The organism is Kitasatospora sp. NPDC057692 (genome assembly GCF_042799475.1).
Classification (GTDB): Bacteria; Actinomycetota; Actinomycetes; order Streptomycetales; family Streptomycetaceae; genus Kitasatospora.
In genome coordinates, this window is sequence record NZ_JBHVIV010000040.1 from 1 (window position 1) to 56117 (window position 56117).

Sequence of the window (56117 nt, forward strand, 5' to 3'; positions counted from 1 at the left end):
GGCTTGTACCCCAAGACCAGAATCAGTGGCCGACCTCACGGGTGGGAGGGGGTGCGGCCCGAAGCGGCCAACCCACCCCCCCGGGGACAGCGGGGTGGGCCACCCCACAGATATACGCGGCCCGCCCCCCCCCCCCCCCCACGCTCCGCCCCGGTCCGGCGGGCGGCTCCGGGGCGGTTCGAGGCCGAGCGGGCAGCAGGTGCCGGTGCGGGCCTGTCGTGTGGGCGGGGGTGGGCGCGGCGGGCCATCCGGGCGAGCACGGAGTGGCGCAGGGGGGTGGGGGACCGCACATTGGTGCGCATGCTGACGAAGCGCCCGATGGTTCGTCCGCTCCAGTGCGCGCGCGGGCGCCACTGCATGTCGCGTTCCCCAGGAGAGGTGTCCGTCCGATGATCCCCGTCCACGACCCGGCCGCGCGCCGCACGCAGGTGGCCACCGGTGCGGCCTGCGCCGCCGCGCTGGTCCTCGCCCTCACCGCGTCGACGGCGTTCGCCGCCCAGGCGCCGCCCTGGAGTCCCGGCGGCCAGGGGTGGGGGCGTCCGGCCGTCCCGACCGGCCCGGCCGGGCCCCGGGCGGGCGGCAGCCAGGCGTACACCCAGCCGGGCCAGTACCTGTTCACCGTCCCGGAGGGGGTGAGCGAGCTGACGGTCTACGCGCTGGGCTCCGGCGGCTTCGGCGGCCCGGGTTCCGGGGGCGGTGGCGGCGGGGGAGGCGGCGGCGGGGGCAGCTATGTCACCGGCCCGGCCGGCGGTGGTGGCGGAGGCGCAGGGGGTGGCGGCAGCGGGGCCGGTGGGGGAGGTGGAGGCGGCGGAGGGGCCTTCGTGGCGTGCAGGGTCCCGGTGCCGGGCCTCGGTACGACCACGCTCGCCGTGCAGGTGGGCAGCGGTGCGCGCGGCGGCAGCGCGGGAGGCGGCGCGGGTGGGGCCGGCGGGGCGGGAGGCCGCGCCGACGACGGGCTGCAGCCCAGCACGCCCGGCCGCGCGGGAAGCGGCGGCTCGACCGGTGGCAGCGGCAGTGGCAGCGCCCCCGGACGGACGGCCGTCACCGGCGGTGACTTCTTCGTCGGCGCCGGCGGCGGTGCTTCCGGGGTGTCGTCCTCGCCCGGGGAAGGCGGCGGCGGAGGCGGGCGGGGCGGGCGCGGGAGCGGAGCCAAGGGCGGCGCCGGGGGCCTGGGCGGCGCCTCGCCGAACGGCGGCGCGGGCGGGGCGGGCGGCGCGGGCGGCCCTGCCGCCACCTGTGACGGCGGGACTACCCTCGCCCGGGGCGCCGGCCTGGCCGGCAGCTCCGGCAGCCCGGGTGAAACCGGGGAGTCGGGTGTCACCGGTGGCCCCGGCGCGCCCGGAAAGGTCGGGTACGGCGGCTACGGAGGGCAGGGGGGCAAGGGCGGTACGGGCGGTACCGGCGGTGCGCCCGGCAAGGCGGTGGTCACCCTGCCCGCCGGGGCCGGCGTCGGCGGAGCCGGCGGGGCGGGCGGCGACGGCGGCATGGGCGGCATGAGCGGTCACGGCGGCGCGCCCTCCCCCAACCCCGCGAGCGAGGCGGGCTTCGCCGGCGAAGCCGGGAACGCCGGCGCAGGCGGCCCCGACGGGGGCCCCGGGTACGTCCTCATCACCTGGTGACCCGCGACGGCCCCCGCGGCCATCGCCCAGCGAGCTGGTAAGAGTGGCAGGCCGGTCAGAGCGGGTTGAGGCGGGCCTTGAGCAGACAGAACTCGTTGCCCTCCGGTTCGGCTGGGACGTGCCGGGAATCCTCGCCGGTCTGGCCGATGCCGGCGAGGAGCCTGAAGGTTCCGCTCCGTCGAATCGGGGGCGCGAGTGATCTCCCTGCACGCGTGCCGTCTGCCGCCCGACCCACGCCGGGCACCGCCCGACATGAGCAAGTACGACGGGCTGCTGAGCCTGGTCACCAGCGGCGAGAGCCGGACCCAGAAAGGGCACGGTGCATGAGCCCGACGATCACTGTCAGCGACCAGGACGACGAGCAGGACTCCGGCAAGGTCCCCGGCTGCAGGGTGCCGCTGCCTGGGACTCGGAGGACATGCTGATCGACGAGGCATGCCGAGAGCTTCGTCTTCCGGCGTTCCGCGTGGCCCTTCCTGCCCTAAGCGTGCCGAAGGATTTCCTGTTCGGGTGCGGCCGTTGTGGGTGGGGTGTTGCTGTTGGTGCGCCAGGGCCCGTGGCGGGGGCGATGTGGCGGGCCGGCCGCAGCGCGGTCTGCCCGCGGGCCCGGTTTCGTGCGAACACGCGCAAGCCGTCGCCGGTCACCTCACCGTGTCCGGTGCGCAGACGGAGCCGCTCGCTGCTCTCCCCGGCGGAGGGGAACCGCGTCGAAGGGCTCGACACCCCCTCCCCACCCGCCGCCGGTGCGGCGGCGGGTGGGGAGGGGGTGTCGGTCATCCGTGGCCGCCATCCGGAGAACCTGTCGGGGCCGGGCGCGGCGCCGGGTGCCGGCCGGTGTCGGTGCCTGTGCCGCGGGGCCGCCAGCCGGGCGGTTGCGCGTCGTCCAGCGGGCGGCTGGGCAGTTCGCGGCGGAGCACGGGGGCGATGTCGCTGAAGAACAGTTCCAGTGTGGCGAGGTAGTCCGCGCGGTCCAGGACCTCGCCGTCCGTGTGCAGGTGGAGCAGCTCGTGGCCGAAGTGCGCGTGCTGGCCCAGGACCTTCTCGATGATCTGCTGAGGGCTGCCGACCAGTACCGGGCCGTGTTCGATCCAGTCCTCGACGGTGTCGAAGCGGATCGAGGCGCCGTCGAAGGCCCGGTTGACCTTCAGCCGGGCCTCGAAGACCGGGCGGTAGCGCGCCACCGCCTCCTGCGAGGTGCGGGCGCCGAAGTAGCCGGCGGTGCCCGCGCCGACCAGGGCGCGGGCCGGGTCGTGTCCGTACGCCGCCCAGCGTTCGCGGTAGTGGCGCACGATCGCGGCGTACGGGCCGATGGCGCCGGCGCCGTTGGGGGTGAACAGCGGGTCGCCGTGGCGGGCGGCGAAGTCGGCGGAGTCCGGGTTGCTCCCGGCGCCGTGCCAGATCCGGATCTCGGGCCGCAGGGGCCGCGGCAGTGGTTCGGCGTCCTCCAGCGAGCGGCCGAGCCGGCCCTGCCAGGTCACCCGTTCCTCCCGCCACAGCCGGCGGAACAGCAGGTAGTTCTCCTGGAGCAGCTCCCACTGGTTGTCCCGGGTGACGCCGAACAGGCGGGCGGAGCGCGGGTAGGCGCCCTTGGCGACGATCAGGTCCAGCCGGCCCCGGGCGAGGTGGTCCAGGGTGGCGTAGTCCTCGTAGGCGCGCAGCGGGTCGAGCATGCCGAGGGTGGTGACGGCGGTGAACAGCCGTATCCGCGAGGTGACGGCGGCGATGTGGGCGAGCAGGACGGGCGGGGAGCTGGAGACGGCGGGGCGGTCGTGCCGCTCGCCGATGCCGTAGGCGTCGAAGCCCAGCTCCTCGGCGAAGACGGCGTAGTCGACGAGTTCGCGCAGCTGGTCGTGGTCGGGCTTGGACTGGTCGGGCAGGTGGGGAAGGAGCAGGAAGCGCATGGCGGTCCCCCGGTACGCATCGAGTTGATGTGTCAACCCCAGCATGGGCGTGCCGGGTTGACACGTCAACCGGCTTCGGCGGGTTTCAGCGGTCGGGCCGGTCTTCCTTCAGCCGTTCGGTCAGGGCGGCGGAGATGTCGACGAGCGCGCGTCTTTGATCCTGTGTCAGCGGATCGGTGAGCCAGCGGCGGATGTGCGCCGCGCGCCGGGGCAGCGCGGCGGCGACGGCGGCCCGGCCCTCCTGTGTGAGGGCCACCACGGCGCCGCGCCCGGTGTCCGGGCAGGGCTCGCGGGTGACCAGGCCGCGCCCGGCCATCCGGGTCAGGTGGTGGTGCAGCCGGCTCTTCTCGAACTGGGTGACGCCGCTCAGCCGGTAGGGCCGAAGCTTCCCGCCGGGGGCGGCCGCCAGGGCCTGGAGGATGGCGAGGTCCGGCTCGGAGAGGCCGGTCTCCTGCTGCAACTGCTGGGCGAGGCGGCGCCAGAACAGCACCTGGGTCTCGAAGAAGCCGCTCCAGACCTCGTCCTCGTCCTCGTCCAGCCACCCCGCCTGGTCGGCCCGCCCCGCCTGCTCCGCCCGCTCAGCCATAGGGCCGATGCTATCGATCGCACGGCGAAGCCCGCGGGCGGTCGGCCCCGTACCGCCGGGCGGTCGCCCGCCACCGCTTTCCGATCCGGCGCGGCCGCCGCTACATTGCCGCCCGCCTGGCCGCCCGCCTGCGTCCCGGGCCCCGGTGGTGGACTGGACGACGGCCTCGAGCGGTACGCCCGCCGCCGCGTCCGGAGCGCGATCACCTCCTCCCACCGGACGGCCTCACCATCGCCCGTCCGGGTGCCTGGGTGGGCCGCCGCGCCTGCCTCGGGGCGGTCCTGACGAAAGGCCGCCTCGATGATCGCCCCGGCTTGCCCAGCCCGGCGCCCACGAGGGACATCAGGCCGACTGCGGCAGGCCGGAGAGCAGGGGACAGGGGCGCGGGCGGCGACGGAGCGGGCGGCCCGGTATGCGGGCGCCTGCTCCCGGTCGCGCCGCGGGGCGCCTAGCCCTGAGCTTGGTCCGGGCCGTGCGGGTTGGTGGTCCTGGTCGCGCCTGCCTCCGGGTCTTCTTGCCCTTCCTCGAAGAGCTGCTCATGTCCGGCTCGACCCCAGGTGACATATTGAAACCACATAAGTGACACGAGAGCGGCGACGCCTACCAGCCCGCCCGTGACGAACCCGGCGACCGCCGAGTGACCGGCGATGACAGTGCCGAGCAGCCCTGCCGCGGAACCGGTCAGGACCGCGGTGACCACGCCGATCATTCCGGCGACCGTCCGGAAGACCTGGGTGTATCCGCCGTGCAGGCCGTGCATGGCCAGCCGCCGCGAGGGCCGGACGCTGGCCAGGTAATGGGTCAACTCGGGCGCGTGGTCGAAGTAGTAGGCACGGAGCCGCGCGATCCGTTGCGCGTACTGAAGATCCTCGATCCCGGATTGGAGAGCCCGGTCGAAGGTGACGAAGCCGACAAAGGCCAGCGTCGAGAGCAGGATCAGGCCGAAGGCGAAGAACGCGGTGCTGATCTCGGTCGCTGTGACGACCAGACCGAGGGCGACCAGTCCAGCCGACACCGCACCGATGAAGATCGACGCCCGGCCGGTTGATTCAGCGATCGCCGCGGCCCGTGCTCCCTGGAGGGTGAAATGCTCGGTGGTCACGAACGTGACGGAGGCCGACCGCGGATCCGTGTCGCGTGCCTCCGCTCCCGCGTCCTGGTCGTTGCCCGTCGTCCCACCAGCTTCCGTATGAGGGTCAGGATGCGACTGTACGAGAGGAGCAGCCGCAGGGCCGATGCAGACACTCCGTACTCGGCCCGTTCTGCCGGACGACGAGGCCGGGCACGTCTCCCACCGCACGGGTGCTGCGCCTGTCGCTCCGGGGCGGTCTTCTCCGTCTCAGTTGCCGAGCCCGCGGACGTACGTGATGTCGCGCTCACGTGATCTTTGACCTGTGCGGCGGTGTCGAGGGCTGCCGGGCTGTGGTTTCTTCTTCGCCGGCGGCTTCGCGGTGTCGGTATTTCGGGCTGTGCGGACGTCGTGGCGAGGGGCCGGGTGGGAGTCCGTACGGCCGGGGTGGTCGTCCTGGGCCGGGTCGGGCGGGTTTCGGCGCGCCCGCGCTCTCGCGGAAGGGGTGGGCGTCCGGCTCCCCTGTCCGGCCCTGTCCGCAGGACGGGGGTGACCGTCCCGGACACAGTCCTGACCTGGGCTTCTCGCCCGGACGTGTCCGAGTTGCGTCCGGGCTCTTGCTGCGACCGGCACCCACTTGAAGTCTTGGAGGGCCCCACCCAAACCCGGGGTGGCCAAGTGAAGGAAGCGAAGGTTCTGCATGGTGAACAGGTTCATCAAGGCTCTCGGTGCGACTGTCCTCGTGACGGTGGCCGTCATCGCCTCGCCGGGAGTGGCCAACGCGAGCGCGGGCGGCAGCACCTCGACCGCCCTCGGAACGCTCAGCCAGTACACCGTCGGCGACAGCTACCACGTCGGCCGGGTCGAGGCGGGCGTGGCGAGCGGCTACCGGTGCGACATCGGTTTCATGGTCACGGGGACGCTCAAGAACGGTCAGGGCTACAGCTCCGCGAAGTGGGCCTCGTGCAGCTCCAACCCCTCGTATACCTTCACGATCAACCAGGAGTTCAAGGCGGATACGCGTCTGTGCGTCAGCGTCCGGACGAGGGCCGGTAGCTGGCTTCCCGACAAGGCCTGTATTTGGATCGAGGCCTGACCGCCTTCCACCGCGGGGGCAACGGCGAAGGCCTGCATCCCGGTAGTGGGTGCGGGCCTTCCCGGCTTCCCAGGGCCCTCGGCTCCGGCGTCGGTCTTGCGCCCCGTAAGACCGACGCCGCCGGCGGGGCCGGACAGCCGTCCGGTTCTGTGGGGTTGGTCAGACTTCGTTGGGACGGGACACGGGGGCGGCGGCTTCGATGGCGGCGAGGAGCCGGGCGTGGACGGCCACGGCCGCCTCCTGCGTCGCGGGGTCGGGGTCCTTGAGCTGGGGTGCGACGAGTTCGGCGGCCGCGGCGAGGACCGGCACCGGGACGGTGGCTTCGCGCAGGTGGAGGAGCTGGGAGGCGGCGCGTTCGCCGGGGGTGGCCTGGGCGCGGGCGTCGGGGATCAGGGCGCTGATGCCGCGGGGCAAGGGGGACTGGGTGCTGGTCACCCACCTCATTCTTCCGTGCCCCGGACGGCCGGACGGCCGGACGATCGCCTCGGCCGTCGTCACGTTCCTCGCCTGGCAGGGGCCGGATGGCGGCGGGCGATGGCTTCCGACAGTGCCGGGCGGGCCTGGTGCCGGCGGATGTGCTTGGTGCGGCCGGCGTCGGCGGCTCGCTCGGGCGGCGGCCGGTCCTGTGCGACCGCGGTGAGCGTGCGGCTCGGCTCGCCGATCGCGTCCTGCCAGGCGGTGGGCTGGCGGCGGAGCTCGCCTGCGGGGCGGTCGACGGCTGCCGCCGGATCGGTGCCGAACGGCGAGGGCTTCGGAGGCGGCTTCGCTGAGGACGTCTTCGTCCAGGCCGGCGAAGGCGTTCCGCCGCCTCTCGGCCGCCGGCTCGAACTGCTCCAGAACGCGGCGCAGCCGCCGCTGCGCCTGGCCCTCGCCGTTCGGGGCCGGTGGGCCGGTGGGCCGGTGGGGTGGTGGGGTGGTGGGGGATGGGGGCTGGTCCGCGGGGGCCGTTGCCGTCCGCCGGCCGTCGGACGCTGTTCGTCGTGTCCGGGTTGCGGGTGGGTGGTTGGGGTGGTGAGTGGCGGTCAGGGTGATGGGGTGAAGGTGCGGCGGTACCTCGACGGGCTGGTCCGGGTCATCGCGGTGAAGTGGACGCGCATCGACTCCGCGGAGCCGAAGCCGCATCGGTGGGCGATGTCGTCGATGCCGAGGGGGGTGGTTTCGAGGAGTTCGCGGGCGCGGGCGACGCGTTGGACGGCTACCCAGTTCATGACGCTTGTTCCGGTGGCGGTCCGGAATTTGCGGCGCAGGGTCCTTGTGCTCATGTGGCTGTGCCGGCTGATCGACTCCAGGGTGAGCGGCTCGTCGAGGTGTCCCAGGATCCATGTGATCACGTTGGTGATCTCCGAGTCGCCGGCGGGTGGGAGGTGTTCGATGAACTGGGCCTGTCCTCCTTCGCGGTGCGGGGGGCTGACGAGGAAACGGGCCATGGTGTTCGCGGCGGCCTGGCCGTGGTCGAGTCGTAGGAGGTGCAGGCACAGGTCGGTTCCGGCGAGGATGCCGGCGGAGGTGAAGACGCCGGTGTCCTCGACGTAGAGTTCCGCCTCGCGGACCTTGACCGAGGGGTGGCGCTCCCGCAGCAGCCTGGCCCAGTGCCAGTGAGTGGTGGCGTTGCGGCCGTCGAGGATGCCGGCGGCGGCCAGGGCGAACGCGCCGTTGCAGATGGACACCATCCGGCTTCCGCGGCGGTAGGCGTCGGCCAGCCGTTCGACCAGTTCGGGGTGCGGGGGCTCTGTGGGGTCCTCGACTCCGGCGACGATCACGGTGTGCGCGGTGTCCAGCCGGTCGAGGGGTTCGACGTCACGGGGTACCAGTGCGTTCTGCGCGGGAAGCGGGCTCACCAGACTCAGTTCGTAGGGGACGCCGCCGGGCCAGGAGGCGGTCACGTAGTGCGGCCAGTGGCCGAACACCTGCTGGGGGACGGCTATGTCCAGGGGGGCGTAGCCCTGCTGGACCACGATCGCGATCTTGGCCGGATCCTTGGTATTCCTGTCCATTTGGCCATCGTACTAGGGGTCCCGGTCTTCCTAGGCTGGTCGCATCGGGCCGTTGGCCGGTTGTTAGAGGAGAGGCGCAACATGTATGTCGTGATTGAGACTTGGACCCCGAGGCCGGCGTTCCACGCCGCGGACGAGCAGACGCGCAACGATCTGCTCGCCGGGGCTCAGGAAGCCATGAGGCAGCTCGCGGAGATCGGCGTGGTGACCCTCGGCTGGGGTCGGGTGGAGCCGGCGGCAAACTCCACGTCCCACGAGTGGTTCGCCGTCTGGCAGGCCCCGTCGAAGGAACTGGCCGACAAGCTCCTCGAAGGTGTCGAGGACTCCGGCTGGTACACCTACTTTGAGCAGTCCAACGCCGTCGGCGAGCTGCGGCCCGCCGAGGCGGCCATCGCCGAGCACCTGGCTCTGGGGGCTGACGCCAGGTGAGCATTCTCGAGAACCTGCCGGAGGAGATCGGAGGGTGGCCGCGTACGGCGGCCACGGAGGCGGCCGTCGCCTTCACCGCCGAGCACTCTCCGCGATGGCTGCTCAACCACTGCGTCCGCAGCTACTTCTACGCGCGGAGCATCGGTACCGCCAGGGGCCTGGCGGCCGGGGCGGACTACGACGACGAGGCGCTCTTCCTCGCCACGGTGCTGCACGACATCGGTCTGACCGATGAGGGACAGGGTCCGAACCGGTTCGAGGTGGACGGTGCGTTCCGGGCGGCCCGCTTCGCCCGCGAGCACGGCCTGTCCGATGCCGCCGCCGACCAGGTCTGGGACGCGGTGGCGCTGCACACCTCGCCGGGGATCGCGTCTCACAAGCATCCGGTCGGCGCTCTGGCGCACTTCGGAATCAGCGCCGATGTGTTCGCCTTCGGCGTCGAGGAGGTGGACCGGGCGGTCCTGGCCGCGGCGCACGAGGCGTTTCCGTATCTGGACCTGCGGAACAGCATCAACGCGCAGGTCGCCCGTCAGATCGACGAGCAGCCGTCGAAGTGGGCTCCGCTGTCGTTCGTCGACATCGTGTACCGCAGGCACCGGCCGGACAACCCGTTCCCCGGCCTCGATGAGCTCGTGGCCGCCCCGGTGCTTCCGTCCTGACGACACGTTGGAGCGGCCGCGGCGGATGCCGCCGCGGCCGCTCCAAGGCGGGGAACCGGCGAGGAAGGCGCGGACCCGGGCACCGTCGTGCGCCCGGGTCCGCGCCTGTTTCCGGATGCGGCCGCGCCCCCGGCGTCCGAGCGCTGCCATCACGGCCCCGGGGAGTACCGGTGCGCCTTGCGGCTGCAGGCGATGGTGCCGGTGCCGGTGCGGCCGGATTCGGCGAGGCGGCGTACCTCGGCAGCGGCCGGGTTCGCGGCGTCCGGCCGCCGGCGGGCGTCAACGCCGGATGCCTCCTCGGCCCGTGAGCGGTCGGTCGAGCGGGCGGTTGTCAGGGCTGGCGCTGTTGCGGGGTCAGCGGAGCGTGTCCGTCAGCCACCGGAGCGGGCTGCGGGGGTTCAGGCCGAGCAGAGTTTGGGCGGATTGGTCGGGGGTGATGGCGTTGTCGGGGAGGGTGGTCAGGAAGTCGTACAGCCCCGCCACGCCGGCGGCCGCGTCGGTGCCGAGCAGGGGGGTGAGGAGGTCGCCGAAGGCGGCGGGGGTGAGCGCCTCGTAGGTGACGGGGTGTCCCAGGTGGGCGGTGAACGCCTCGGCGAGCTCGGGGCCGGTGGCTGCGGGGTGCAGGCCGATCTCGACCAGGCCGGTGATGTCCGGGCGGTGGAGGAGGGCGGCCGCGGCGTCGGCGACGTCGAGGTGCGAGACCCAGGACACCGGGTGGCGGGCGGGCAACGGGTAGCGCAGCACGCCCTGTTCGCGGGCGCCGTTGACGACGGGGGGCAGGAGGAGGTTCTCCAGGAAGAGGCGCGGTGCGATCACCGCGTGGGACAGGCCGCTGTCCTTGAGCCCGTCGATGACGGTGGTGACGGCCGGGTCGGCGTGTTCCACGGGCGTGCCGCCGCTGGTGGAGAACACCACGCGGTCCGGGCGGGCGGTGTTCAGGGCGGTGACGATGTTGCGGGCGTGGCGCAGCCGGTCCTGTGGTGCGCCGAGGGGGAGGTGGGCGAAGACGCCGCGCGCGCCGCGGTAGGCGTCGGCGAGCGCGTCGGCGAAGTCGAGGTCGACGGCCCGTACCCGGGTGCCGGCGACGGCGGCGCCCGGGTTGCGGGTGAGGGCGGTGACGGGGGCGCCGGAGGCGGCGAGGGTGGCGGCGACGGGGGCGCCTTGGGCGCCGGTGGCGCCGTGGATCACGTAGCTCATGAACCCATTAGTGCATACGGTGCACCGGTTACTTCAACTGCACTATTGGGCTACGGTGTCGATGTGACCGCGACCTCTCTTCCCGAATGCGGCGTCGCCCGGTTCCTCGTCCTGCTCGAGGGGCCCTGGGCCACGCTCATCGTGCGCGAGCTGCTGCACGGCCCGCACCGCTTCACCGAGCTGCGTGCGGCGCTGCCGCGGATCAGCCCGCACACGCTCACCAGCCGGCTGCGGCAGTTCGAGGCGTACGGTCTCGTCACCCGGACCGCCTATCCCGAGATCCCTCCGCGCGTGGAGTACCGCCTTACGCCGTTGGGCGAGGGCTTGGGGCCGGTGCTTGAGGCCATGGCCGCGTGGGCTGCGTCGATTCCCGACCCCGCTTCTCCCGCTGAGGGCCGGGACGCGTCCCTCCCTCGCTAGCGCCGCATCAGGCAACGTTCGCCCTGCTGTGACATGACGCGTCGCCCGAGTGTGACTCGGGCGACGCGTCACCTGCCAGCACGTTCGGGTGGCAGAACGAGTACGGGGCCGTGAGATCGATGACGACGAGGGCAGACGGCTGCTGCGGATCATCCGCAGAGGCACCGGGTCAGTGGTGACCTGGCGGCGCGCACAGACGGTGCTGCTGTCCGCCCAGGCCATGTCCGTGGCGATGATCGCGGAGGTGACGTTCACCAGCGCGGACCGGGTCCGGGACGTGATCCACAACTTCAACGCCGACGGCTTCGACTCCCTCTACCCGAAGTACAAGGGCGGGCGGCCAAGAACGGCCGGCCGGGCGACCGGTTGGGGGGTGGGTTCCCGGGCCGGTCGGCCGACCGGCCCGGGAGGGGTCAGCTGTCGTCGCCCCGTTCGGTCTTGGCGGAGAACCGCAGGCGGGTGGCGGCCGCGGCGCCGAGGGCGAGCAGGACGACGGAGATCCACAGGCCGGCCAGGTGGTTGCCAGTGCTCTCCTCGGCCCAGCCCATGACGTAGGGGCCGACGAAGCCGCCGGTGATGCCGACCGTGTTGAGCAGTGCCAGGCCGCCGGCGAGTGTCTTGCCCTCCAGGCGGGTGCCGGGGAAGTTGAACAGGAGCGGCTGGACGACGAAGAACGCCAGGCCGGTGAAGCAGAAGCCGAGCAGTGCGATCACGGGGCCGGCGACGGAGGCGACGACGAGTCCGGTGAACATCATCAGCAGGCCGGTCACCACGAAGTTGCGGGAGCGTCGGGGGGTGGTGGCGCGTGGTGGCACCAGGACGGCGCCGAATGCGGCCATCACCCAGGGCAGGCTGGTCAGCAGCCCGATGGTGAACGGGGACAGGTGCCCCCAGCCGCCGATGATGCCGGGCAGGAAGTAGACGACGGAGTAGAGCGCGACCTGGTGTGTCCAGTTGGCGAAGATCGCGATGAGCATCTGCTTGTCGCGCAGCACCGTCAGCAGGGAACCGGAGCTGGTCCCGGCGGCCTTGGCGCCTTCCGCCTGCTCGCGGGCCGCCGCCTCGCTGACCAGCGCCGCCTCCTTGGCGCTCAGCCACGGGGCCGTGGCCGGGCCGTCCGGGAGGTACCGGAAGACGACGAAGGCCAGCAGGACGCAGGGGAGGCCCTCGATGACGAACATCCACTGCCAGCCGTGCCAGCCGCCGATCCCGTCCATCTCCAGGAGCAGACCGCCCAGCGGGTTGCCGAGCACGCTGGCGATCGAGGCCCCGAGCAGCAGCAGGCCGATGGCCCGGCCCCGGGTCTCGGAGCGGAACCAGTACGTGAAGTAGAGGAGGATTCCCGGCAGCAGGCCCGCCTCGGCGGCGCCGAGCAGCAGCCGCAGCGCGTAGAAGGACTTCTCACCCTGGACGAACGCCATGCAGGCCGAGATGACGCCCCAGGTGAGCATGATCCGGGTGATCCACCAGCGGGCGCCCACCCGGTGCATGATCAGGTTGCTGGGTATCTCGGACGCCGCGTAGGTGAGGAAGAACAGCCCGGCTCCGAGCCCGTAGGCGGCGGCGGATATGCCGAGGTCGGCCTCCAGCCGTTCCTTGGCCAGGCCGATGTTGGTCCGGTCGAGGAACGACATGATGTAGGCCGCCAGCAGCAGCGGCATCAGCCGGCGGAGGTTGCGTCTGTCCAACTCGCCGAGGGTGTCACGGGGCGTGGGGGCGGAGGGCATCGGTGTCCTTAGGGGAGGGTTCAGGCGGTCTGCGGTCTGCGGTCCGCGGGACCGTGGCCGGGGGCCGGGGGCCGGGCGGTGCGGCGGGTGGGGGAGTGGTGCGTGCGGCACCGCCCGGCGGGGAGGGGGCGGGCTCAGACCACGATCCGCATCGGGTCGGCGAGCGCGGCGGTGAAGGCGGCGAGCCAGCGGGCGGCGACGGCGCCGTCCACCGGCCGGTGGTCCACGGAGAGGACCACGGTCATCGCCTTGGCCGCGGCGAGCGCGCCGTCGCGCACCACGGCCTCGTCCCGGACCGCGCCGACGGCCAGGATGGCGGCCTGCGGCGGGTTGATGATGGCGGCGAACTCCTCGACCCCGTACATCCCGAGGTTCGAGATCGTCAGGGAGCCGCCTTCCAGGTCGGCCTGGCGCAGGGTGCCGGAGCGTGCCTGCTGCGCGCGGTCCCGGGTCGCGGTGGCGACCGCCGACAGCGACATGCGTTCGACGCCCCGCAGGACCGGCGTCAGCAGTCCCCGGTCGGCGGCGACGGCGATCGAGATGTCCGCGCTCTCGTAGCGGCGCACGGCGTCCGCGTGCCAGGTGGCGTTCATCTCGGGGACGGCCGTGTGCGCGAGCGCGGCGGCCTTGACCAGGATGTCGTTGAGGGAGACCTTGACCGGGCTCACCGCGTTGATCCGCTGCCGGAAGGCGAGCAGTTCGTCCACCTCGCAGGTTGCGCGGAGGTAGAAGTGCGGGGTGTGCTGCTTGCTCTCGGTCAGCCGGGCGGCGATGGCCCGCCGCATCCGGGTGTGCGGGATGTCCTGGTAGCCGGCCCCCGCCGGGGCCTGCACCGGTGCGGATGCGGGAGCCTGCACCGGTGCGGCGGGCGCGGACCGGTCTGCCGGCTCCCGGGGCGGGGCGGCCGGCTCCGGCCGGTGCGGCCGGGCGGCGACGGCGGCCTCGACGTCCCGGCGCACGATCCGGCCCCCCGGGCCGGTGCCGGTCAGCTCGGCCAGTTCCAGTCCGGCCTCGCGGGCCAGCCGGCGGGCGAGCGGACTGCTGAACAGCCGCGCGCCGGTGGCGGGTCCGGCCTCTGCCGCCGGGAGCACCGGGAGCACCGGGGTCGCCGGGGCCGCGGGGGGCTGCGGTACGGCGTGCGGGGCGGGGGCGTCCGGGACGGTCCGGCGTTCGGGGCGGACGGCGTCCGCCCCGGTGGCGGGGGCCACGCCCAGTTCGGCGAGCAGCGCGTCGAGGTCCCCGACGGGCTCGTCCGGCGCGCCGAGGACCGCGACGGGGGTGCCCACCTCGATCTCGGCGCCGGGCTCGTACAGCATCTTGAGCAGGACGCCGGCGCGCTCGGCGGGGACGTCGACCTCGGCCTTGTCGGTCTCGACGGAGATCAGCGCGTCGTCCGCCGCGAAGGCGGCGCCCTCCGCCACCTGCCAGGCGGACAGCACCGCCGCCGTGTCGTCGGCGGCCACCGCCGGCATGCGGAACAGTTCAGCCATGGGGAACCCTCCTGGGTCACGTGGGTCGGGGTCAGTTCTCGGTGACCCGGCGGAGCGCGGCGAGGGCCTCCGGGGTCCGCGCGATGGCCGCGCGCTCCAGCACCTTGCTGATGCTGGGCGAGGACTCCCCGGCGGTGAGGCGCTGGACCGGCTGGTCGAGCCAGTCGAAGTAGCGGCGCTGGATCTCGTCGGCCAGCCAGCCGCCGTAGGACGTGCCGACGGGGCCCTGTTCGGCGATGAGCACGTTGTTGGTCTTGCGGATGCTCGCGCCGAGGGTGTCCCAGTCCAGGCTGGCCCGGTCCAGCCAGCGCAGGTCGATGACCTCGGCGTCGAGCCCGAGCTGTTCGACGGCCTCCAGGACGTGGCCGGTCATCGCGAGGTACGAGACGACGGTGAGGGCCGAGCCGGTGCGGCGCACCGCGGCCTTCCCCACCGGCAGGCAGTAGTCGAGGTCGTCCACCGGGCCGGTGCCGGTGGAGTTGTACAGGTCCACGTGCTCCAGCACCACCACCGGGTCCTTGCAGGCCAGGGCGGCGTTCATCAGGCCGACGTAGTCGAAGGGGGTGGAGGGGGCGACGATCCGCCAGCCGGGCGCCGTGGCGAAGACGCCGGCCGGGTCCATGGAGTGCTGGGAGCCGTAGCCGGTGCCCATGGCGACCTTGCTGCGCAGTACGAGCGGCACGTCGCCGTCGCCGCCGAACATGTGCCGCGCCTTGCCGATCTGGTTGAAGATCTGGTCGGCGGCGACCCACATGAAGTCCGCGTACATGAACTCGACCACCGGGGTGTAGCGGCCGTCCAGCGCGATGCCGCAGCCGAGTCCGGCGAAGGCGTTCTCGCTGATGGGCGTGCCCAGGCAGCGGTCGGGGAAGGCCTCGGCGAGGCCCTTGGTGGCGCCGTTGGTGCCGCCCTTGAGGCGGTGGACGTCCTCGCCCATGACGACGATCGAGTCGTCCTGGGACATCCGGCGGCGCATCACCTCGGAGACGACGTCGATGAACCTGCGTTCGGCGGTGGCGCCGGTGAAGGTGTCCAGGTCGGCCTGGCGCACGCCGTCGAACTCCGAGAGGTCGCCGCGCACGCCCACGTCGCGGAAGGACGGGTCGGGCCACTCGGCGGGTTTGATCCGGCGCTTTCCGGGCTTGCCGTCCGGGTCGGGTTCCAGCAGTTCGTCGCCGATGCCGGCCAGCAGTTCCCTGGCCCGCGCCGTGGACTCCTCGACGGCCGCGGCATCCAGGATGGCGCGCTCGGTGAGCTGCTCGGCGAGGAGGGCCAGCGGGTCGCGGGCCCGCCACTGCTTCTCCTCGTCCTTGGTGCGGTAGCCGAACGCGCTGCCGGGGAACGGGCCGTTCTGGTGGTAGTAGCGGTAGACGTCGGCCTCCACGATGGTGGGGCCGTTGCCGGCGCGCATGTGGGCGACGGCCTCGCTCATGGCGAGGTGGGTGGCCAGGGGGTCCATGCCGTCCACCTGCCAGGCCGGGATGTTGAAGCCCAGGCCGCGCGCGGAGAGCCGGGGCTCGGCGGTGACCTCGTCCACGTGGGTGGAGACGGCGTACCGGTTGTTCTCGATGAAGAAGCAGAGCGGCAGCTTCCAGGCGGCGGCGAGGTTCATCGTCTCCAGGACGGAGCCGATGTTCACCGCGCCGTCGCCGAAGTAGGCGACCGACACCGCGTCGGTGCCGGCCTGCCGGGCCGACCAGGCGAACCCGGCGGACTGCGGGACGCCGCCGCCGACGATGGCGTTGGTGCCGATCGCCCCGGCCTCGCGCCACTGCAGGTGCATGGATCCGCCCCGGCCCCGGCAGAAGCCGCGGGCCAGCCCGCAGATCTCGGCGAGGCTGCGGGTCAGGACGGTGCGGACGTCCTCGCTCACCGGTACGCGCGGGTCGATGCCGTGCGGGGCGGCGTGGCCCAGGGCCTTGGCCAGGAACTGGTGGTGCCCCCGGTGTGAGCCGCCGACGAAGTCCGCGCTGGTCAGCGCGTGCACGGAGCCGACCGCGCCGCCCTCCTGGCCGATGCTGGAGTGCGCCGGGCCGTGGACCAGTCCCTGGGACGCGAGGTCGAGGACGTACTCCTCGAAGGTCCTGATCAGCAGGGTCTGGGCGAACATCGAGGTCAGCAGCGCGGGGTCGGCGTTCTGCCAGTCCTTGCGGGTCGCCGCCAGCTGTGTCCAGGGCGATGCCGCGGCCAGTTTCCGGTGTGTAGGCATGTGAGCTCCCTCTGTGTTTCGACCAGCACTGTCGCAGCGAATGGATCCATAGCCAACCCCTGTTACCGGAGTGTGATGTTCCGGCAGCGACAGAACCCCTTGACTGGGGCGCCTCATGCGGACCAGGGTGATACCCATGCCGGGACAATGGATCCATTCATCGGGAGGGCGGGGCGAGGAAGCCCCGCAGCAGGGGCAGGGGCTGCCGGGACTGACCGGGGTCGAGCACATCGGCTTCACCGTCCCCGACCTCGACGAGGCGACGCGCTTCTTCGTCGAGGTGATCGGCTGCCGGCACCTCTACTCGCTCGGGCCCTTCCGGTCCGACGGCGCCTGGATGGCCGAGCACCTGAACGTGCACCCGCGTGCCGTCATGCGCGAGCTGCGCTTCTTCCGCTGCGCCGGCGGCCCCGACTTCGAGATCTTCGAGTACGAGGCCCCCGGCCGGCGCACGGACCAGCCCCGCAACAGCGACATCGGCGGCCACCACCTGGCGTTCTACGTCACCGACCTCGACGCCGCCGTCGCCCACCTGCGCCGCCACGGCGTCCGGGTCCTCGGCGAGCCGACCGCGAGCAGCGGCCCCAGCCAGGGCCAGCGCTGGGTCTACTTCCTCACCCCCTGGGGGATGCAGCTGGAACTGGTCTCCTACCCGCACGGCAAGAGGTGCGAGAGGGACGAGGACGGTGCGCCCGCGCCGTTGTGAAAGCCTTCCGACTGAACACCGCCTCCGCACCGGAAAGCGAGCCGTACCCGACGTGCCCCAGAACCCGACCACCGGCCCCAGCGCCTCCGCCGTCGCCAGCCAGCGGGTCGCCGACCACCTGCGCACCGCGATCCTGAACGGCGAACTGCCGCCCGGGGCACGGATCATGCAGGAACAGGTCGCCGAACGGCTCGGCGCCAGCCGCCTGCCGGTCCGCGAGGCCCTGAGGATCCTCGCCGCCGAGGGACTGACCGTCGTCAAGTCCAACAGCGGCGCCTGGGTCTCCAAGATGGACATGCGCGAGTGCGAGGGGGTCTACAAGATCAGGGAACGCCTCGAACCGCTCGCGCTGAGCGAGAGCATCCCGCACCTGACCGCGGCCCAGATCGCCGAACTCGCCGACCTCGCGGGCCAGATCGAGGCCACCACCGACGTGGACCGCTTCCTCGTCCTGGACCGCCGGCTGCACCTGCTCACCTACGCCGGCTGCCCCGCCGGCCAGCTCACCGAGATGGTGGACCGCTTCTGGAACACCACACAGCACTACCGCCGCGCGTTCGCCCGGATCACCGACGCCACCGGCTGGGAGCTGATCCACGCCGAGCACCGCCTGATCGTCGAGGCGATCCGGCGCGGCGACGGCGAGGACGCCGAACGCTTCCTCACCGGACACCTCCGCCGCACGCGGCTCCAACTGGTCCAGCACCCCGAACTCTTCCTTGAGGACGAGCATGACACCGTCGAGTGACCCCACCCCCTTCCACGGCAAGACCCTGCTGCTCTCCGGCGCGGGCGGCGGCATCGCCCGCGAGGTGGCCCGCCAGTTCCACGCGGCCGGCGCCCACCTGGTGCTGGGCGACCTGGACCCCGCGGCCCTGGAGGACTTCGCCGCCTCGCTCGGGACCGGCGGGGGCCGGGTGCTGACCCTGCACCTGGACGCGGCCTCGGCACAGAGCAACACCGCGTTCGTCGACGCCGCCGTCGAGGAGTTCGGCTCGGTCGACTTCCTGGTGCCCGCCGCCGGGATCTACCCCGAGCAGACCGTCGCCGACATGACCGACGAGCAGTGGCGCACCGTCGTGTCCGTCAACCTCGACGGGGTCTTCTTCCTCACCCGCGCCGTCCTGCCGCACCTCAACAAGCACGGCGCCATCGTCAACCTCGCCTCCATGGCCGGCCACCGGGGCAGCATCCGCCACGCCCACTACGCCGCGACCAAGGGCGCCCTGCTCGCCTTCTCCCGCAGCCTCGCCTGGGAACTGGGCGGCCACGCCCGGGTCAACACGGTCTCGCCGGGCATCATCGAGACCCCCATGACCCGCGACTACGTCGCCACCCGGGGCGGGGACGCGCTCTCCAGCACGCCCATGGGCCGGCTGGGCAGGCCCGAGGAAGTCGCCTCCGTCATCACCTTCTTGTGCTCCCCCGCGGCGAGCTTCGTCCACGGCGAGACCATCCAGGTCAACGGCGGCATGCACATGATCTGAGCCCGGCCGCCGGGCTCGCGCCACCGCACGGCCCCGCCGCCACCCCGGCGCGATCGGCGCCGCCCCCGGGCCCGTCAGGCCACGGCCCGACGGGCCCGGCCCTCCACGACCCGCGGCTCGTGCCAGGCCTCGCGCCAGCGGGGTACCGCAGCGGCCTCCAGGGCCTTGACGCAGGCGATGGCCAGGTCGATCGGCGGCAGCCGCACCCGCCCCGGAACGAGCAGTCCGCTGACCGTGCTGATGCCCGCTGCACCTCCCGGGCGATGTGCTTCAGCGGGGGGGGTGGGGTCAGTCGGGGGGGGGGCGACGCCTCGTCCGGTGGTCGCCTCGGCGAGGCGGTGGCTGTCGCCTTGGGTGACGACGACATGGGCGTGGTGCAGGAGCCGGTCGACGGTCGCGGTGGCGAGGGTCTTCGGCATGATCTCGTCGAATCCCGACGGATGAAGGTTGCTGCTGACCGTCAGACTGTGGCGCTCGTAGGCGGCATCGACCAGGCGGTAGAAGCCTTCGGCGGCGTCGGGCGAGACGGGAAGGAGCCCGATGTCGTCGATCTATGTCGATATCGGCATAGATCGACGAACTCGGATACATGGAACTCGACCGCAGGGGAGCCGAGTTGCTGTTCCAGGTTCTGACCGAGCGGGAGGGGGAGAACAGCGTGGCCATCGCCTTCAACGAGTCGTTCGCCAAAGCGCACATGTTCCGGCGAACGTGTGCGAGGCGGTGCCGAAAGTCGACGGGTTCAGGACGGAGATTTCGTGCTGCGGAGAACTGCGGTGGCTATCAGCGCTACCAGGTTGTCGGTCCAGCAGTCCGATTCCTTGGTGGCGATGTCGGCACCACAGCTTGCGCAGACGAGGTTGGGGCCGTCCTGGCCGTCGAGTCCGCAGCATCCGTTGCGACGGCTGGAGTTGGGGTGCAGATCGGTGCCCGGCACGTCGTCAGGGTGCAGGATGAACAGTGTGGCGTCGTAGCTGGTCGCGTAGGTGCCCTGCGCAATCCGCGGGTCGGCGATGCGGTGGTCGGACAGGTGATCGCTGGCCGGAGAAGCCTGTGCTTCCTGTAGATCGCCGGTGAGAGGGTGCTTGCAGTTCGCGCAGGTGAAGAGGGTCACCGGGACATTGTGCCGGTCAGACACCGCCAGCCTCGGAGAATTTCTCTGGGCTATGGGAGCCGGCCAGCGTCGACGTGGTCAGCGAGGTAGATCATGACGCCTTCGGGGTCCATGCCGAGGGCCGCAGCGACGAGCTTGGGATCGAGTGTGTTCACGAGGTTGGCGAGGCGGGTGCTTCGCAGGGTTCGGGGTGGGATGTCCGCGTACTCAGCAAAGTGCTCAGCCAAGTACAGATGAAGTGCTCAGCCCGTAGCTTCCTTTTCGGTGCCTCTCCGCGGGCAGTGTCCGCGCCATGGGGTTTACTCCTTGCCGTGGACAGCGCTGCTCATCTCGCCGTGATCGAAGAACTCTTGACCAGGCCGCTGCCGGGCGAGGGGACCGCCCAGGAGAGTGGACAAGGAGCCCCGGGTTACCAGCTGGTCGATCTCGCAGCTGGCGATCGTGAACCTGCTGAGCTGAACGCGGTCGTGACCGCGCTGAGGTCGCGATTCGGGCCGCCCAAGACCGTGGCCTTGGACGGGTTCATGGATCCGTCGCTCCGGCGTCTGCCGGGTCCACCGCTGGCCGATGTTCTCGCGGGCCAGGCCATCGAAATGTATGGATGGAGCGTGGGGCAGAGGTGGCTTGGGGCCGGCGTGTTTAAAGGCGTCAGCGACGCTGTCCCAGGTCTGACCGCCGTGGTGAGCGCCGTGGCAGCTCCAACCCCTGCGGGTCGGGCGGGACCTGCCGCGTTGTCGTGGGCTGAGGAACTGGCCGCACTCACCGGTTGGCGAGGGCCCCGGCGGCTGGTCGACTGGGAGTCGGTGGAACGGAAGCTGGGCCTTCGCCTTCCCCAGGACTACAAGCTGCTGGCCGAGACCTTCGGTGCGGGCGCCTTCGACGACAGCCTCGAACTCTGCGCGCCGGGCTCAAAGTGCTTGAACCTCGACCTGATCATGACCGACCCCGCCGAGTTCGCCGGCCCCGCCCCCTTCAGCATTCCTGCGATCGGGCTCCTCCAATGGGCCATGACCTCGGCCGAGCACTCGTTCTGCTGGCTGGTGGAGGATCCGGACCCGAACGCGTGGCCGGTCTTCGCTCGCAGCGACAAGTGGGATCCCTGGGAGCGGTTCGACTGCTCCTCGGCGGAGCTCGTCCACCGGATGCTGACCGATCCGCAGCATCGCTACTCCCTCGCGCGACACTTCGACACCCACTGGTTCACCTCCGCCGAACAAGCCGAGGAGGCTTTCTGGGACGGCTTCCATCCACACTGGTGAAACAGCTTCCGGCATACGAGGTCTCAGCCGTCAGGCCGCGTCGGCGTCCCTTTCGATGGCAGCGAGTCGGTTCTTCAGCCGGTAGCTGGGGCCGTTGATGGAGATCACGTCGCAATGGTGGAGGAGCCGGTCGAGGATGGCGGTGGCGAGGACCTCGTCGCCGAAGACCTGGCCCCACTCGCTGAAGGTCTTGTTCGAGGTCAGGATGATCGAGCCCTTCTCGTAGCGCTTGGAGATCACCTGGAAGACCAGGTTCGCCTCGGCGCGCTCCAGGGGTTCGTAGCCGACTTCGTCGACCACGAGAACGCCGGGACGCAGGTAGGTACGGAGTTTGCTGGCCATCCGGCCGTTGGCCTCGGCGGTCTTCAGGTGGCGGACCATGTCGTCCAGGGTGGTGAAGTAGATCGAGAACCCGGCCCGGCAGGCGGCGACCGCGAGAGCGACGGCGATGTGGGTCTTGCCGACCCAGGGCGGCCCGAGCAGGGCGGCGTTGGCTTTGGCCTCGATGAAGGACAGGGTGGCCAGGTCCTTGACCTTGCGCGGGTCCAGTTCGGGCTGGAAGGAGAAGTCGTAGTCGTCGAGCGTTTTGTGGTGCGGCAGTTTCGACAGCCGCAGGCCCTGGCGGAAGCGCCGGTCGTCGCGGACCGCGAGCTCTTCGGCCAGGACGAGGTCGAGGAAGTCGAGGTAGCCGAGCTTGCCCTCCTCCGCGCGCTGGGCGTACTGGTTCAGGCTCTCCGTCAGGTGGGGCAGGCCGAGCTTGGTGGCGGTGGTGCGGATGCGGTTTCCGGTCAGCTCGTCATAGACCGACAGCGGGCGGCGGCTGACCTCGACCCGCGTCGCTGCGGCCCGGTGCAGCAGGGCCTGCAACGGGCCGGCCTGGTCGCCGAGGAAGTCCTGATGCCGGGGCTGGGAGGGGACATCGCCCGTGGTGACGCGGCGGTTGTCGCCCTTGGGCAGGCCGTCCCAGTGCTTGGGGTCGACAACGCGCGCGCCGCGGCCGACCGCCCTCGGGTGGATGGCGAGCAGGGTCTGGCCGTTGGCATCGGGGACGGTGGTGTGCAGCACGATCTGGGACTTCGTGGCCCGGATCTCGATCAGTTGGCGGGGACGGATCCGGCGGGCCGGCACCGAGTAGAGGTTCGCGTCGAAGGCGACCAGGCAGTCCTTGCCGACAGGCCGAAGGTGCCGTTGAGAGACCACATACGGCCTTGACGGCAACGGCCGCAGAGCCGTGTGGTCGCGGACGGCGCGATGGCCGATGACCTCGCCGTGGGTGCCGTGGACGCGCGTCCGGCGCAACGGCGCCCAGGCCGTGAAAGCCGCATCCAGTTCCTCAATCGAGGAGAACGCCCGGCCGGCCAGGACGTGGTCGCGGACGATGGCGACCTGCCGCTCGACCCTGCCTGTGCCCTGCGGCCGGTAGGCGGCCAGCACGTCGATGTCGAAGTCATAGTGCCCGGCGAACGCCACCGCTTCCGGATGGAGCGGGACCGCCTCACCCGGGGCGACGTGTCGGCGGACGACCGTCTTGGTGCGGTCGTAGACGATCGTCATCGGCACTCCGCCGAAGTGCGCGAACGCCTGGCGGTGGCAGTCGAAGAACGTCGCCAGGTCCTGGCTGGTGGTGTAGCAGCAGAACGGATCGCGCGAGTAGGACAGCACCATGTGGAAGGAGTAGACCTTCGGGATCCCGAGGTGGGCGAGAATGCTGCCCTCATCACCCCAGTCGACCTGAGCTTGAGCACCGGGAACCACCTCGAACCGGCGGTGCAGCCCGGCCAGTTCACCAGGCGCAATACCCAGTTCCTCGGCGACACGGGGCCGCGCCTCCTGCAGATAGAGCTTCACCCGCTGGTAGTTGCCGGTGAAGCCGTACTCGGCGACCAACCGCTCGTGAACCACCGCTCCCTTGATCAGGATCTCGGAGCGCAACATCGCGTCGATCAACGGCGCAACCTCGTCCACCACCCGCTTGCGGGCCTGTCCGTTCGGCGCCCGGCGAGGCGGTGCGATCGGAGCCTGCGCGGCAAGGTACTTGCGAACAGTGCGGCGGTTGAGCCCGGTCTCCTTCGAGATCTCCGACAGGCTCATCACCCCGGACTCGTGCAGCGCACGGAAGCGTCGGAGTTCCAGCCAACGATGCGGATCCAAGGCCACTTCAGCCGCCCTCCGTCCACGAACCGGACAGCAGCAGAGTGCCGGGCGCCGCCCCTCAACACCTCAGGAACTGGGCACATTCACCCGTACGTGGCTGAGCACCTTCACCTGTACGCCGACACCTGCTCATCCAGCGAGTCCTGGACATCCCGCCGAAGCGGTTCGACAAGAGGACTGTCATGTTCCTGACCGGACCGGAGGTCGATGCGCTGCTGGCGGCGCCGGATCCGAAACGTTGGGAGGGACGACGGGACAAGACCATGCTCGCGCTGGCCGTCCAGACCGGCCTGCGCGTCTCCGAACTCACTGGCCTGAACTGCGACGACATCAGCTTCGGCGATGGTGCCTCGGTCCGCTGCGAGGGCAAGGGGCGCAAGCAGCGCACCGTCCCCCTCGACCGCCCCGTCCAGAACCTGCTGCGATCCTGGCTGAACGAACGCGCTGGACGACGCGGCGACCCCTTGTTCTGCACCCGCACCGGACGACGCCTCAGCCGCGATGCCGTCGCCCAACGCCTGAACATCCACGCTAAGACCGCCGGGCAAGCCTGCCCGTCCCTGCTCGACAAGAGCATCCACCCGCACGTCCTGCGACACAGCTGCGCGATGTCACTCCTGCAGGCCGGCGTCGACACCACGGTCATCGCGCTCTGGCTCGGCCACGCTGGCGTCCGATCCACCGATGCCTACGTTCACGCCGACATGACCATCAAGGAGAAAGCACTGGCGCTCGCCGCCCCGGTCAGCGCGAAGCCGGGCCGCTACCGCCCTGGCGACAAGATCCTCGCGTTCCTCGACGGCCTGTGACTATGCCGAAGTGCCTTCTCAGCGCGCCATCGCGAGATCCAACTGCCGAGCCTGCTCTCGAACCCGGACCGCCCAACCGGCACTGGAACCAGCCTTTGCCCGAGCCACCTGGACATCGTGCAGGCCCACCTGGGCAGAACCAGGCTGGCCTGGCCAGCGCACTTCGGCACCCGCCCGTTCGGCCAACACCAACATCGTCGCGATGAACCCGTCAGACAGCGCCTCCAGAACGGCATGATTCGAGCCGTCCCGCCAGGCGAGCAGGACGCCGACGAACGCTGCCAGAGAATCCGGAGCCACTTCGGCCTCATCCTCTTCCATCGGGCCGATCCCCGACGGCAGCCCGAGCACCTCTGCAAAGACCGCCGTCTGACCCAGGAAGAGCGCCGACACACCGTTCGATGGATTCCACAGGGTCACGTCCCCCAGCGAGAAGTACTGGCTCATCAAACGCCTCTCCGCTGGTCCAGTTGCCGCACCGCGAGCAATCCTAGGACCCAGCCGGCATCAGATCGGCATAGTCGCGGGCTCGGCATAGGTCGACGATGATCAAGTCGGTGCGGGTGATCCGGGTGATCGCCTTGGAGACGGAGTCGTCGACGCGGTGGCGGCGGACCAGGGCTCCGAGGTCCTCGATGGTGAACCACGCGACCGTCATCCCGGCGTCGACAGCGGCCTGCCCGAGTGCCTCGGTGAAGTGGCTCTTGCCCGTGCCCGACGGGCCAACCACACAAAGGTTCTCGCGTCGTCCGACCCATTCCAGGGTCCGAAGTGCGGACTGGGTCGGGACGGGGATCGAGGAGGCTTCCTCGTTCCAGATGTGGAAGGTCTTGCCGGTGGGGAAGGCCGCGCGGGTTCGTCGGGTGCGGAGGTCGGCTGCGTCCCGGCCGTCGGCTTCCTCGGCCAGCAGGGCCCGCACGATTTCGGCGGGGTCCCAGCGTTGGGCCTTCGCGGTCGGGATGATCTCGGCCATCGCCCGGCGGATGTGGGGCAGTTTCAGGCGGCGGGTCAGCGAGATCGCCTCGTCGAAGGCGGCGCCCGAGGTCGCGGCGACCGCCGAGGCCGGGGCCTGCATTCTGTGCCGTGGCGCGGGGACGGTGAGGCTGTCGTTCATAGCGGTCTGCTCTTTCTGATCGCGGCCGACGGCGGTTCGATGCCGTCGGCCGGCTGTCGTTCTTGTTGTCCTGAGGGTCGGATAGGCTGCCCGGATGACTGACATGGACCCGTTGGTGCCCGTTCTCGCCGGGTTGGTCGTCGACACCGTCCGGTTCCTCGACGGCTGCGAGGACGACGAGGTCGATCCCGACGCCGCGGTGAAGATGACGGAGAGCGTGGCCGCAGTGCTGCAGCGGCTGTCGGAGGACCAACTCGACCGGTTCCTGCGGGCGCTCACGGATCTGGCCGAGGCCGAGCCGGACCCGCACCGGCGGGAGTTCCTGGAGTCGTTCCCCGGCGCCTGCGGTCTGGTCGACGACGAAGACTGAGTACCGGCCGGGTGCTGGCCGGGTCGGCTCAGTTCGACCCGAATCCGGACCAGGCGGAGGTGCCCGGCTGCAGGCTGTGGGTCTCGCTGCGGCGGATCGGCTCGATCCGGTTGTGCTCCCCCTGGTGGTGCAGGATCGACATCAGGTCGCTCTCGGCGAAGCGGCCCACCGTCGCGGCGGTGCCGAGCGCCCGGTCGACGTCGGCGGTGCCGTGCAGTTTGGCCAGGGCGACGGCGTCGGCCGTCTTCGCCCGGATCCGGCGGGTGCCGGCGGCCGCGGCCTCGATGAGCCAGGCCGCTGCCCCCGGTCCGATGGCCAGGAACTGGGCCTCGACCGGGTTGGTCGGCTTCGGGACACGTTCGCCGCGCGGGGCGTCGGGGTAGTGCTCGTCGGCGATGCGCGGGTTGCCCGGGGTGGAGCGGGCATGCCGGGCGACCTCGGCCGCGCTGCCCGCGACCATGGCGGTGACGATCAGGTCGTCGCCGTGGAAGCGGACCCAGACACTCTCCTCGACGAGCTCGTGCGGGACCGAGTAGCGCACCGAGTTGACCGAGATCGTCGAGTCCTTGCCGACCCGGCGGCTCTCGCCGAACGCGGCGGTGAACGGCTGCTCGGGCACCGGGTGCAGCCGCAGACGTTCCTCGGCCAGCAGCTCGGCGGGGATCCGGCGGGTCTCGCGGTGGACGCGGCTGTTCACCTCTGCCATGAAGGCCTCGCAGGCTTCCTGCAGCGCGGCGAAGTCGGTGTACTCGGTCCGCAGGTTCACCTGCGTGGGCACCAGGTCCCGCTTGGCGATCCGGACCGTCGACTCGGTCCCGCCCTTGGAGGCCGGGTCGGCCGGCATGCAGGTCCGCACGACGGTGCCGTATTCTCTGAACTTCCTGAAGCTCAACAGTCCGCCCGGCGACCCTGGCCGTCGACATGTCGGTGGGCCCTGACAGCATCACGGTCATGACCGACATTGATGACCTCGTGCAACGCGTTGCCATCCGAGCCGAATCCGACAGCGAGAACCTTCCGGCGCCTGTTACTGAGGTTTTCAGGGTGGGGTCGGTGGGGTGAGCGACAGTCCGGTGCCCGTGAGGCAGCCGTCGATGAGGGCGGGCCGGAGTTGGATGTGCCGTAGGCCTCGGCGGAGGGTGCGGGTGAGGTGGTCGGGGTCGGTGAAGGCGGTGTTCGCCATCGGGCCGCGTCGCAGGAGTGACCAGATACCCTCGGCCGGGTTGAGGTCCGGTGCGTACGAGGGCAGTTGGAAGACGGTGAGCCAGTCGTTCTCGGCGGCATAGCGCTTCATGCCGGCGGTCAGGTGCGTGTTCAGGTTGTCCCAGACCAGGACGATGGGGCCGCCGAGCTGGATGTGTGCCCGGACGGCGAGGTCGCGGTAGTCGGTCCAGGCGAAGCTCTTGCGGGCGCCCTTGAGCGGAAGGTGGAAGCGGGGCCGGTAGATCATCCGGCTCTGCTCGCCGGGCTTGTAGCAGCACAGCGCGGCCACCGAGATCCGGCGGCGGGAGCGGCCCCGGACGCGGACCACGGGCGTGTGCCCGCGCCGGCCCCAGGTACGTGCGCGCGGCGGCGTCATCGCGAATCCGGCCTCGTCCTCGAAGACGACCCAGGCCCCGAGCGCCGCCGCGGTGCTTTTACCCGCGGCCACACTCCCCCGCAAGCGGGGGTACCCCCACCTGCTTCCACAGCTCCACCGCGCGCTCGTCCCGTTCGAGTGCCCGGCGGGCCGGGTCCTGCCAGGACCAGCCGTGCCGCTTCAGCAACCGCCACACCGTCGCGATGGACAGCCGCATCCGAAACCGGCGTCCGATCACCGCCTGGACCCGGACCAAGGTCCACCGCTGATCCTCGAACCCGTGAGCGGCCGGCCCCTTGCCCAACTCCTTCTCCAGCGCGGCGAACTGCTCCGCCGACAGCTTCGGCACGCTCGCCGGACCCGCCGAACGCAGCGCCTGGATGCCGCCCTCGCGCCAGGCGCGCCGCCAGCGCTCCACCGACCGCTCGCTGACCCGCAGATCCCGGGCGATCGCCGCGGTCTTCTCGCCCATCTCGAACCGGGCACTGGCCTCAAGCCGCACCTGTTCACGAAACGCCCGCCGCTCAGCGGTCAGGCCCCCACCCTGCGCGTACCGCATACCACCGGCATACCGCAGGGATCACTACCTGTCACCACCGACAACAGAACGAAAACCTCAGTAACTGCAAGCCTTCGCCGACAAGCTGATCCGACGCCGTTCGAGGTCGACAGCGAGGATCCGCACGGAGATCTCCCGGCCTTCGTGAACGGACTGCTCGGTATCGCCTGCAAGTGCGTCGGGAAGCTCAGCGCGAAGAATGAGACCCTCGACGCAGTGGGCGATGCGGACGAATGTTCCGATCGGCACGGTCTTGGTGACGCGTCCGTTGACGACTTGGCCAATGCGGTCGGCGAAGGCGGGCAGCAGGTCCTCGTGGTGGGCCCACGTGGCGAGCGTGACCCCGACCTGGTGGTTGTGATCGGCATGCCACACGACTTCCCCGGTAACACGCTGGCCGACCGCAGGCAGGCCAAGGCATCTGGGCATGGCGGTGACCCTGGCGAGGCCAAGGGCCTCGGGCTGGCCGTCGATTGCGAGGAACACGCCGAAGGGCTGCCGCCCGACGACCTCGCCTGTGATCCGGGTGCCGATGGGCAGGGCTCGGACGGTTTCGGTCCAGGCTGCGCGGGCGGTGGCTGCTCGGTCCTGGTAGTTCTCCCAAGGCCAGGAGTATTCACTCATGTGCTGATCATGGCAGTCGGGAGTCGTGTCCGTGCTGGTTCGAGCGCCAGCGGTCGGCGAACAGGCAGTCTGCGGGTCGGAGCAAGCCGCCGGAGCCCGTTCCGGGCCCTCGTCCGATCGCGTCCTCCCCGGGAGCGCGGAGGTCAGCCCACGGCAGCGGTGGCGGTCACTGGGGGCTCCTCATCCTCCCTGCGCAAGCGGGGGTCAGCCGGACACCAACGCAATCCTGCGCACTCAGTACACGTCCTCCCCGCGCAGGCCGGGGTCAGCCGAAGTGCACCGCCGATGGCAGGTCCGTGCCGACCGTCGATCTTGCGGAGCCGGTCGGCAACGGAAGTCGAGCGCGGCGTCACCGACGTCTGCCCCGATGGGCGCTGCTCCTTGACACCTCAACAGGCCAGCCCGGATCGTGTCGCTCGACAAGTGGTCAAGAAATGGCAAAGCCGCCAGAACAGTGCAGGTCGCAAAGGGGTCCTCCCCGCGAGCGCGGGGGTCAGCCGTCGATCTACGACGAGGTCAAGGTGATGACGGGGTCCTCCCCGCGAGCGCGGGGGTCAGCCGGTGGTCGGAGGATCGACGATTCTGCGGTGGTCGTCCTCCCTGCGAGCGCGGGGGTCAGCCGCAGGCGACGGAGGGTGCCGCGGAGGCCAACGGGTCCTCTCCGCACCCGTGGGGGTCAGTCGTCACCCGCACTGGCTTCGAGGCCTTCGGAGACCTGCGGGCGGGGCGCTTTATGGGAAGCGGGGGTGCTGGAAGGTGCGTGAAGTGTACAGTTCTGTCATGAATGACACTCTGCCGATCACCGAGGCCAGGGCGAAGTTCGGGACCCTGGTCCGCCGGGCCTCCCACGGCCGGGAACGCATCACCATCACCGACCACGGCCAGCCCGCCGCCGTCCTCATCAACCCCCAGGAACTCGCCGACCTGGAGGACGCCCTCGCCCTCGCCCAGTACCGGGCCCGCCAGGCCGCCGGCACCATCAGCACCACCCCCCACCGCGACGTCCGCTCCCAGCTCGGCCTGGAACAGGAGTGACCTACGAGATCGTCTGGGACAAGCCCGCCATCAACGCGGCCGCCCGGTTCCTGAAGGACGACGACACAGGCCTGCGCCTGGTGATGGACGCCGTCGACCTCCTCGCCGCCGACCCCAGACCCACGGGATCCACCCCGTACGGATCCCCCGACCTGCGCCGCATGCACGTCAGCTCCTACCGCGTCATGTACGAGATCACCGAACACACGATCACCATCGTCGTCCTCCACCTCGGCCGCCTCGCCTGACCAGCAGCAACCACCAAACCCCCGACACCACCGGCCACCCACCAACCACGCCAACTGGATGCGGCCGACGGTCCCGCTCCCGCGCAGGCGGGGGTCAGCCGGACGTCGGCCTGGTGGGACTCCGGTCGGCTTTCTCGGGCATGGGCAAGCCGGCCATGGCGAGGGCCGCCTGATCGATGAGGCCGACGTGCTGCCGTCTGAGCGGGGGCCATACCTCGTCGCGGCTGGGAACCCGCCGCCCCTTCTCCACGACCGATCGCGAAAACACGACACGGCCTCGCCGACGTCTGCCACGATGAGCGCTGCTCCTTGACACTTCAACAGGCCAGCCCGCAGTGTGCCGTTCGACAAGTGGTCAAGAAATAGCAAAGCCACCAGAACATTGCAGGTCGCGAAGAGTCCTCCCCGCAGGGCGCGGGGGTCAGCCGTCGCCGACGTATCCGCCCTTGCCCACGTTCGTGTCCTCCCCGCCTGTGCGGGGAGGACAGCCGTCGCCGATCAGACGCCACGACATGAAGAAGTAGTTTCGGCCTTTTTCGAAGGGATGGACAGTGTCTGTTGAACAGGGGTCCCAAGCCGTCCATGCTGCCGTCGGGCTGCTGATCGAGAAGCTTGAGCAGCACGCGGCTGTCATGGCGGACAGCGATCCGGAGCCTCTGGATGCCGTGACGGCGGAGGATGCCGTGCGAGCGGCGGCGGTGGCCTACGCCGAGACCGTCATGGGGCACAACGGCTGGGGGCACCCTTTCAACCTCCAGTTCGCCGATGCGCTGGAGGACGAGGAGGGCAACGACCAGGATGACCATGACGTCGACGAGGAGCCAGACGTCCCGGACGGAGAGGTGTCGCGACTCAGCGTGCAGGGCCGTTGGGATTTCTATGTCGAGGATGGCAGGGCGTGGTCGGAGTTCGTGGCGGAGCGGTTGGGTGAGCTGGGTGTGAGTGACTGCACACCGGACTTGACCGATCCGGGCCATGCCCTCCAGGTGCTCATGCTCCACGACGACTACACCGAGCGGTTCACCATCCACGGGCTTCGCGATGGGGGAGTCGAAGTGTTCGCTGGAGAAGTCGAACGGACACTGCAGGAAGAGAGCTGACAAACCGATGACCCTGCAGGCCGACCCGCCGGATACTCGGCGGGTCGGCCTGCAACGCGGTGGGTCGCCAGCAGGGAGGCCTCCCGCTCTGGCCGGAACGGCCCGAGAGCTCCGCGGCTGGGGGAGGCGTCGAGGGCGGCGGCCATCTCGACACGCAGCTCCGCCTGGATGCGGTGGGCGGCGGCGTCCGGGCCGACGATCAAGGGCCGACGGTCGCGCAGGCCTCCCCTGGCGGTGCCCAGGGTCCAGCCGTGGTCGGCGACCAAGGCGAGGAACAGCTCCGCGAGGAGCTCGGGTTCGCACGGGCCGCAGCGGGCGGCGGTGGCCGGCAGAACCGCGCGAGCGCTACGTGGGGCCGGGGTGGTGCTGTGGGTGCGGGCGGCACGCGGCGCGGTGCGGGCGAGATCGCGCCGACGGTCTGGGCCGGGGTCATCAGGCGTTCACCGCCTCACGAACTGCGGCGGTGGCGGCCGTGGTCAGGCGGAGCCGGCTGGCGCGCTCCGCAGCGCCCGTACGATCCAGGTGCTCGGGGAGCAGGGACCGGGCGGCGGCACGGGGCCTGGTCGGCGGCCGCCAGCGGCGTGCGGGCCAGCTGTGCGAGGGCGTCGGCGCGGTGGGTGTCGACGGTGTCCCGTGGGTCTGCAGGTCGGAGCCGAGGTGCCCCTGTGGCCGGCATCATCGTCGCGGGCAGCCCGGCCCGTCGGCGTGCGACGGTGTTGACGTCCTGGTGGTCGGCGAGGTCGGCGGCCCCGGTGAGGGCCAGGTCCACGCACTCACCCACCACGTCGGATGGAGCACGCGGGCAGGAGGCAGGACGTCGAGTCTGGCGGTCGGAGCTCGCGAGTAGGCCGGTGACCTGCGGCCTTCGGCCGCGAAGATGCCATGAGGTCGGAAATTTCTTACCCGGGTCCGACCGCGGTGAGTGTGGCACGGCTTCGGCCTGGCCCGAATAGGCCGACGCCCGTTGAGCGGGTATGAAGCCGGCCCGGCGACGGCGGGGCTCTCGGTCCGGCAGTACCTGATGGTTGTCGCCGTTCCGTCTTCCTCGCGGAAGCAGGGCCGGCAGTCCTCCCCGCAGGCGCGGGGGTCAGCCGCCGCCCACCGACGGGCAGTGCGAGCGGATCCTGTCTTTCCCGCACCCGCAGGGGGGCAGCCGGGGCCGTCCTTGAGGTAGAAATCCACCAACCAACTCGGGCGGCGGGACAGTCCTCGCCGACCGGTCAGCAGGGGGAGTCGATGGACAGTACGGACCTCGGGGCGCTCGGCCCCTACGACCAGTTCGACGGCCTGGCGCCGCTGCACGCCCGGGAGCGGGGCATGCCCCGGCTGCATCCCTACGGTCCGGTCGGCCCCGGCCGGGCTGTCACTCCGGGCGGAGGCCGACTCACTCTGGAGAGCGACGCCGTCCATCACCGGGTCACCCTTGACCATCTCGGGTGTGAGGCCCAGACCACCGAGGAGAAGAACGCCGCGTTCCGGCGGATCGCCCGCGGGGCCGAGGCCCATTGCCTGCTCGCCGGGTGCACGCACCCGGCCCGGCACGCCGACGACAACGTCTACCGCCTGTTCGAGGTCCCGCTCGGTGCGCTCGAGCCCACCGCCTTCGTACGGATGATCCTCGCCGTGGAGCTGGGTGACTTCGGGCCGGGCGAGAAGTTCGCCCGGGCCGCCGAGACCGTGATCAACAGCGACCGGTAGGCCCGGACGGAGCGGCCGCTCCGCGCCCGCAGGGGTCAGCCGGGGAGGGCAAACATCCCAACCGGCCACGGGAGGGTCTTCCCCGCGCCCGCGGGGGTTAGCCGCCGGTTGCCAATTACATGGGGGTTACCGTCTCGTCCTCCGCGCAGGCGCGGGGATCAGCCGGCGTGCAGTGGCCTTTCTCCGGGCCCGCCCTTTTGCCTGCGAAGCCTGGTCATCGCAGCCAGGGGAGCGTCTTGATGGACTCGATGTCACCTGCAGCGAGAAGGCCGAGGAGACGGAGGGTCTCAGCGCGGGTGACGTCACGCATCTCCCCGGGGCTCAGCGCGTCGTCGTCGGGGTTCTCCCAGATCAGCAGGCCGCTGTTGAACACGCTGAGGCACCATCCGCTCTCGTGCGACAGCGAGACGTCGGGGTGCTCGTCATCGGCATCGGCGAGACCGTCCAGCACTCGCTCCATCATCGCCGGATCAGGCTCGTCGACCGTCACACCCATGACGTCGTACATGAAGTAGCTCACTGACCAATTACCTCACACGCCGATCCATGGACACCGTCCACAGGCATGAACTGTCGCTGCTGCCTGTCACGATGAACCCAGTCCTTGACACCTCAGGTAGATCGGGCCGGATCAGCACGATCAGTAAGCCAGGCACGCAATGGCAAGGTCGTGAGAACGGTGCAGGTCGTTCACCACGGCGAGCTGGCCGCCACCGACGTCGTGCTCTACCGGGAAGCGGACGGGCTCCGGCTCCGGGTGGGCGAGGAAGTAGTCCGGCTCGACGGTTCCATCGACGTCCAGCACCATGTTGTCGGAGCTGATTGCGTCCTGACCGTGGGACAGAGCATCGAGCTGCGCTATCCGGCCCCGGCTGAGTGGTCCGGCCTGCAGGACGACTTGACGCCGTTCGTCGAAGCCGAGAACTTCGATCTCGGTCTCTTTGTGGCGAACGTGGCAGGCGATCCTGAACGGTCAGCACGGATCTACCGCTGAGCCATACGGTGAACACTGGGCTGGTGGCTCGGGCTCCCGCAGGCGCAGGGGTTAGCCCCAGTCCGGGGATCGCGGGGCACCGAGGGGTTGTCCTCCCCGCAGGCGCGGGGGCAGCCGACCGAGGAGCCCACGATGTCCACCAACCGACCGTCCTCCCCGCGAGCGCGGGGGTCAGCCGTCAATCTGGGCCTTCCCGGTCTGCCCGGCCGTTTCCTTCCCGCAGGCGAGGGGCCGACCTGGGCCACGGTGTTGAGTGGCTGGTGTTCAGCAGCGTCGTCATTGTTGCGTCGGGCCGGTGGTCCGTCTCGTGAGCGGGATGGTTCGACGGGCCGGTCCCTCTTCAGCTGATCGTGAGCGGCCCGAGATCCAGACCAAGCTTGTTCCGGCATGAGTCGACGGCCCGCGTGACCCATGCGGTCACGGCGTCGCGGTCCGGTGCGAGCGCGTGCAGCTCGTATGCCTTCGCCTGGGCCTGGACCATCCACGGGGCCAGCGGGTCCTCCCGGATGACTCGATCGAAGTGATCGCGGGCCGTTTCAGGGTCTCCGACCAGGGCTGCTGCGATCCCGGCGTCGAAGCCGTCCCAGATGAAACCCCGCCGCACGGGCCTGGATATCAAGTGTCGGGCGACGTCTGGCAGCGTCGCGAACCTCTCCCTCAGCGCGGTCACGTTCACGGCCGCCTGTCGGCCGAGTTCCACTGCCAGCGGTGTGAACTGGTCCTCTGTGCGAAACGGCTCGGAGCCGACCTGGAGCACGTCCGTGTGGAAGGCGAGGTGGTCCACGTCGTGCCACAGCCACATCACGCCGACGTGCAGACCGCTGCCGGCAGTCCGCGGCGGAGTGAACTCCACGACCCCCAGCCACCATCCGTGATCATCGATCCACAGCCGTGACCGCCCATGCCGGGCCAGACCGAGCGGCTTCAACGACTCCCGCGCCGCCGAGGCGACGATACGGGAAGCCGGACTGCGATCTGCCATAGACGCAATCATCGACCAACCCACCGACATCACCGTCAGGCCAGGGCGACACAACACGGTCTTCCCCGCGCCCGCGGGGGTCAGCCGCGGGGCCGACTGGTCCGAGGAGTCCGGCCGGGTCTTCCCCGCGGGCGCGGAGGCCAGCCGGTCTCCGGGGCCCGCGAAGGTACGCGAAGGCGTCCTCCCCGCAGGCGCGGGGGTCAGCCCATCAACGTCATCCTCGGCTACAAGGCGGTCTATCCCGACGAAGCCATCCAAGCCCACCTGGCCTTCCTGGCCCGCCGGCGAGCCATGCGGCCAACCGATGAATACCGCGTCCCGACCGACGAGGAGTGGACCGATGGCTCTGTTCACGAGAACTGGCAGCACTTCGACGTCGCGAGGTGGCGGGACAGGCGGCGCTGCACGGTGGGGTGCAGGTTGACGGCCGGTTCGTCGAGTACGACAACGCGACCCGGCTCTCCTGCCAGCAGGGTGGCGAGCAGCAGGGCTTCCTGGACGCCGGCGCCCGCGAACTGGGCGACCTGGGCCCTGGCGGCGGGGCCGACAAGGATGTCGATCGTGATCCCCGCGTCGGCTGACGGGAAGCTGCGCAGGTGCAGGTCGAGTCGCGTGATGTCCTTGAAGACCTCCCGGACCTGTGCGAAGCGCTGCTGTTCTTCGATACTGCCGTTCTTGAGCCGGTGCAGCTCGGCGGCCACCGCGCTGCCGTCGCGCAGGTCGACGGGACTGGCCAGCTCCGCGAGCGGGAAGTGCCGCGCCAGGGGGAGCCGGCGGTTATCGGTCAGCACCAGGCCCTGGCGCAGCACCTTGGCGAGGACAAAACGGAAGCTGTAGTGGGTCCTTCTCCCGTGCTCGCTACCCAGGGCATGTGCCAGCGCCGAAAGGGCGGACGGTTCGGTGCCCGTGTCGTTTGTAAGGGGCGGGACATCCACGACAAGGGCTCTTGTGGGGTCGAGGTTGTCCAGGATGCGGTCGAAGTCGATCGCTACCGGCTGGACCTCTCCGGTCTGAGGTGACTTCTCCTGTCGCAGGAAGGAGTACATCACCACATCGTCGGTTGTTGTCAGCTGCTCGCTGGGCGACCGCACGGACACCAGCAGCGGCGAGGCGGTACGCAAGGGAGCTACTGCGTCTTCCATCCAAGGCGGAAGCTGACCTCGACAGAGCTGGCCAGTACGAGGGCCTTGGAGGATGAGCTGCATCGGCTGCCCGTTGTGGCTGAAGTTCCAGGCCGCCCACCAGCGGGAGCGGTGACGTGCTGCGAACGCGACCTGCAGAGTGCCTCGAAGCAGTGACTGAACGGAGTTTGCCGCGATGCCCAGCTCGGTGAACAGCGCGAGCACGGCTCTGCGTGACGATGCGGAGCCCTCTTGGTCTCGGGAGTTGGCGGCGTTGGCGACCACGGCCGCTTCCACGAACAACCGCACCAGTTCCTGCTCTTGGGGCTGGTCCAGTTCGATGTCCAGGCTGACGGTGTAGTCGTCGGCGCCGAACCGGCCCGCCTGCTCATAGACCTCCAACGGATCGGTGCCGTTGCCGGGGCCGCCAAGTCCTTGTCCCAGGACGAGGAGGGGGAGCGCGACGGCAGCGCCGAGGGTTCGACTTTCCGGCACCGTTGGGCCCGGTCACGACGGTTGTCCCGGGCTTCAGGGAGAGGTCGAGGGAGGCGAAGGAGAGGAAGTTCTGGGCCGCTATCGAGTGAATCTTCATGGGGATGTCGTCCGTCCGTGCCTGGCCGATGCGAAGGAGCATGGCAGATCGCGGGGGCGGTCGGCAGCGGACTTTCGCGCACCGGAGGAGTGCCACCGGTGCGGGTGGGCGGGGCAGGGGTGGGGGCGAGTACCTCTTCTCTGCGCACCTCGTCTTGCTTGTATGACTTACTGAAAAGGCGTGGACAGTGTCGGCGGGGAGGCGTAGGGTCTCTCTAGCGTTTCAAGTTGGGTGGATAGGCATAGGGGGTGTGTGGGTGTGTTCGTGACGACGGGGCAGGCCGGGACGGCTCTGGGGTGTTCGATTCCGACGGTGAAGAAGCTGTTGGCCACCGGCGTGGTCCCGGGCGTGCGCGAGACGGGTCGGCAGGTGTTCCCGTTGGCCGCGCTCCAGCAGTTGCAGGCCCGCCAGGCCGCTGACCTGTCTGTGCTCGGCACCGGCGAGGTGGCGGTGCTGCGCTCGGATGCCCCGGCGCGGGTCGAGGAGCCGGACCGGGAGTGGATCGGGTTCGGCAGCGCACTGGACGAGGCGCAGTTGCTGGCGGCGCTGTCGGGCTGGTGGCGGTGCGATCCGGCGAGGGTCGCGGCCGGTGCGGTGCTGCCGGTGACGGTCGCCGGGTTCGTGGTCGCGGTGCTGACCGGCCTGGGGGAGTGGGAGTCCGATGGCACGGTCGGTACCACGGGCCGGTACCGGTTCCCGAAGGCCAGGTTGGCCGGCTACCTGACCGACCTCACCGCCCCCGCGAACGCCGCCGCCCCCGCCGACCCCGAGGACGCCCGCCTGGCCGGGCTGCTGCTCGGCACCCGCCTGCCGTCGGTGTCCGGCGGCCCGATCGCCTACGTCACCACCAACCCGACCACCGACACCGCCGACGAGGGGGAGTAAGCCTGATGGACCGCAAGACGTACACCGCCGAGCTCGCCGGGCTGCGCGAGCTGCGTGCCGGGATCACGGCCGCCGAGAAGCAGGTCGCGGCCGCGCGGAAGGAGCTGGACAAGCTCACCGCCCAGCGTGCGCGCCGCGTGGCCGGGCTGGCGGGGTACGAGGGTGCCCAGGCCGCAGCGGTCGCGAAGGCCTCCGGGCTGTCGGTCGGTGATGTGGTGCGGATCGCCCCGCTGCTGGACCCGACCCCGGCCGCCGTCCGCGCCGCCAAGGCCGACGACCAGGCCGCCGCGCCCGCCCCGGCCCCGGCCCCGGCCTCGGCGCCCGAGTTGGTCGACGAGCCCGCAGCTGCGGTCGCTCCGGCGCTGACCCGCCCGGCTCCCGTACGCGAGCAGCCGGCTCCGGTCGCCCCGGTGACGGAGGCGCCGGCCGAGGTCGAGGACCAGGGCGTCGCCGAGCAGCCCGCCCCGGCCGCTGCGCCGGTCGTCCCTGCTGCTTCGGTCGCTGTCGCGCCGCGTCCGGTGGTCGAGTCCGGGCCGCGTGAGCTGCCCGCCCTCCCGGAGGGCCCGGCCGGTGCCCGGTTCGAGGCCGTGACCACGGGCCTGGTGTCCAAGCGTCCGAACTTCGTCCAGCAGGCCCGCAGCACGGTGTTCCTGGACGCCGGGACCGGCGACCTGGCGGTGCGCGACCGCGTGGTGCGCCTCGACCTCGGCGCCCGCACCCCGGGTGAGATCCTGGACGCGGTGCTGCACGCCGCGCCCGGCACCGGGCGGGTCTACATCACCGCCGGCGCCCCGTGGCACGACGGCGCCGAGCGCTACTCCACGCTCAAGGACGCGGTCGCCGCCTGGCTGAACACGCCGTCCGAGCGGTGGACCACCGCCGTCGGGTCGGGTCGGGACAAGCTGGCCGGGCACTTCGTCCACCAGCGCCAGCCCGTCGGCCGCTACGCCCCCGCGAGCGCGCCGGACAGCGGCAGCACCGAGATCCGCTCGATGGGGGAGTGGTTCGACCCCGACGGCGCCGACGTGACGACCTGCCGTCAGGCGTTCACGCTGCTGTGGCAGGCGCTGCGCCGTCACTGGGACGACGCGGTGCTGATGGGCTCGCCGTCGCAGACCGGCCGGGACCTGTGGTCGCGCACGATCCCGACGACGGGCAAGTGGGCGGGCGGCTACCCGGTGCTGTCCGAGGAGCTCCGCGGGCTGTTGCACGCGACCGGCGGCCAGGGCCGTACCGAGCTGGTCCTGCCCCCGCGGGTGCCGGAGCAGCTGCCGGCGCTGGTGGAGTACGACCGCACCTTCGCCTACGCGAAGCACCTGTGGAAGTCGCCGGTCGGCACGCCGCGCCGGATCACCGCGGCCGCGTTCGCGGCGATGTCGGAGGCCGAGCAGACGAAGGCGCTGATGTCCTGCTCGCACTGGAACGTGCGGGTCACCGTCCCGGCCGGCTGGAACCACGTCGGCCTGCTTCCGGCCCCCGTGACCGGTGACCGGGCCTGGGTCTACCCGTCGGAGCCCGGGGCGACGTTCACCACGTGGGCGGGCGGGGCCGAGGTCCACCTGGCGCTGTCCAACCACCTGGCGCCGTGGCGGATCGAGATCCTCGGGGGCCTGCTGTTCGAGGACGGCAAGCCGCTCGACGAGTGGGGCAAGCGCCTCAAGTCGGCCTGGGGGGACCTGACGAACCTCTCCAAGCTGCACGGCGACGAGCGGCAGCGCCAGGCGGCCTATCTCGCCTCCCGCGCGGTCCGGTCGGTGCTGTTGTTCGGCCTGGGCGGGTTCGCGCAGCGCCCGCGGCTGGTCTCCGGCACGACGCCGGTCGGTGAGGCTCTCCCGGCCGGGGTGGAGATCCTGGGCCGGGACGACCAGGTGGTGACCTGGCAGCGGCAGGCCGGGTTCTCCCGTGACCCGTACGCGCACCCGGAGTGGGCCGCCTACGTGTGGTCGGGGGCGCGGGCGGCGCTGCTGGACATGAAGTACCGGCAGGGCAAGGAGGTCGTCGGCTACGCCGGTGCCCTGCACGCGAAGCCCGGCAGCGTCGTGTACTTCGGCACGGACGGCATCGCCCTGACCGAGCGCCAGCCCTGGCCCTACCGGGGCGAGCCCGGCGACTACCTCCTCAAGGGCCACCTCACCGGGCCGGTCGAGCATCCGACCAGCCAGGAGCAGTACCTCAAGCTGCGCGGCCTGGGCCGCGCCGAACTCGCCGCGAAGGGGACTGATCAGTGAGCCCGGCCGATCCGCAGAACCCGAACGAGGCGGCGCGCCTGACCCAGGAGCTGATCGACCAGGGCTACACCAAGCGCCAGGTCGCCAAGATGCTCGGCCGCGACGCCAGCCTGGTCAGCCAGTTCTTCACCAAGGGCAAAGGCAAGGCGTTCGTCGCCGCGCTGCGCCAGGTCGTCCGGGCGGTGCGCGGCGGCGAGCGCGACGAGGAGGCGCTGTCCGGCATCGCGGAGGCGAATACCACCCGGCGCCGCACCAAGACCGGCCAGAAGGCCCGGGTGCGGGGCAAGGACGTCGTTGGCAAGCCCGGCGAGTCGATGGCCGGCCGCGCGGGCAAGCAGGCCATCAAGTCCGGCGCGAGCCACCTCGCCCCGGTCGTTCACGAGACCGGCCAGGCCGGCGGCCGCCTCGCCTTCACCGTCCGGATGAAGGCCGACCAGTACGTCTACAGCGCGGGCTCGGAGAAGGACTCCGGCGGCGTCCGGCGCGGGTTCATCCCCCGCTCGGACGGTACCGAGGAGCGCACCTACGGCTCCGCCTCCACCGGCGGGTTCGACGCCGCCGAGTGGTCCCAGCGGGTCGCGGACCACCACGGCGACGTGACCGAGGCGATGCGGGAGTGGCTGGTGGAGACCGGCCGCGCCGTCGAGGACGCCGACATCGCCTACCTCGAGGTCCGCGGCTGGATCCCCGAGGACCAGCAGTAGTCCGGGAGGCCTCTCCCCGTCCATGACCTGGCCCCGGGGAGAGGCCGCCCGCCCCTGACCCTTCCACAGCACCGCCCGCGCCGCCGAGCCGTCTCAGTATCCGAAGGAGAAGCACCGCCGTGGAGACGACCACCGCCACCGAGGCCGACGTGCCGGCCGCGTTCCGCGCCGACGCCGGGCAGCCGGTCCCGCAGCAGCCGACCGGGGCGCTCAACCCCTTGCCGCTGCACTGGTTCCAGAAGGACGCGGTGGCGGCCGCGGTGCGCGAGGTGAAGGACGGCGGCCGCGCCACCGTCGTGGCCGCGACCGGCTCCGGGAAGACGCTGATCGCGGCGGGCTGTGCCCGGCGTCTGGCCGTGCGGGGCCGGGTGCTGGTGTTGGTGCCGACGATCGAGTTGTTGGAGCAGACGGCGGAGGCGTGGTCGCTGCGGGGCGGGCGTCGCGGGCTGGCGGTGGCGGCGTGTTCGCGTGAGGAGGCGCTGGAGAGCGCGGAGGCCGGGGGCCGGATCCACGCCGGGGTGACCACGCAGGCGGCCCGGCTCACCGATCTGGTCAACGGCGCCCCTGACGACCAGCCGGTCACCGTGTACGCCACGTACGCCTCGCTGGAGCGCATCGTCCAGGCCCACCAGGGCTGGGGCCTGGTCCAGTGGGACCTGGTGGTGATCGACGAGGCCCACCGGACGGCCGGTTCGGAGGGGAAGGCGTGGGCGGCCGTCCACGACGACGTGAAGGTCCCGGCGAAGCGCCGGCTGTACTTCACCGCGACCCCGCGGATCGCGGACGACCGGCGGGCGAAGGACGGCCTGGCCGACCTCGCCGACGCCGACGGCCAGGCGCTGCCCGTGCTCTGCTCCATGGACTCGGAGGAGATCTACGGCAAGGTCTGCTTCATCTGGACGCTCGGGCAGGGGATCGAGCACGGCTACCTCGCCGACTACCGCGTGCTCGTGCCGGTGGTGACGGACGAGGACCTGCGCGAGCTGCTCAACCTCCCGGCCGTCGCCGACCTGCGCTCCCAGCGCACCAACGAGGAACTCCTACGCCTCGCGCTGCAGATCGCGGTGCTGCGCGCGGTCGCCGACCTCGGCCTGCGCCGCGTCATCACGTTCCACTCCCGGGTGTCGGCGGCGCGGGAGTTCGCGAACACCCTGCTGGAGGCCTCGGAGCTGCTGGAGGACGCGGAGCGTCCGGAGCGGATCTGGGCGAAGGCGGTGGCCGGCACCGACCGGCTCAAGGACCGCCGGGCTGCGTTCGCGGACTTCAAGGCCCACACCGGCGAGGACGGCGAGGAGTGCGGCATCCTCTGCAACAGCCGCCTCCTGACCGAGGGCATCGACGTCGCCGCCGTGGACGCCATCTGCTTCGCGGACCCCAAGAGCTCGGTCATCGACATCGTCCAGGCCGTCGGCCGGGCACTGCGCCAGTCCTACCGGCAGGGCAAGGTCTCCTGGGTCGTCATCCCCGTCTACCTGCCCACCCCCGAGGTCGGCGACGACACCGCCACCGCGCACCCGGCCGAGGTCCACGACGCCGGGGAGGCCGTGAAGGCCGAGGCCGACGCCGAGATCGAGGCCAGCTCCTTCCGTACGATCTGGCGGGTCCTGCGCGCCCTGGCCGCGCACGACGCCCGGGTGGTCGGCCGGATCACCGAGCTGCGCGGCGCGCGGTCGCAGGGCACCGCGCACACCACCACGACCCAGGCCGCTACGGGTGAGGCCGCCGAGCCTGGCGGCGCGGGGGAGCAGCCGCCGGCCCCGGTGGAGTCGCCGATCGAGTGGCTGCGGATCAACGCGAAGCAGCACGCGGCGCGGATCCTGCAGACCGTGAAGCTGCGGGCGTTCAACCCGCGCGCGGTGGAGTGGCAGCGGATGCACGCCGTCGCCGCCAGGTTCCACATTGAGCACGGCCACCTCGACCCCACCGACAAGACCCGCCACGGCGAGCTGATCTCCTGGCTCACCCGCCAGCGCCACCTCAACGGCCAGCACCTGCTCGACCCGGCCAGGGTCAGCGAGCTGGACGCGCTCGGCATGATCTGGTCGAAGAACGCCAACGCCTGGGAGCGTGGCTACGCCTACGCCGCCGCGTTCCACCGCCGGCACGGCCACCTGGCGATCCCGGCGACCGCGAAGCTGGACGACTACGCGGTGGGGGCGTGGATGCGCCGCCAGCGCAAGGCCGCAGGCCTCACCACCGCCCAGGCCGCCAAGCTCGACGCGCTGGACGAGTTGTGGCGCCTGGAGCCGGACTGGAACCGCTCCTACCGCCGCCTGCTCGCCTACCTCGCGGCCGGCGGCACCCTCGACGGCCCCGCCAACCGCACCGGCCTCGGCGACGACCCGGCGTTCCGCCCCGGCACGTGGCTGCGCAAGCAGGCGGGGGCCCGCACCGACGGCAAGCTGACCGACCACCAGACCGCGCTCCTGGACGCGCTCACCCGGCACGCCGAGACCGTCACCGGCTGACCCGCCCCGCAAGACCCCGCCGTCCCGGCCCACCCGGGCCGGGACGGCCGCCCGCACCCCGCTCTCGACACCCCGGAGGCACCGCGCGATGACCGACACCACCCGCCCCGACCCGGACCCCGCCGCGACTGGGCGGCTGGAGCTGGCCTCGCACCGCAGCCGGCCCGCGCCTGCCGACCGGGACCTGGGCCGACCGATCCTCGACTCCCCGCTGGTGCGCGGCTCGATGTGGCTGCGCTGGAGCGGCCACGACGGCATCCGCACCCTCCACCACGGCGCCAGCCTGGCTCGCGGCTGGGTGGAGAAGGACGTGGACGGTCTGGACGGCTGGGTGGCCCTAGCCGAGGGCCGGATCGTTCACAGCGCCCGCTCGGGCCCCGCTGTGCCGGAGCCCGTCGTCCACACCGAGGCGTGAGAGGCGGGCGCGACGCTGCACGCCGCCCTCGCCCAGCACCCCAACCAATCCGAGCACGCCCCCGGATGAGAACGACGACCAGGAGCACGGCTTATTCGGCGGCATCCGCAGCCGGGTCCGCCGTCGGGCGGCACGGCCTATCGTCGGGGCTCGGCGCGCCAGGCCCGGTGGGCGCGAAGCAGTTCCGCCCGCTGGTCCGGCTCGGTGTCACGCAGGACCATCCGCAGGGTCAGCAGGTCGCGCAGGAGAAGGGACGTTCTACGGGCCGCGCCGGAGCGGCCGCGAAGGAGCCGCAGGACGGCGATGAGGCCCATGACGAAGGGAAGGCCGAGCGCCGGGGACAGTTCCCACAGTCGCTGAGTAATCATCAGTTCCTCCAGTGTCGAACCCGCCGCTGGGCAGCGGCTGTCGACTCCTACAAGTAGCCTGGGGGGAGGTTCACTTGGTTGCAGTGAACGAGAATGACGAGGACACGGGGGGACCTGTGCAGGATCCGGGCGAGGTGCCGCAGGGGCCGGCGGTGGTCCGACTTACCGAACTGCTACGAGCAGCCATGGCCGAGTGCAGGATGAACCCAGCAAACCTTGCGGAGGCCGCCGGCCTGTCGAAGGGCGGCGTGAGCAACATCCTCAAAGGCAAGTCCGTGCCGACGACGCACACCTTGGACCTGCTCGGCCACGCCCTGCAGTTGAAGGGCCCGCGCCTGGCGGAATTGCACCGGCTACGGGACCGGGCCAGCGTACGGACCCGTCGCCTGGACACCTACCTGGCCGCTGCTCACCGGGCGGCGCAACAACAGCAGTATCCCGGGCTGACGGATGGGGTGCTCCCGCCACTGGCATCGATCCACGTCCGCCAGCAGATCGAGCAAGAAGCGGCCGCGGCTGTCGGCGACACACCGGTGGCCGCGGACGGGCTCGAGGTACTGGCGCAAGGACGGACCTGCGTGGTCCTCGCCGGCCCTGGTGGCGGCAAGTCCAGCCTGCTGCAGGCGCACATGTGCGCCGACCTCGAACGGTGGAAATCCGGCCGCGGAAGTGGAGCAGTCCCCGTCTACGTGCCCGCTGCCGCGCTGGCGGCTGCGCCGCTGTCCCAGGCATTGGCTGCGGCGGTCACTGCGGAACTGGCGACCAGCGGTTTGACGGAGGACCTCCCGGCAGCCTTCTTCGCCACCCCGCCTGCCCCGGGTGTGCGCTGGTACGTCCTGGTGGACGGCCTGGACGAGGTCACGGACGCGGCAACCCGCACCCGGATCCTGCAAGGTCTCGCCGCCGTCGCTGACAGCGACGCCGCGGACCTGTACCGATTCGTCGTTGCCAGCCGTCCGGTGCCTGACCATGAACTCGGCATGTTGGGCTCGGCGGTGCCCCGGTACTTCCTGCAGCCGTTCGCGGCGGAGGTGCTGCCGGCAGTGGCGCTGCAGTGGTTCACAACACTGGGCGTGTACGAGCCGCAGGCCGTCACGGACCGGTTCGTGGCCTACCTCGGCTCTTCTCGGCTGGAGAAGATCGCACACATCCCCCTCGTGCTCGGCATGCTCTGCCAACTCCACGCACTGCGCCCCGAGTGCCCGCTCCCGGTAAGTCGGGGCGCGGTGTACCGCGAGTTCACCGAAGCGCTGTTCCAACGGCTGCACGCCCGTGGGGAGTCCGGGATCCACGTACAGACACGGCTCGCACTCGGACGATTCGGCGAGCAGACGGTTGCACGAGCTGCGCGCCTGGTCGACCAGTTACCCGAGCTGATCGATCGGGCGGCCGACTGCTACGTGGACGACCAGCGCCTCTCGCTCCTCGACCTGATCCTCACCGATCCGGCCGCAGCGAGTCCCGACAGGTCGCTGGCGAGGGAATGGCGAAGCTTCCTCTTGCACAGCGCTGCACGCACCGGGCTGGTCGTGTCGCACGGCGAGGACCTTCGGTTCGTCCACCAGACCGTGCTTGAGTACTGCGCCGCCCGGCACGCCACTAGAAGCCCCGTCAAGCGTGGCGAGCGACTGCGCGAGATGTTCCAGATGCACGCGGACAGCCAGAAGAAGACGTCGGCCAGATGGCAGAGCGGAAGCCTCTACCGCAGCTTCCTGCTCGACGACGGGCTCCCGCTGGAGACAGCGACCGTGGCTCTGATCGAACACACGATCACCGATGAGTACCTGCTGCCAGTGAGTCTGATCGCGGCGGAGGTAGCTTCGGGGACAGGGCTGCCGAAGCGCATTGTCGAGCTCACTGCCAGAAAACTCGAAGGCGTCACCCGGGCATGCCACCAGGCCATGGGCGACAGACGCTTCACTCGGGCGGTTGCGAAACTAGGTCCCGCCTTCTCGGGGCGGCAACTGCTCGACTGGGGCGACCAGAGCCTGTCCGCGGCGAGGGCGTTGGCGGCGTTCGAGCCGGCCTTGGCGGCGGACCTTCTGGATGAGCTGACTCGGCTTCGCGATGATCCCCCGTTCCGGGAGAAGAACCGGCTGAAGGCGGCCGAGACCCTGCTCGATCTCCATCAGGCGCGTGGGCTTGACGCCATGGCCCGGCTGGCTGCGGACCCGTTCCTCTTCCCCTCGTACCGCGTGGCGGCCGTCGAATGGATGCGGATGCACGGGGACGAGCGCGCGCTGGAGATCTCGCTGGACCTGGCACGGACGCTTTACCAGGGCCCTGACCAGGAACGGGCCGAAACGCTGGCGCGGACGCTCCAGTTGGATGCTCGGATAGCTGGACTGGTGCGCCGGATTGCGGAAAAGTCCGGGGAGCCGGACCCGGACGACCGGGAAATGCTCGCCATCATCGCGGCGGAAGATGTCATGCAGCCGCAGGTCAGGATCATGGCGGCTACGGTGCTGGACCGGTGTTCCGCCGAAGCGCCAGGGTTCCTGATGAGCAGGGCCATGGCAAAATCCCGTGATGGCTTTATACGTGAGTGGTGAGAGCACCTGCCGCTGAGCGGCGAGAGCACCCCGTGCCACGGGAGAGTGATGTCGCCGAGTTTCGGTTCTGGTCCAACTTCTGTGGTGTGCCTACTCCCTGTGACTGTTTGGCTTGCTGACGGGTCCCCGAGATCGTCTTGAAACGGTTGGTGCCTGCTGCGTTCGGGCTGATGGTTCTGGGCTGTGCGCGAGGTACTGCTCCGGCTGGAAGAGCTGCTCTTCCTGTCAGCTCCGGAGATCAGAGTGGTGTCGGTGCAGGACGACGGTGAGGTGGTCCGGGTCGGTGTCAGGCGCCGGACGGCCGGGGCGCGGTGCCCGGGTTGCGGGGGCTGGTCGGGGCGGGTGCACGGGTCCCTACCTGCGGTTTCCCGCTGGCCTTCCCGTGGCGGGACGGCGGGTGGTGCTGCGGCTGCGGGTCCGGCGGTTCGCGTGCGAGGACGTCTCCTGTGGGCGGCGGACTTTTGTCGAGCAGGTCGCGGGTCTGACCCGCCGGTACAGCCAGCGGACCGAGCGACTGCGGTCGGCACTCGCCGAGGTCGGCCTCGCGGTGGCTGGCCGCGCTGGCGCCCGGTTGGCCGACGTCTTCGGGGCGAAGGTCAGCCGGAACACGGTCCTGCGGCTGGTCGACGCGCTCCCGGAGCCCCAGCCGCAGATCCCGCGGGTGGTCGGCGTCGACGAGTACGCGATGCGCAAGGGCCGTGTCTACGGGACCGTGCTGGTCGACGTAGAGACCCGCCGACCGGTTGACCTGCTGCCGGATCGCGAGGCGGGCACCCTCGCGGCCTGGCTGGCCGAGCGCCCAGGGATCGAGGTCGTCTGCCGTGACCGCGCTCCGTTCTTCGCCGAGGGCGCCAGCATCGGGGCACCCACCGCCGTCCAGGTCGCCGACCGTTTCCATCTGTGGCACAACCTCGGCGAAGCCGCCGAGCGGTGCATCTCCCGACATCGCTCCTGCCTGCGCGCGACCGCCGCCGAGGTGGCCCCGGAGAAGGCAGGGGCCCAGGCGCCGGCGGACAGCGGCTCGCCATGGCCCACCGGGCATCGCTTCGCCGACCGCGCCCGGGGCAAGCACGCCACCGTCCACGCGCTGCTGGCCGCCGGCCACAGCCGACGCTCGATCCAGCGCCAGCTCGGTATGACCTACCGCACCGTCCAGCGACTGGCGGACGCCGCCACTCCCGAAGACCTGTTCCAGGGGCAGTGGCAGAACCGCAGGACCAAGCTCGACGACTTCAAGCCGTACCTGAACGAGCGGTGGTCCGAGGGCTGCACGAACGCCTGGACCCTCTGGGAAGAGATCAAGACGCACGGCTACCGCGGCGGCTATGGAGCCGTCCGCGCCTACCTGCGGCCGTTCCGCACGACCCCGACCGCACCGGCCGCCAGGCCACCGTCCCCACGGACCGTCGCCAGGTGGATCCTGACCCACCCCGACACCCTGCCGCCGGTGTGGTGGCGCTTCGGCCGCTCCGGCCAGCACTCCCTCATTGAGGCCCTGGAGAACCCGGACGACCGGGCCGCCTACGACCAGCGCCAGGCCGCCCGCGAGGACGAGCAGCACAAGGCCCACCAGGAGCTGATGGACTCCCTGGCCTGCACCGACTGCGGCGACGTTCCCGGGGAGGAGAGCACCTGGGTATACGGCACCCAGGGACAGGTCGAGTGGACCCGCCGCCCCGGCGGCCGCTGCTGGCCCTGCCACCAGGACCGCGAGGAACGCCTGGAACGGGAGGCCGAGGAACAGCTGGAAGCCGCTCGCGCGGCCAACCGCCGCGCTGCGCCCGTGCTGGTCGTGCCGGGGTTCGAGCGGGGGGAAGGCCGGCTCCTCGTTGGAGCTGCGGGAGAAGGCCCGGCCGGACCGGCTGGAGTGCCCCGACTGCGTACAGGCCCGCGCCGCAGAGGACTTGGGCCCCTGATGCTGCCGGTTCCGACCAAGCGCGAGTTGGTGGCCGCGCTGGTCTCCACTCCAGACGATCCGTGGTGGGAGGACCGCGTGCTGCACGCCAACCTCTACCCGGCGAGGGGTCGCAGGGTGTGACCTGTTGGTGTCTTGGGGCTCGTTATGGCCTCCCCCGCCATATGGTCTGGACCAGTTTGAGAGATGGTTCAGGTCCTGGCCGGGCCGGGCTTGCCTTGCTGATGGTTACTTTTCGTGCTGTGGCAGGGGGCTGGAGGCTGGGGGTGGCTCGTGACCGCACTTCACCCTCCGGTGGCGTGTTAATTTCTTTCCCTGATTGCAGCCTAGGAAGTTTCGTGAATTGGGTTCGGTATTTCCGGTCTGGTATTTCTGAGGGAGGGTTCGAGCCGTTGGTGCCAGGCACCGTGGGCTGCGCGGGTGGCGTTTTGGCGGGTGCTGTGCTGCGCGTGGGGCGCCGGGCGGTTACGGGTGTGAGTGTCCCTGTGACGTTGCATGATCAGGGAGTTGGGCGGGCGTTCGCTCGCGCTGGGATCAAGAGCGGATGAAGATCACGAGTGAGTCTGAGCTCTCGCAGGCCAACGAGGTACCGGCCGCTGACTCGGTTGCTTTGACGCTGCCGCAGGTGGCGTCCTGGATCGGCCCGGGTGGTAGTGAGCCGGTGACCGCCGCTGAGACCACCAACGCGCTCGGGGAGGAAGGCCTGGGACGTGCTCGGCAAGGATCCCGCCGAGGCTGCGGCGTACCTGGCTGATCGGCTGCCGCAGGCGACCGACGCGGCGACGCCGGACGGGTCGGTGCGCAGTACTCGTCGCGACGCGCCTGACACGCTGCTTGTCCTGTGGGGCGAGGTTCCCGACCAGGTCACTTTTCCGGGAACCCGGGTAGGAGACCTCCTTCGGTGCCGGTCGAAGTGCCGAAACCCTCCCGGCCCGGCCCCGGCAGACCACCCGGCTCGAAGAACCACCGACCCGCGACCGCTACGATGTGGGCCTGCTCCTGGCTACCGGCGAGCCCTACCGCAGGCCGGCCCACCACAAGGTCGGCAGCAAGCAACGCCGCACTGGATAAATCATAAGCTGACACTCCGTCACAGACGCTGCCTCGACGCGCTGGGCCGCGCGTTGATCGGGACAGGCGTGGCCGAGTAGCCGACTAGCATCGGTCAGAAGACCAGGTCCACGATGCGGCGGACGCCCCAGGCGAGCAGTCCCAGGGCTATGGACGCGGCATAGGCGAGGACGGCGACGACGAACGCCATGGCGCCCCAGGACGGCACGGGCACGAGGATCCCGCACAGGGTTCCGGCCGTCATGGTCCCGTAGGTGATGCGGCGCCAGGGCTCGTCCTCGTAGCGGAACCGGCTGTTGAAGAAGTTCCAGGACGCCGGCCGCAGGGCCATGTGTACCGTCACGTTGAGCACCGCAGAGAAAATCGCGATAGCCGTGATCGCGACCATGAGTGCGACGATGAGAGTGCCGATGTAGTCGGAGAGTTTCTGGTGGATCTCCAAGGCCGACTTCCGGGCCGCGAAGCCGATCGGGAAGACCATGACCGCCCCGGCGGTGGCCACCGGCAGCGATGCCAGCAGGTACCAGGTCTCGTGGCCGCTGCCGATCCAGGCGATGCCTCTCCCGAGCCGGGACGTCGGGCCGCGCCCGGACGCTGCGGCACGCCGTGCTGACTCGGCGCGCTGCGCCGCGGCAGCAGCCTTCCTCCTTTTGTCCGAGGCGCGCTGGGCCGCGGCTGCGGCCTTTCTCTTCCGAAGGGCCGACAGCGAGGGGAAGCGCGACACGCGCGGCGGCGTGGACGGACGGTCCGTGTCGGACCCGCCCAACGCGGGGCGGGGCAGCGGCCGCCACTCGTACGGGCGGTTCGCTGTGCCTGGGGCACCCGCAGCGCCGCTCCGCGGGCCCGCAGCCAGCGGAGGCCGTACCGGGTCGGCCGCACCGGCCGCGGTCGGGTCGGCCGTGGCGCCGACCAGGGCGGCCTCTGCGGCCCGGGGCTGCGGAGGCGCGTCGACCGGGCTCGTCAGTTGCGCCCGCAGCATCCGCAGGTCGCGGGCGATCTCGTCGGCCTCGGAGCGGATCTCGACCAGCCTGGCCTCAAGCGTCTGGTTCTCGGCTTCGAGTGCCCGGTTCTCGGTCTCGACCTTGCGGACAAGGTCGGCAGCGTGGACGAGTTGCTCCCGCTGCTTCTCCACCTGCTGGGTCAGCCAGCTCAGCCGGCTCAGCTTCTCGTCCGCCTCGCCGGCCGCCTGCGCGTGCTCGGCCCGCTCACGCGCCAGCACCGTGCGCAGGTCCCTGGCCTCGGCCGCCAGCTCCCGGTTGTACTCCTGGAGCGCGGCGCCCTGGTCGGGGTCCGAGGCAATGGCCGCCTCGGCGGCGGCGCGGATCTCAGAGAGCTGCTGCGCGGCGGCGGTGTCCAGCCTGCAGCCCTGCTCCTCAAGGAGGTCGAGGAAGTCGAGGAGCACGTCCTCCGGCGCTATCCAGCGGCCGCTCAGGTACCCGTCCAGCGTCTGGTACGACAGATAGAGCGACTGCGCGAAGTACTCCTCGGTGATGCCCCGCTCCCGGCACGGCGCGAAGGCGTCCGCCATCGCCTGCGCGTAGCGCTCGACCGCGCGGACCACGGGGACGTGGGCCACGTTGCGGGCGAACAGGAAGCCGTGGGCGGTGTCGGTGTTCCCCTGGACGGGCTTTGGCAGGCTGAGTGCGTTCAGCCTGCGGGCCAGGTGCTTGTACAGCGTTCCGAAGGTCAGCAGGGCGGGCCCGGCCGGGACTCCGGCGCGGACCAGTCCCATCAGCTCCTGGGTGAAGGAGGTGGCGGTGCGCGCCTGCTCCTTTAGCGGTACGACGTGGGCCCGGCCGGTGGACGCGGCCAGGGTGTACACGCCCTTGATGTCGAGGGATCCGTCGTCGGGGCCGGAGAGCGCTGTCACGGCCCGTCCGGAGTAGCAGCAGTCAAGTACCACGGCGATCACCCGGGCGCGGCTGTCGAGCAGGAGGTCACGGACCTTCTGATACGTCAGCCCGTCGACGTCGGCGTTCCCGGGAGTGGTGTCGGTCAGGGCCAGGCACAGCTGGCCGTTCGGCAGGACGATTCCGTGGCCCGCGTAGTACAGGAACAGCGCGCCTTCGGTCTGCGTGATCAGCTCGCGCAGCTCCGGGACCAGTACGCGAACGTCCGATGGGTTTTCTAGTACGGTCACCCGCTCCTTGGGCCAGCCGCCCAGCTCGGTGAGGATGCCCGCCATGCCCTTGAGACTGTTGGCGACGGCCGGTAGCGCCGGGAAGCCGGTGTTCTGGTAGGTACCGGTGCCGATCAGGATCGCCCGGGAGTCCGACCGGTCGGGCAGTTCAGCCATTCTCGCGGCTCAGTACCCGGGTGATCAGCGGCAGCACCTCGTCGGGTTTGAGGTTGTCTGCCTCCACCGTCGTGGTCGTGCCGTCCGGGCCGGTCACGGTGATCTTCACCCCGGAGCGACGGCTCTGTAGCCATGTGCTCAGCGAGCCGGCGAGCACCGCGGCCGTTCCCCCGGAGCCGAGGGCCACGCTCAGCACCTCCACCGCACCGCCGAGTTCGCCCTCGCCGGGGGGTGGCGTCACTGCCCGGATCCGGCCCGCCAATTGGCGTTCACCGCGCAGCCACTGCCACAACGCGGCGGTCTCTGTGATCTTGTCCCCGCCCGACAGCCGAATCTGAACGTCCACCAGTTCCCTCCCACCCTGAGCAGACTGACACTGGCGTCGGAGACCGTCTCAGCCCGACCCACCACTCAACGGCCCCCGAACTGACTGCTACCTGCGGCACCTGCCACGTGGCGGTCGCCGACCGCGAGGGCGCCCTCTGGGTCGACTCCTTTGCCATGCAACAGGCCAAGGACGGTCAGCAGGAGTTCGAACGAAAGAGGATTCAGGACGAGAACGTCTCGATCTGGGACTGCCCCGACAGCGCCGAATGGCGCGTCGACCACTACGTCTGCACGGATTTCGACAGGTCCTACTACAGCGTCGACGTGCACCGATGCGGCACCTGGCGAGACCTCGCGGGCTGGACCGCCCACCTGATGATCAAGGGGTGGCCGGACTACACGGACTGGGATGCTCTGCTCAGCGCCGCAACCGAGTCCGCCGGTGAACGCATCGCTCCCGTTGCCAAGCCGCGCCTCGTCCTCTGACATCGGGTGCCGCCGGTCGGCCTCGCCGTTTGGCAGGGCCGGCCAACAACTGCTGGGCGCAGCGTAGAGCAGGGTGCAGGCCGCGAGTTGCTGCGCGGTGTGCTCGGTGCCCGCGACGGGGCGGTGGAGTTCGACGAAGGCGCACAGCCACTGGCACCGGCCGCAGCCGGTGGTCGCGGTGTAGGCGAGCCGGTACGACTCCTCGGCCGGGCAGGTGGGGAGCGGGAACGTGGGGATGAGGTCAGCGGTCTGCAGCTCCGTGCAGGTGCGGGCATCGGTCGCGAACGCGGTGTGCACGCGGCAGAAGTCGAGGAGGTAGCCGAGCCTGTACCAAAGGGCGGTGCTCGGTAGGCCGATGAACGGGCGTCCGGTCCGGGGCGGGCGGTGGGCGATGGAACGGCGGTAGATAATCCGGTTGGCTTGTCAGGACTGACCGGTAATCTCCCGTCATGACGACTGCTCGCCGCCCGCGTTTCTCCGAACGCCTGGGCCTTGCCGAGTTCGATGACGATGCGCTCTACGAGGGAGTGCCCCGCCACCTGGTCGGCCCGCTGCAACGCTGGGTTGGTACGCACTTCAGCGACTACGACGAGGTAGCCGAGTTGTTGTGTCTGCGATTGCGTTTCGCCCTTCTGCCCGGCGAGAGCCCTAAGTTCAAGCTGACCAGCACGGACGGCATGGACCTCCTCGACGTCGTCGATGCCATCCTGTCCCACGAGGACGACGACGTCGGCGGGGACTTCGAGGACGAACTCGCCCGGATCCTTGGAGAGGCGGGCTCGGCGTACCGGGTGTCCAGCAACGGGCGGTTCCTGGAACTGCGTATGGACGAGACGGTCCGGGACGCGGTCGATCTCGCGCAGGCCAGCGCGACCGCCGCGATGGCCGGCTCGGCGTCGGAGCATCTTCGGGAGGCGTGGCAGAACGTCTACGGTCGCTCGCCCAATCCTTCGGTGGCCTACAGCCAGGCGATCAAGGCGGTGGAGGCGGCCGCGCACGCGGTGCTGGAGCCGAACAATGCGAAGTCCACGCTCGGCACGATGATCCGCAACCTGCGTGATGCCCCGCAGAATTTCCGGGTTGCGATCGACGGCCCGTCTGGCGGGGATCCGGGCCCGGTGTTCGGGATGCTGCAGATGCTGTGGCAGGGGCAGACGAGCCGGCACGGCGGGCAGACGCCGACCCGTCCGGAGACACAGGAGGCCGCCGAGATGGCCGTGCACCTGGCGGCGGCGCTCGTGCAGTGGTTCACCGCTGGCGCGGTCACCCGCCGCACGTAACTACCAGCGCGGGCGGCCGGTTCGCAAATCCGTTCGTCCGGTGGCTTGCTGATCGGTAGCGTCCCGGCATGGTCATCAACATCTCGGTCGGCAACGCGTGGGACGTGTTGCGCGGTGCCCGTTCCGTACCGCCCGGCCTGGCCGCGTCGTCCCGGTCCCGGCGGCGGGTCTTCAGCGCGTCGCTGGAGCAGGCGGAGCAGTTCTTTCGGGCGGCGGCCGCGGTGGGGCCGGCGACGCAGCCGGTGCTGGTGTTCTACGGGCTGAGCCAGGCTGGCCGGGCGATTGCGGCGAGCGCCAAGGCGCTGCCTGGGGACAGGTGGGAGCTGGTCGGGCACGGCATCCATACGGTGGAGCCGCAGCGCCCGCTCACGGAGGTCCGGGTGACCACCGATCCGGCGGGGAACCAGGGCAGCTTCGTGCGGCTGTCCGAGCTCCTCGACTCCCCGGTGTGGGGAAGGGAGCCGGTCACGCTCGCCGAGCTGTGGGACTGCCTGCCCCTGAACACCCACGCCCCGTTGGACCCCGCGCACACCGGCCGCACGACACCGCTGCTTGTCGCCCACCGCAGTCTCTCCGACGAGCCGCACCCGCTGGCGAGCGTTCCCGTGACCTACTTCCCGCCCCGGGTCCTGGAGGCCGATGACACGGTCACGGCGTTCCTCGCCTACCTGGAGCACTTCCCCGACGCGCTGGGCTACGACAGCTACGTGCGCAAGAGCATGAACGGCCCCGAGCCGGCCCTCGACCGATACCAGGACGGCTGGAGCGAGGTGGTGATGAACTGGGCGGATCCCGAGGGGAGGCACGCGTTCCCCGACGAGCACCTCGACCGTCTGCGACGCATCACCCGCCGACACAACGGCGCCTGGTACTTCACCCCGGCGGTGGCGAAGTCGGCACGTGGCATACACCCGCTGATGGCCTGGTGGGCGGTCCTGCACGCGCTGTCCACCCTTGCCCGCTACCAGCCGGCCCAGTGGGCCCGCCACATCGACGTCGACGCGAGCGTCCACGCGGTTCCCATCGAGCGGCTCCTGGCCAAGGCCTGCCACGTCCTGCCTGTCCTCATCGCCGAGACCCTCGACGAAGCCACCACCTGACCACCGGCTTGGCCCGGCGCCGCGCCGGCTACGCGGCCGCGCCCTGCGCCGGTTCGCCGACGTGCTTGAGCCGGCCGCGGGCGGCGACCCGGTCCCCGCCCGACAGCCCGGCCCAGTACTCGTCCGCCCACACCGTGTGGGCGGCCCGCTGCTCGGCCTCCTCCAGGCGCGCCGACTCCGCCAGCACCTCCCCGGCGAGACCCTCCCGGGCCGCTTCCAGATCACCACTGAAGGCCGACAGCGCGGCCAGGTGCGCCCGGCGCTCGGCCTGCACGGCCACCAGCGCGCGCTGCGGCCTGGTACCAGGCCGCCGCGCGCAGCCCCTACGGCTTCACCTTCACCTCCTCACCGACTGCCCCGCCGACCAGGAGCCCTGTGTGGTGTGGGTAGCGCATGTTCGGTGGGTACCTGGCGACCAGGGGGAGGGGTGGGGCAGACTGGTGGGCCGCCGGCACGGGCCTGTACTTCGGTCGATGATGCGACGTGGCAACTGCCTGAGGTACCGCCGGCGCTAACCCGGCGAACCTTCGCGGTCAGGGCACCGGCCGCGCAGGTGCGGCCCGTAGGCATGTGGCACTGCGCGGCCGGTGCGGGCCGGGTCTGCTAATCGGCGGCGCCGGGGAGCCAGCGGGCCGTCTGGCGCAGGGCGGTGGTGACGGCCCAGCACCACAGCAGGATGCCCAGGATGCCGACGGAGAGGCCGCAGGCGGTCAGGAGGGTGTCGGACACGGAGCTGTGCTGCTGGGCGGTGACGGGGGTGGCGAGCCATGCTCCGACCAGGATGCCCAGGCCGTTGGCGATGAGGACCGGGAGCAGGACGCTCCAGGCGGCGCCGGCGACGAGGACGCGGTAGTTGCCGGTCAGGCTGCCGATGGGTGCCATCGTGCGGCTCCAGCGCACGAACTCGGTCAGTCCGCTGACACCGAAGGAGAGCGCGAGTACGGTGACGCCCGCGATCCCGAGCAGGACGATCCAGCGGCCCTGGTCGGCGGTGAGGTTGGCTCCGACGAGCCAGCCGCCTCCCAGGGGTTCGACGCTGATGCTGCCCGGGAGGGTCTGGTAGGCGATGGCCTTGACCTGCGCGGCGGACAGGGCCTCGTCCGGCGTCCGGGCGAGGACGAGGAGCTGGGACATGCGGTCCCCCGGCACGGGGGCCAGTGGGCCGAGGCTGCTCGCCGTCGTGTTCTGGGGCAGCGCCCCCATCCACGCGGCGATGGCGGCCACACGGGGATCGGAGCCGCCGCCGACCGTGATCGGGCCGCTGTCGTTGCAGCGGACCTCGAGTGCCTCCAGCGTGGGGCAGTCGGCGTTGAGCTGCATCTGCGGTGGCTGTGACCCCACGACCACCCGCACGAGGAGGGTGTTCTCCGGTAGGGCGTCGGCGAAGTGCTCCAGGGCCGTGCGGTCGGAGGCGGAGAACTGGACTTCCAGGACGCTGCGTCCGACCGACTGGTTGACCGCTTTCGCGTTCTGGACCGTCGCGCTGAGAGTGGAGAACCAGACCTGCAGTTGGATCATGAGGATGATGCCGGCGACGAGGCCGGTGACCACCCGGGCGACGACCCCGGGGTGGGCGGCCATCCACCGTCCGGAGACGACGGGAGCCGGCCGGCGCAGGACGCGGCCGGCCCGGGCGAGGCCCTCGCCGGCTGCGGCGGTGACCATCCCGATCGCCGCCGGCAGGGTGGCGAGGGTGCCGAGGACGCCGATGTAGTTGACGAGTGTGTGCCCGGCGCTTTCGAGGGAGAAGAAGTCGGGGCCGCGGACCGCGACGAAGATCATGACCGGGCAGGCCACGGCCGTGCGCAGGGGCGGGCGCCGCTGGCCCAGCGGCCGGGGGCGCCGGCTGCGGACGGTCTCGGCGCGGTCCAGGGCCAACAACCCGGCGAGGGACAGCACGGCGCCGGCGGCCCAGGCGAGGAGCAGAACGCCAGCATGGGCACGCAGGTCGGCGGCGGACACGGCGTAGTCGACGACCGGAAGCCTCAGGTCCGCACCGAGCAGGGCCGCGAGCGCGGCGAGGCCGGCCAGCGAACCCAGGGCGACCGGGACGGCGGCCTCACCCAGGTTGATCAGGGCCC

Annotated in this window: 49 protein-coding genes and 8 pseudogenes (1 of these 57 running past the window's edge); 28 read left to right on the top strand and 29 right to left on the bottom strand. The window is 71.0% G+C overall.

Annotation, left to right across the window (positions count from 1 at the left end; all coding sequences use genetic code 11):
* Window positions 1-389: 389 nt before the first annotated feature.
* The gene (locus ACFVFS_RS22215; protein WP_380626337.1) at window positions 390-1619 is read left to right on the top strand and encodes a hypothetical protein; all 1230 of its coding nucleotides are present in this window, start codon (window positions 390-392) and stop codon (window positions 1617-1619) included.
* 55 nt (window positions 1620-1674) lie between these two features.
* Here ACFVFS_RS22215 and ACFVFS_RS22220 read toward each other — a convergent pair.
* The 4 genes and pseudogenes from ACFVFS_RS22220 to ACFVFS_RS22235 form a co-directional block, all read right to left on the bottom strand.
* Window positions 1675-1773, bottom strand: a pseudogene (locus ACFVFS_RS22220) (VOC family protein); the annotation flags it as partial.
* Between the two features lie 619 nt (window positions 1774-2392).
* On the bottom strand, window positions 2393-3520 hold the full coding sequence (locus ACFVFS_RS22225) for an LLM class flavin-dependent oxidoreductase (RefSeq protein WP_380626338.1): 1128 nt from the start codon (window positions 3518-3520) through the stop codon (window positions 2393-2395).
* Between the two features lie 85 nt (window positions 3521-3605).
* Window positions 3606-4106 (bottom strand): MarR family winged helix-turn-helix transcriptional regulator, encoded by a 501-nt coding sequence (locus tag ACFVFS_RS22230; protein WP_380626339.1) that lies wholly within the window; start codon window positions 4104-4106, stop codon window positions 3606-3608.
* A gap of 448 nt (window positions 4107-4554) precedes the next feature.
* The gene (locus ACFVFS_RS22235; RefSeq protein WP_380626340.1) at window positions 4555-5208 is read right to left on the bottom strand and encodes a hypothetical protein; all 654 of its coding nucleotides are present in this window, start codon (window positions 5206-5208) and stop codon (window positions 4555-4557) included.
* A 667-nt stretch (window positions 5209-5875) separates the two neighbouring features.
* Between ACFVFS_RS22235 and ACFVFS_RS22240 the strand changes: the two genes are divergently transcribed.
* Window positions 5876-6271, top strand: a complete 396-nt coding sequence (locus tag ACFVFS_RS22240) for a hypothetical protein (protein WP_380626341.1) — start codon at window positions 5876-5878, stop codon at window positions 6269-6271.
* A gap of 159 nt (window positions 6272-6430) precedes the next feature.
* Here ACFVFS_RS22240 and ACFVFS_RS22245 read toward each other — a convergent pair whose 3' ends face one another.
* Window positions 6431-6706 carry a hypothetical protein gene (locus tag ACFVFS_RS22245; RefSeq protein ID WP_380626342.1) on the bottom strand — a complete coding sequence of 92 codons (276 nt, stop codon included), beginning with the start codon at window positions 6704-6706 and terminating at the stop codon, window positions 6431-6433.
* 587 nt (window positions 6707-7293) lie between these two features.
* The gene (locus tag ACFVFS_RS22250; RefSeq protein WP_380626343.1) at window positions 7294-8265 is read right to left on the bottom strand and encodes a GlxA family transcriptional regulator; all 972 of its coding nucleotides are present in this window, start codon (window positions 8263-8265) and stop codon (window positions 7294-7296) included.
* 90 nt (window positions 8266-8355) lie between these two features.
* Here ACFVFS_RS22250 and ACFVFS_RS22255 point away from each other — a divergent pair, with 90 nt between their 5' ends.
* Together ACFVFS_RS22255 and ACFVFS_RS22260 are read left to right on the top strand one after the other, a co-directional pair.
* Window positions 8356-8694: a DUF6616 family protein gene (locus tag ACFVFS_RS22255; RefSeq protein WP_380626344.1), complete on the top strand. Its 339-nt coding sequence runs from the start codon at window positions 8356-8358 to the stop codon at window positions 8692-8694.
* Window positions 8691-9353 carry an HD domain-containing protein gene (locus tag ACFVFS_RS22260; RefSeq protein ID WP_380626345.1) on the top strand — a complete coding sequence of 221 codons (663 nt, stop codon included), beginning with the start codon at window positions 8691-8693 and terminating at the stop codon, window positions 9351-9353. The genes ACFVFS_RS22255 and ACFVFS_RS22260 overlap by 4 nt, the downstream gene beginning before the upstream one ends.
* A gap of 354 nt (window positions 9354-9707) precedes the next feature.
* Here ACFVFS_RS22260 and ACFVFS_RS22265 read toward each other — a convergent pair whose 3' ends face one another.
* Complete coding sequence (locus tag ACFVFS_RS22265; protein ID WP_380626346.1) at window positions 9708-10550, bottom strand: NmrA family NAD(P)-binding protein; 843 nt, start codon at window positions 10548-10550, stop codon at window positions 9708-9710.
* Between the two features lie 63 nt (window positions 10551-10613).
* Here ACFVFS_RS22265 and ACFVFS_RS22270 point away from each other — a divergent pair, with 63 nt between their 5' ends.
* Together ACFVFS_RS22270 and ACFVFS_RS22275 are read left to right on the top strand one after the other, a co-directional pair.
* Window positions 10614-10970 (top strand): winged helix-turn-helix transcriptional regulator, encoded by a 357-nt coding sequence (locus ACFVFS_RS22270; protein WP_380626347.1) that lies wholly within the window; start codon window positions 10614-10616, stop codon window positions 10968-10970.
* 88 nt (window positions 10971-11058) lie between these two features.
* Window positions 11059-11319, top strand: a pseudogene (locus ACFVFS_RS22275) (helix-turn-helix domain-containing protein); the annotation flags it as partial.
* A 64-nt stretch (window positions 11320-11383) separates the two neighbouring features.
* Here the strand turns inward: ACFVFS_RS22275 and ACFVFS_RS22280 are convergent.
* The 3 genes from ACFVFS_RS22280 to ACFVFS_RS22290 form a co-directional block, all read right to left on the bottom strand.
* Window positions 11384-12658, bottom strand: coding sequence for an MFS transporter (locus tag ACFVFS_RS22280; protein ID WP_380626348.1), 1275 nt, complete (start codon window positions 12656-12658; stop codon window positions 11384-11386).
* 173 nt (window positions 12659-12831) lie between these two features.
* Window positions 12832-14187, bottom strand: a complete 1356-nt coding sequence (locus ACFVFS_RS22285; protein WP_380626349.1) for a dihydrolipoamide acetyltransferase family protein — start codon at window positions 14185-14187, stop codon at window positions 12832-12834.
* 31 nt (window positions 14188-14218) lie between these two features.
* A complete protein-coding gene (locus ACFVFS_RS22290; protein ID WP_380626350.1) occupies window positions 14219-16396 on the bottom strand; it encodes a thiamine pyrophosphate-dependent enzyme in 2178 nt (725 codons plus the stop codon).
* Window positions 16397-16532: 136 nt separating this feature from the next.
* Here ACFVFS_RS22290 and ACFVFS_RS22295 point away from each other — a divergent pair, with 136 nt between their 5' ends.
* Genes ACFVFS_RS22295 through ACFVFS_RS22305 form a run of 3 tightly spaced genes read left to right on the top strand, consistent with a single transcriptional unit; the run spans window position 16533 to window position 18589 of the window.
* Window positions 16533-17102, top strand: a complete 570-nt coding sequence (locus tag ACFVFS_RS22295; RefSeq protein ID WP_380626351.1) for a VOC family protein — start codon at window positions 16533-16535, stop codon at window positions 17100-17102.
* A 52-nt stretch (window positions 17103-17154) separates the two neighbouring features.
* Window positions 17155-17850 (top strand): GntR family transcriptional regulator, encoded by a 696-nt coding sequence (locus ACFVFS_RS22300; RefSeq protein WP_380626352.1) that lies wholly within the window; start codon window positions 17155-17157, stop codon window positions 17848-17850.
* A complete protein-coding gene (locus ACFVFS_RS22305; RefSeq protein WP_380626353.1) occupies window positions 17834-18589 on the top strand; it encodes an SDR family NAD(P)-dependent oxidoreductase in 756 nt (251 codons plus the stop codon). Before ACFVFS_RS22300 ends, ACFVFS_RS22305 begins: the two co-directional genes overlap by 17 nt.
* 299 nt (window positions 18590-18888) lie before the next feature.
* Here the strand turns inward: ACFVFS_RS22305 and ACFVFS_RS22310 are convergent.
* Window positions 18889-19140 (bottom strand): annotated as a pseudogene (locus tag ACFVFS_RS22310) (ATP-binding protein); the annotation flags it as partial.
* Between the two features lie 20 nt (window positions 19141-19160).
* Here ACFVFS_RS22310 and ACFVFS_RS22315 point away from each other — a divergent pair.
* Window positions 19161-19274, top strand: a pseudogene (locus ACFVFS_RS22315) (ATP-binding protein); the annotation flags it as partial.
* A 57-nt stretch (window positions 19275-19331) separates the two neighbouring features.
* Here ACFVFS_RS22315 and ACFVFS_RS22320 read toward each other — a convergent pair.
* The gene (locus tag ACFVFS_RS22320; protein WP_380626354.1) at window positions 19332-19703 is read right to left on the bottom strand and encodes a hypothetical protein; all 372 of its coding nucleotides are present in this window, start codon (window positions 19701-19703) and stop codon (window positions 19332-19334) included.
* A 311-nt stretch (window positions 19704-20014) separates the two neighbouring features.
* Here ACFVFS_RS22320 and ACFVFS_RS22325 point away from each other — a divergent pair, with 311 nt between their 5' ends.
* Window positions 20015-20962, top strand: a complete 948-nt coding sequence (locus tag ACFVFS_RS22325; RefSeq protein ID WP_380626355.1) for a hypothetical protein — start codon at window positions 20015-20017, stop codon at window positions 20960-20962.
* 30 nt (window positions 20963-20992) lie between these two features.
* Here the strand turns inward: ACFVFS_RS22325 and istB are convergent, their stop codons facing one another.
* Window positions 20993-21772, bottom strand: coding sequence for an IS21-like element helper ATPase IstB (istB, locus tag ACFVFS_RS22330; RefSeq protein ID WP_380626400.1), 780 nt, complete (start codon window positions 21770-21772; stop codon window positions 20993-20995).
* A gap of 225 nt (window positions 21773-21997) precedes the next feature.
* Window positions 21998-23053: pseudogene (istA, locus tag ACFVFS_RS22335) on the bottom strand (IS21 family transposase); the annotation flags it as partial.
* Between the two features lie 245 nt (window positions 23054-23298).
* On the opposite strand from istA, the gene ACFVFS_RS22340 reads away from it, so the two are divergent.
* A complete protein-coding gene (locus ACFVFS_RS22340; protein ID WP_380626356.1) occupies window positions 23299-23925 on the top strand; it encodes a tyrosine-type recombinase/integrase in 627 nt (208 codons plus the stop codon).
* A gap of 18 nt (window positions 23926-23943) precedes the next feature.
* Here ACFVFS_RS22340 and ACFVFS_RS22345 read toward each other — a convergent pair whose 3' ends face one another.
* Both ACFVFS_RS22345 and ACFVFS_RS22350 read right to left on the bottom strand, forming a co-directional pair.
* Window positions 23944-24372: a DUF6086 family protein gene (locus ACFVFS_RS22345; RefSeq protein WP_380626357.1), complete on the bottom strand. Its 429-nt coding sequence runs from the start codon at window positions 24370-24372 to the stop codon at window positions 23944-23946.
* Window positions 24373-24463: 91 nt separating this feature from the next.
* Window positions 24464-25000, bottom strand: a pseudogene (locus tag ACFVFS_RS22350) (ATP-binding protein); the annotation flags it as partial.
* 133 nt (window positions 25001-25133) lie between these two features.
* On the opposite strand from ACFVFS_RS22350, the gene ACFVFS_RS22355 reads away from it, so the two are divergent.
* Window positions 25134-25409 (top strand): hypothetical protein, encoded by a 276-nt coding sequence (locus ACFVFS_RS22355; RefSeq protein WP_380626358.1) that lies wholly within the window; start codon window positions 25134-25136, stop codon window positions 25407-25409.
* Between the two features lie 28 nt (window positions 25410-25437).
* On the opposite strand, the pseudogene ACFVFS_RS22360 reads toward ACFVFS_RS22355, so the two are convergent.
* The 4 genes and pseudogenes from ACFVFS_RS22360 to ACFVFS_RS22375 form a co-directional block, all read right to left on the bottom strand.
* Window positions 25438-26283: pseudogene (locus ACFVFS_RS22360) on the bottom strand (IS21 family transposase); the annotation flags it as partial.
* 165 nt (window positions 26284-26448) lie between these two features.
* The gene (locus tag ACFVFS_RS22365) at window positions 26449-26988 is read right to left on the bottom strand and encodes a transposase (RefSeq protein ID WP_380626401.1); all 540 of its coding nucleotides are present in this window, start codon (window positions 26986-26988) and stop codon (window positions 26449-26451) included.
* A pseudogene (locus tag ACFVFS_RS22370) lies at window positions 26985-27547 on the bottom strand (winged helix-turn-helix domain-containing protein). The gene ACFVFS_RS22365 and the pseudogene ACFVFS_RS22370 overlap by 4 nt, the downstream one beginning before the upstream one ends.
* A 57-nt stretch (window positions 27548-27604) precedes the next feature.
* Window positions 27605-28171 carry a S1 RNA-binding domain-containing protein gene (locus tag ACFVFS_RS22375; RefSeq protein ID WP_380626359.1) on the bottom strand — a complete coding sequence of 189 codons (567 nt, stop codon included), beginning with the start codon at window positions 28169-28171 and terminating at the stop codon, window positions 27605-27607.
* 780 nt (window positions 28172-28951) lie between these two features.
* Between ACFVFS_RS22375 and ACFVFS_RS22380 the strand changes: the two genes are divergently transcribed.
* The 4 genes from ACFVFS_RS22380 (at window position 28952) to ACFVFS_RS22395 (ending at window position 32252) form a co-directional block, all read left to right on the top strand.
* Window positions 28952-29206 carry a type II toxin-antitoxin system Phd/YefM family antitoxin gene (locus ACFVFS_RS22380; RefSeq protein ID WP_380626360.1) on the top strand — a complete coding sequence of 85 codons (255 nt, stop codon included), beginning with the start codon at window positions 28952-28954 and terminating at the stop codon, window positions 29204-29206.
* Window positions 29203-29454 (top strand): type II toxin-antitoxin system RelE/ParE family toxin, encoded by a 252-nt coding sequence (locus ACFVFS_RS22385; protein ID WP_380626361.1) that lies wholly within the window; start codon window positions 29203-29205, stop codon window positions 29452-29454. The genes ACFVFS_RS22380 and ACFVFS_RS22385 overlap by 4 nt, the downstream gene beginning before the upstream one ends.
* Window positions 29455-30005: 551 nt before the next feature.
* Entirely contained in the window at window positions 30006-30554 is a 549-nt protein-coding gene (locus ACFVFS_RS22390; protein ID WP_380626362.1) for a hypothetical protein, read from the top strand.
* 1236 nt (window positions 30555-31790) lie between these two features.
* Window positions 31791-32252, top strand: a complete 462-nt coding sequence (locus ACFVFS_RS22395; RefSeq protein ID WP_380626363.1) for a DUF6420 family protein — start codon at window positions 31791-31793, stop codon at window positions 32250-32252.
* Window positions 32253-32466: 214 nt separating this feature from the next.
* Here the strand turns inward: ACFVFS_RS22395 and ACFVFS_RS22400 are convergent, their stop codons facing one another.
* A complete protein-coding gene (locus tag ACFVFS_RS22400) occupies window positions 32467-32772 on the bottom strand; it encodes a hypothetical protein (protein WP_380626364.1) in 306 nt (101 codons plus the stop codon).
* A 159-nt stretch (window positions 32773-32931) separates the two neighbouring features.
* On the opposite strand from ACFVFS_RS22400, the gene ACFVFS_RS22405 reads away from it, so the two are divergent.
* A complete protein-coding gene (locus ACFVFS_RS22405; RefSeq protein ID WP_380626365.1) occupies window positions 32932-33246 on the top strand; it encodes a hypothetical protein in 315 nt (104 codons plus the stop codon).
* A gap of 340 nt (window positions 33247-33586) precedes the next feature.
* On the opposite strand, the gene ACFVFS_RS22410 is transcribed toward ACFVFS_RS22405, so the two are convergent.
* From ACFVFS_RS22410 to ACFVFS_RS22420, 3 genes are all read right to left on the bottom strand, one after another.
* Window positions 33587-34228: a hypothetical protein gene (locus ACFVFS_RS22410; protein WP_380626366.1), complete on the bottom strand. Its 642-nt coding sequence runs from the start codon at window positions 34226-34228 to the stop codon at window positions 33587-33589.
* Between the two features lie 350 nt (window positions 34229-34578).
* Window positions 34579-35751, bottom strand: coding sequence for a hypothetical protein (locus ACFVFS_RS22415; protein ID WP_380626367.1), 1173 nt, complete (start codon window positions 35749-35751; stop codon window positions 34579-34581).
* The gene (locus ACFVFS_RS22420) at window positions 35738-35983 is read right to left on the bottom strand and encodes an AAA family ATPase (protein ID WP_380626368.1); all 246 of its coding nucleotides are present in this window, start codon (window positions 35981-35983) and stop codon (window positions 35738-35740) included. The genes ACFVFS_RS22415 and ACFVFS_RS22420 overlap by 14 nt, the downstream gene beginning before the upstream one ends.
* A gap of 270 nt (window positions 35984-36253) precedes the next feature.
* Between ACFVFS_RS22420 and ACFVFS_RS22425 the strand changes: the two genes are divergently transcribed.
* The 5 genes from ACFVFS_RS22425 to ACFVFS_RS22445 all read left to right on the top strand — a co-directional run bounded on the left by ACFVFS_RS22425 (window position 36254) and on the right by ACFVFS_RS22445 (window position 42641).
* Window positions 36254-36826, top strand: a complete 573-nt coding sequence (locus ACFVFS_RS22425; RefSeq protein ID WP_380626369.1) for a DNA-binding protein — start codon at window positions 36254-36256, stop codon at window positions 36824-36826.
* A gap of 5 nt (window positions 36827-36831) precedes the next feature.
* A complete protein-coding gene (locus tag ACFVFS_RS22430; RefSeq protein WP_380626370.1) occupies window positions 36832-39054 on the top strand; it encodes a hypothetical protein in 2223 nt (740 codons plus the stop codon).
* Entirely contained in the window at window positions 39051-39758 is a 708-nt protein-coding gene (locus ACFVFS_RS22435; RefSeq protein WP_380626371.1) for a helix-turn-helix domain containing protein, read from the top strand. Before ACFVFS_RS22430 ends, ACFVFS_RS22435 begins: the two co-directional genes overlap by 4 nt.
* Before the next feature lie 119 nt (window positions 39759-39877).
* Window positions 39878-42226, top strand: a complete 2349-nt coding sequence (locus ACFVFS_RS22440) for a Helicase associated domain protein (protein WP_380626372.1) — start codon at window positions 39878-39880, stop codon at window positions 42224-42226.
* 88 nt (window positions 42227-42314) lie between these two features.
* A complete protein-coding gene (locus ACFVFS_RS22445) occupies window positions 42315-42641 on the top strand; it encodes a hypothetical protein (protein WP_380626373.1) in 327 nt (108 codons plus the stop codon).
* Window positions 42642-42778: 137 nt separating this feature from the next.
* On the opposite strand, the gene ACFVFS_RS22450 is transcribed toward ACFVFS_RS22445, so the two are convergent.
* Window positions 42779-43009: a hypothetical protein gene (locus ACFVFS_RS22450; RefSeq protein WP_380626374.1), complete on the bottom strand. Its 231-nt coding sequence runs from the start codon at window positions 43007-43009 to the stop codon at window positions 42779-42781.
* Between the two features lie 83 nt (window positions 43010-43092).
* Here ACFVFS_RS22450 and ACFVFS_RS22455 point away from each other — a divergent pair, with 83 nt between their 5' ends.
* Window positions 43093-45561, top strand: coding sequence for a hypothetical protein (locus ACFVFS_RS22455; RefSeq protein ID WP_380626375.1), 2469 nt, complete (start codon window positions 43093-43095; stop codon window positions 45559-45561).
* A gap of 382 nt (window positions 45562-45943) precedes the next feature.
* Window positions 45944-47599: an ISL3 family transposase gene (locus tag ACFVFS_RS22460; protein ID WP_380626376.1), complete on the top strand. Its 1656-nt coding sequence runs from the start codon at window positions 45944-45946 to the stop codon at window positions 47597-47599.
* Between the two features lie 1042 nt (window positions 47600-48641).
* Here ACFVFS_RS22460 and ACFVFS_RS22465 read toward each other — a convergent pair.
* Together ACFVFS_RS22465 and ACFVFS_RS22470 are read right to left on the bottom strand one after the other, a co-directional pair.
* Entirely contained in the window at window positions 48642-50843 is a 2202-nt protein-coding gene (locus ACFVFS_RS22465; protein ID WP_380626377.1) for a caspase family protein, read from the bottom strand.
* Window positions 50836-51189: a hypothetical protein gene (locus tag ACFVFS_RS22470; RefSeq protein ID WP_380626378.1), complete on the bottom strand. Its 354-nt coding sequence runs from the start codon at window positions 51187-51189 to the stop codon at window positions 50836-50838. Before ACFVFS_RS22470 ends, ACFVFS_RS22465 begins: the two co-directional genes overlap by 8 nt.
* 107 nt (window positions 51190-51296) lie before the next feature.
* Between ACFVFS_RS22470 and ACFVFS_RS22475 the strand changes: the two genes are divergently transcribed.
* The 3 genes from ACFVFS_RS22475 (at window position 51297) to ACFVFS_RS22485 (ending at window position 54036) form a co-directional block, all read left to right on the top strand.
* Window positions 51297-51656 carry a hypothetical protein gene (locus tag ACFVFS_RS22475; protein ID WP_380626379.1) on the top strand — a complete coding sequence of 120 codons (360 nt, stop codon included), beginning with the start codon at window positions 51297-51299 and terminating at the stop codon, window positions 51654-51656.
* A gap of 449 nt (window positions 51657-52105) precedes the next feature.
* Window positions 52106-52936 (top strand): hypothetical protein, encoded by an 831-nt coding sequence (locus ACFVFS_RS22480; protein ID WP_380626380.1) that lies wholly within the window; start codon window positions 52106-52108, stop codon window positions 52934-52936.
* Window positions 52937-53004: 68 nt separating this feature from the next.
* Window positions 53005-54036: a YaaC family protein gene (locus ACFVFS_RS22485; RefSeq protein WP_380626381.1), complete on the top strand. Its 1032-nt coding sequence runs from the start codon at window positions 53005-53007 to the stop codon at window positions 54034-54036.
* 28 nt (window positions 54037-54064) lie between these two features.
* Here ACFVFS_RS22485 and ACFVFS_RS22490 read toward each other — a convergent pair whose 3' ends face one another.
* Both ACFVFS_RS22490 and ACFVFS_RS22495 read right to left on the bottom strand, forming a co-directional pair.
* Entirely contained in the window at window positions 54065-54316 is a 252-nt protein-coding gene (locus ACFVFS_RS22490) for a hypothetical protein (RefSeq protein WP_380626382.1), read from the bottom strand.
* Window positions 54317-54639: 323 nt separating this feature from the next.
* A protein-coding gene (locus ACFVFS_RS22495; RefSeq protein WP_380626383.1) for an ABC transporter permease crosses the window boundary here: on the bottom strand, window positions 54640-56117 show its 3' portion. 727 nt of this gene lie beyond the right edge of the window; the window shows 1478 of its 2205 coding nt (coding positions 728-2205); the start codon falls outside the window, past its right edge; its stop codon occupies window positions 54640-54642.

Coding starts and splice junctions, on each gene's coding strand:
- ACFVFS_RS22215 (WP_380626337.1), top strand. CDS start 390: ATGATCCCCGTCCACGACCCGGCCGCGCGCCGCACGCAGGTGGCCACC.
- ACFVFS_RS22225 (WP_380626338.1), bottom strand. CDS start 3,520: ATGCGCTTCCTGCTCCTTCCCCACCTGCCCGACCAGTCCAAGCCCGAC.
- ACFVFS_RS22230 (WP_380626339.1), bottom strand. CDS start 4,106: ATGGCTGAGCGGGCGGAGCAGGCGGGGCGGGCCGACCAGGCGGGGTGG.
- ACFVFS_RS22240 (WP_380626341.1), top strand. CDS start 5,876: ATGGTGAACAGGTTCATCAAGGCTCTCGGTGCGACTGTCCTCGTGACG.
- ACFVFS_RS22250 (WP_380626343.1), bottom strand. CDS start 8,265: ATGGACAGGAATACCAAGGATCCGGCCAAGATCGCGATCGTGGTCCAG.
- ACFVFS_RS22265 (WP_380626346.1), bottom strand. CDS start 10,550: ATGAGCTACGTGATCCACGGCGCCACCGGCGCCCAAGGCGCCCCCGTC.
- ACFVFS_RS22285 (WP_380626349.1), bottom strand. CDS start 14,187: ATGGCTGAACTGTTCCGCATGCCGGCGGTGGCCGCCGACGACACGGCG.
- ACFVFS_RS22290 (WP_380626350.1), bottom strand. CDS start 16,396: ATGCCTACACACCGGAAACTGGCCGCGGCATCGCCCTGGACACAGCTG.
- ACFVFS_RS22295 (WP_380626351.1), top strand. CDS start 16,533: ATGCCGGGACAATGGATCCATTCATCGGGAGGGCGGGGCGAGGAAGCC.
- ACFVFS_RS22305 (WP_380626353.1), top strand. CDS start 17,834: ATGACACCGTCGAGTGACCCCACCCCCTTCCACGGCAAGACCCTGCTG.
- ACFVFS_RS22340 (WP_380626356.1), top strand. CDS start 23,299: ATGTTCCTGACCGGACCGGAGGTCGATGCGCTGCTGGCGGCGCCGGAT.
- ACFVFS_RS22345 (WP_380626357.1), bottom strand. CDS start 24,372: ATGAGCCAGTACTTCTCGCTGGGGGACGTGACCCTGTGGAATCCATCG.
- ACFVFS_RS22355 (WP_380626358.1), top strand. CDS start 25,134: ATGACTGACATGGACCCGTTGGTGCCCGTTCTCGCCGGGTTGGTCGTC.
- ACFVFS_RS22365 (WP_380626401.1), bottom strand. CDS start 26,988: ATGACGCCGCCGCGCGCACGTACCTGGGGCCGGCGCGGGCACACGCCC.
- ACFVFS_RS22375 (WP_380626359.1), bottom strand. CDS start 28,171: ATGAGTGAATACTCCTGGCCTTGGGAGAACTACCAGGACCGAGCAGCC.
- ACFVFS_RS22380 (WP_380626360.1), top strand. CDS start 28,952: ATGAATGACACTCTGCCGATCACCGAGGCCAGGGCGAAGTTCGGGACC.
- ACFVFS_RS22395 (WP_380626363.1), top strand. CDS start 31,791: ATGGACAGTACGGACCTCGGGGCGCTCGGCCCCTACGACCAGTTCGAC.
- ACFVFS_RS22410 (WP_380626366.1), bottom strand. CDS start 34,228: ATGGCAGATCGCAGTCCGGCTTCCCGTATCGTCGCCTCGGCGGCGCGG.
- ACFVFS_RS22420 (WP_380626368.1), bottom strand. CDS start 35,983: ATGCTCCTTCGCATCGGCCAGGCACGGACGGACGACATCCCCATGAAG.
- ACFVFS_RS22430 (WP_380626370.1), top strand. CDS start 36,832: ATGGACCGCAAGACGTACACCGCCGAGCTCGCCGGGCTGCGCGAGCTG.
- ACFVFS_RS22445 (WP_380626373.1), top strand. CDS start 42,315: ATGACCGACACCACCCGCCCCGACCCGGACCCCGCCGCGACTGGGCGG.
- ACFVFS_RS22450 (WP_380626374.1), bottom strand. CDS start 43,009: ATGATTACTCAGCGACTGTGGGAACTGTCCCCGGCGCTCGGCCTTCCC.
- ACFVFS_RS22465 (WP_380626377.1), bottom strand. CDS start 50,843: ATGGCTGAACTGCCCGACCGGTCGGACTCCCGGGCGATCCTGATCGGC.
- ACFVFS_RS22480 (WP_380626380.1), top strand. CDS start 52,106: ATGACGACTGCTCGCCGCCCGCGTTTCTCCGAACGCCTGGGCCTTGCC.
- ACFVFS_RS22485 (WP_380626381.1), top strand. CDS start 53,005: ATGGTCATCAACATCTCGGTCGGCAACGCGTGGGACGTGTTGCGCGGT.